Origin of the sequence: Chitinophaga sp. CF418, from assembly GCF_900142925.1 — a bacterium.
GTDB lineage: Bacteria > Bacteroidota > Bacteroidia > Chitinophagales > Chitinophagaceae > Chitinophaga.
On sequence record NZ_FRCN01000002.1, the window covers coordinates 519,044 to 576,714 of the forward strand.

Below are 57,671 nucleotides of genomic sequence, written 5' to 3' on the forward strand. Positions count from 1 at the left end.
TTCGCCAGGACCAGGTTGTTAAGTCCAAGATGGGCCAGCGCCTGCCAGCATAATAGTGACAGCCGTAGCGAATTGGTTCGTTGATATACAAGTGCGGGGAAGCATTCAAATATCCGCTTTGTATAATTTAACATATGTGTATTATCATTCAGCAGGGCGAAGGCCATGCCGGTCATCCGGAATACCATCTCCTGCGCAACGGTGGGTGCATGCCTGGTACTGCCGGTTAAATAACGGGGGTAGTTATAGATCTTGTCTTTTATGCTCTCATTGATAATCCCGAATTTCAGGTACTCATATACAAAGAGGTACAGATCATAGGGAGATACCCATACTTCATCATCGATCGTTTCCCGGGAAATAAGCTTTTTGATATTGCTCAGTTCCAATTCACATTGTTCTGCATCCAGCTGTAATAAGGACATCGAGAAAAGGATACTGCGGATCTTCAGTTTATCATCAGGCATTTCTGACAGATCGAGGAGGGCGTTGAGCACCTTCTTTTTCCCGAAATGGAGGAAATTATCATTAATGAAACGGCTCAAAGGGTTTTTACGGAAATACCCCTGAGGGAATATTGTACTTAGTAAGACTGGCTTTTCGCCTTCATGTTGATAGTGTACGGCGAGGTATTCCAGCAGGTAGGATTTTTCCATTGTACTCAACTGCAGGTAGAAGATCTTATGGATCGCCTCCGGTTGCTCGTTGTTGATAGCATAGCGCAGTAGCCATTTAAATATACCGACCCTGTAGGAGGAAGATGGCAGCTGTTTGGCGATCTTTTGCAGCATATGTTCATCAATCTGGTCATTGGACTGTTTGATATAATGCATAGCTGAAAAATACTCCAGCAGGAACTGATGTGCGAAGCGCACTTTAACGATGAACATTACCTCCTGGCTAAGGTTCTCTTCGACCAGTATATTATCTGCCAGTAGTTCTTTATATGCCGGGAAAAGGTCTGCATTTTTATTTAGCAGCAGGTTTTTGTCTGTATGGTGTCCGGCTTTACCAAGATCGAGCAGCCATAACATTTTCTCGATGATCCTGACCTTAAAGGTATTGGTAGGTGAGTTGAACACTTTGATCTGCACAAACTTTGAGATCATCTCAAAGAGACTGAGATGTTCGCTGATAAAACTCTGTCCCTGACCTGTATTCAGTTGACAAAATAGCTGCAGGTAATAAGGGTAGCGTAATTTCTGCAGGAAGCCTTCGCTAAAGGTACGTACGGTAGCAGGGTCGATACGGTGATTATACAATACCGATTTAACCTCCTGTTCTGTAAGAGAAGGGAGGTTAATACTGGTCTCTTCATCCATTTCAGGCCCCAGATACCAGTATCTCCTGAATGCAGGATACTGAAGTGAGTGCTGGAAAATGTCTGACCAGGTGCTGCTGCGTATGGAAAGGATCACTTTTACCCAGGGGAACAGGTCGTTCGAGTACACGAATTCCTCTAACTTGGTATACAGCAGCTTCAGTTTGTCTCCCGCGATGGTGATCTCGTCAAACCCGTCTATTATTAAGATTAACCTTCCCCGTATCTTATCAAAATGGGAGGCAAAATACTCTCTGAAATTTTCTCCTGCACCCAGATTGAGCTGATTATCCAGCCAGGTGGCCAGTGAGAAACCCCGTAACAGAAGGCTGCCGGCCGCATGGGCATGAATGAACCAGCAGATATCCTTTTTAAACTTGGCGTCTTTGCTGAACCAGAAATGTTCTGCCATATGCACCAGGGTAACCGATTTACCCCAGCCTGAAGGCGCTATTAGTGCAGTTGCCGCATAGTCACTTTCCAGGAAACGTTCAATGTGGGCAAAGCAGGAAGGACGGGGAACGGTCAGGGCAAAGGGTATGCCTGATCTGTTCTTTAAAGTAAGTATGGTATAATGTGAGATGGTAACGGCCTTGTTTTTTAACTCCAGCCACTTGCTGTCGTTCAGTTCATTACCGTCTGTCTGGACATAATGCTGGGCCTGAAAATCATCCCAGTCCCGGTAGTTGCAATATTGGGCCAGCGTATTGAGGGTATAGCGCGAAAAACTGTGCTTGGTGGTAGCAAAACCAAATACCCTTTTAAGGGTAGTTTCACTGACCGCCTTTGTAGTTTCATCCCTTATGAGATCAGAAAGTCGCTTGCAATCACTGGGTGTGATAGTATCGGCGCCAAACTTACGGGATACCTCATTCTGTAATGTTATGATAAAGTCATAGGAGAGATCTATCATACGGGGACAAGAAAAATGGATTTTGAGTAAATGGATTCGTTGGTTATTCTGAAGTAAACTTACGTATCCATTTTCAATCCAGATTTGTTCACATAGAAAATGGTTGGAATGAACAAAATAGATTAAAATGAACAATATGTACTAAATGTTGATTATTAGCGCAACTACATGGTTGTTATAGCTTTTCAGCCGACCGGATTCTTTTTTGGAAGAAACTGTCAAATAATAAAACTGTCTTATTTGATTAGTGTTGCTAACTGATTCAGGATGAATGAAATGATTAGCACTCCGAATTAAATAATAATGAGTACCCAGATAATTTTTTCTTAGAAAAACCGTTTTGAGATAAAATCTCCATTCCTACCCTCCAGGCACATCTTTTTATAACATATTTCTCAAACTTCATATGGTGTGAATGAAATGAACGCCCGATTTACGTGTAATGAACGAAATGAACAGCCTCTTCTATACTGAATAAAAAGACCTTCTCTTAAACCAGCTTATCAGCCTATTTTCGCCCCCGTTGTTTTTCAAGTTTCAATATTTCCTCAACATAAGGACCCTTTGGGTGTATTTAGCTATTTAAACATGGTGACTCCCTATCCTTATTCCCTGAGCTTCATAGCCGCTGCCCCTAAAGAGTAAAAACGAACCGTGGTACAATATGCTTTTTCGCATCTGAAAAATATACGCTTTATAGCCCGAACCAATTGAATACTAATATTATGTATTTTAAAGCTACCCTGAAAAGCCCCATGAGAGCTTTTATGCTTATTCTTTTTTATCTCGTCTGGTTGGTTGGGTTACCCTTGGGTAAAACTTCCGCAAAGGAACTACCCCTAGCGAATCCCGTGTTGACAAACAACGCGACAACCTGGTTGGATAACTATCTCTTCCATCATCCTCATTCCCCCTTATTGAGCAATGCCTGGCGAACTAATGGCAATTATTTTGCCGATGGCCCCCTATGGAGCCATGCCGGTAGCCAGTCCTTCGTTACATTTGGCGTGGCCTGCGGCCTATGCCGTGTGGATGATGGCGCTAATGCTATTGATGCAAATCTGAATACCGCGGCAACGCTGGTTCTGCCTGTCGGCGCCGTGGGTGGTGTAGGACTCAAACTTAAATTTTCAGGCGCCTACCAGGCTGGGGATCAGGTGGCGCTTGACCTCGAAATCCCTGATCAGTTCTATTCCAAACAGCTGCTTTCGGCACTCTCGGTAAGCACTTTTAACGGAGGTGTATCCAACAATGACATGATCGCACTGAATAGTGAGGCTGTCAGAATAAGTGTACTGGGAGCCGGACTAGGAAGTACTCCAAAGTTCAGGGTGATCGTTCCCGTTGCACATGATTTCGATGAGGTGCAGATCAGTCTTTCTGCCCTGCTCGCGGAGTTTGGCTCCTTACGTGTGTATGAAGCAACTGCTTTCATACCTGTAATAGTTAATCCTGCAGCTCCCACTGTTAATTCAGGAGGAACGGTTACATTCTCGCCCGCTATCAGGATCCCGGGGGCAACCTTTAACTGGTATACCACTCCCGAAGGTGGGTCGTCTCTATTGAATGCCGCCGGATTTACAACACCTCCTTTAAAACGCACCACTACTTATTATGTAGCAGCTACCAACCCGGCAGACGGACTTGTAAGTCCTGTGCGTACCCCTGTTACTGTCAGGGTAAGTGGTGGCGCTGGACCAATATGGACATTTGCTGATCAGGAGGAAAGTCCTGTGACTGCCGGTATAGCCTGCGCATTGTGCAATGTGAGTAACCCCGGCAGAGCAATTGACGGGGACACCACTACTGCTTCAACGCTCTCATTGCCTGTGGGCGCTTTGACTTCCGTGGGACAGTTACTTAGGTTTCCGGGCGACTACAAAGCAGGAGACCGGATTATAATGGACCTGGAGATACCAGGTCAGCTGCTTTCCGCAGCCGCATTAGCCGCCATACAGGTACAGACCTTTAATAATGATATTGCCAATAATGATATTACAAATCTGGGCGCAGGCAACATTCGTGTGGATGCCTTGGGATTAGGCATAGGTGGAAAGTCTAAATTCCGTGTGACAATTCCTGCAACTAAAGATTTTGATGCTGCCGAGGTAAGTTTGACTTCTGCATTTGCTGCTTTCGGTACACTCAATGTATATGAAGCTGCGGCAGCCATCCCTGTTACCGTTACTCCTGCTGCTCCATTGATCACAGCCGGCAGTAACGTAACATTAACTGCTACAACAGATGCACGTGTGTCAGCTCCTGTTTACAGATGGTATACAACGCCAGGAGGAGGAACACCTGTAGCCATTGGCAGTGACTTCCCGACTCCTTTGCTGAGCCGTACCACTACATATTATGCAGAAGCATATAGCCCGGCAGATAACCTGAGCAGCTATACACGCACACCTGTTACTGTAAGAGTGGCCGGTGGGCCCGGTACTATCTGGAGCTATGGTCAGGAACAGCAAGGTCCTATCACCAGTGGTATTGCCTGTGCCGCATGTTCAGTAACTACTCCCGATCTGGCTGTAGACGGAGACACAACTACTTCCTCGATACTCACGGTGCCATTAGGTGTTTCCGGTTCTGTAGGTCAATTGGTAAAACTACCGGGTGTATATCAGGCGGGAGACAGTATTGTACTATTCCTGGATGCCCCTACTGAAGATCTTGTAGCGGTAGTGCTGCCAAGAGTGAGAGTGACGACACATAATAATAGTATTGCTGGTCCGGCGGTATCCAACAATGACGGCGTAAATCTCGATGCAGCTGTTGTAAAACTACAGCTGTTGGGAGTAGGGTTGAATGGCACCCGGAAGTTCCGTGTAAGTATTCCCGCCACTAAAACATTTGATGGTGTACAGGTTGATTTCGGAGGCCTGATAGGTGTATCTGGTTCCATTAAACTGTATGAGGTAGCCGCAATGATCCCCGTAACCGTATTGCCGCAGCCTGCTAAAACTGCTTATAATACTCCGGTTACTTTAACGCCCTCCATCCGAATCTCAAATCCGGTATTCAACTGGTATACTACTCCACAGGGAGGAACGCCTGTGTTTACCGGGGCCGGAGCTTTTACGACCCCTTCTCTTATCCGTAATACTACCTACTATGTAGAGGCAAAAGATCCTGCCGGCACAACAAGCCTGGTAAGGACCGCAGTACCTGTAACCATCGGTGGCGGTACCGGCCCGCTATGGACATATGGTACAGGTCAGCAGGCGCCTATTATGAGTGGTGTGGCATGTGCCCTGTGTAACGTACAGAATCCGGCATTTGCTTCAGATGGAGATACTACTACTGCATCCCATTTATCACTACCATTAGGTATTGCCGCTACTTTGGGACAAAAGATCACTTTCCCGGGCACATACCACACTGGTGACAGTATTATTCTCATCCTGGGTTCCGAAGCTGATATCCTGGCAGATGCAGCTTTACTGGGAAGTATCGGGGTAACCACTTCCCTGAATAACGTAAGCAATAACGACAAGCAGCTATTAAATAGTTCCCCGCTGGATTTTGATCTTCTCCAGGGAGTAAATGGTATCAAAAGGGTCAGAGTAGCCATACCTGTATCGCATACCTTCGATGCTGCGCAGATAGATATGAGCAGCCTTCTTGGAGCAAATAGTTCTTTATATATCTATGAGGCTATAGCAATGACGCCGGTGACGGTTGCGCCGAGTCCGGCTACTATTACTGCAGGACAAGCCGCCACACTCAATGCTACATTGCCTACCATACCCGGTGCTATCTTCAATTGGTATGAAACGCCGGAAGAAGGTTCGCCAATACATACCGGCAGCAGTTTTGTAACGCCTCCGTTATTCCAGCATAAAACTTATTACGTAGAAGCCATTTCTCCTGCCGATGGTCTGATCAGCATCAGGAGAACAGCGGTAGATGTGAATGTGAACGGCGCCAGTGGTAACGGACAGTTAAGTTGCAGTGGTTCTCAGACCCAGAACAGCGGCACAGGAGGATTGGCCTGTTTACTATGTAGTGTAGATAATCCGGGCCTGGCAGTGGACAATGACCCCGCAACCGCATCCAATGTGCGCCTGGGAGTAGCCGCAGCAGGATATGTTTACCAGGACCTGGTATTCCCGATTGCAGGTAAAGCCGGAGACACTGTACGTCTGGGGCTTGGTACCACTTCAGGATTGCTTGACCTTGACCTGATTGCAAATATCGGCGTAGGTCTCGGAAATGGAGCAAGAGCAGCAGATGCCGACATGGGTAGCCTCCAGAGCGATCTGCTAACAGTACGTTTGCTGAATGGGGTGCAGCGGAGTACCTATGCTTTCGTTGCAAATAAAACTTTTGACAGGGTAGAGATCCGTTTGAATGCTCTGGTGGGAGCCATTACCATACTGAACGTATACTATGCGCAGGTGGTTACTCCTGTTGCACAGGTGGCCGCCGGAACTATATTCACCTGCAGCGGAAGTCCTGCTGTGCTGAGCGCCGTTGGTCCTGCAGGTTATACCCTGCGTTGGTACAAATCTTACACTGGTGGTGCTCCGCTTGGTTATGGCGCATCATTCACTACACCAGCCATTACAAAAGATACTACCTATTTCGTAGAAGCTGCTGGCGCTGACAGTTGTGGCAGTGAAAGACGCACACCTGTGCAGGTAAAAACAGGCTTGCCGGGAGTGGTGGTGACGCCATCTTCCACTTCTGTAGCAGAAGGCACTACGCCTACATTTAATGTTGTTGCCCCTAATCCGGGTTACATTTATAACTGGTACAATGTACCAACGGGTGGAACCCCCGTATTTGTTGGTACACAGTTCACCGCTCCTCCGGTAACAGCGAATGCGACCTATTACGCAGAAGCAGTATTGCAGGGCAATGCCAGCTGCAAAAGCCTGCGTACGCCGGTGGCTGTTACACTTAATGGTGATGGAGGCCCGGTTACTCCCGGTGATATTGACTGTGGGGGCGCAACCAGTCAACAGACCGCTGCAAGTGGTATCTGTATAGGTTGTTTTGTAGAGAAACAGGATTCAGCAGTTGACAACAGCACGCAAACGGCATCTGTTCTGCATACCGTACTGGGTGTGAGCGCCAGCATACAGCAATCCCTTATCTTCCCTGCTGCAGGTGTAAAAGGGGACAGTGTACGCATTAAGCTGGGGCTCCCTACCGGTATTGCCGACCTGGGCCTGTTAAGTGGCATCCAGATCTCTTCTTCCAATAATAGCACTTCCAATAATGATCAGGTAACCCTTAGCCCGGGAATGCTGAATCTCCAACTGTTGAATGGCAACAGGGATCTGATCTACTCTTTTGCACCCGGTGCTGCATTTGACAGGGTTAATGTCAAACTGAGTGGTCTTGCCACAGCACTCACGACATTGAAAGTCTATTCAGCCCAGATCTTTGCAGGTACGCCTACGGTGGAAAAAGATACCGTTTACATCTGTCAGGGTAGCACCGCTACACTCAGGGCAACAGGGCCTGGCACTTCCTTCCGCTGGTACAATCAGCCTGTTGGAGGTACCGTGCTTGCTTCAGGTGCAACGTATCAGGTAAGTGATGTGACTAATGCTATCTACTATGTAGAAGCGCTTTCTTCTACAGGTTGTGTGAATCCTGTAAGGAAAGCAGTATATGTGATCGTTGGTTTACCACAACCACTGGTAACACCGGCAGTGAGCACGATCAATGCTGGCCAGACAGCTACTTTCACCGTCAATAATCCAAATCCGGCATATCAGTATAACTGGTACAATGCACCGGCCGGTGGCACCCTGTTACAGGCTAATGCTACCAGCTTCACGACTCCAGCCTTGTCTGCTGCTGCAGTTTATTATGTAGAAGTAAAAGATCCGGTAAACAATTGTACCAGCCCGACGCGTACTGTGGTGCGGGTAGATATTAATATGCCTGCTGAGCCGACGCCATGTAGTTATGCTACACAACAGGTAAGCCCCGTTATTGCAGGTATCTGCCTGTTATGTTCTGTGGCCGATCCGGCGCTGGCAGTAGACCAGAATGCAAATTCAGCGTCTACCATTACTTCTACCCTGAGTGCGGTAGGATATGTAGGTCAGTTATTACAATTTAACAACACCTACCCTGCGGGCGACAGCATTACACTCGACCTGGAAGTTCCCGGTCAGGTAATAGATGCAGCATTACTGGGTGGTGTAAAACTGGAAACCTACAATGGAAATACGCCTAATGGGGACGCTATATTCCTGAATAATTCGACAGTGCATGTGATGCTGCTGAACACCGGTAATAAGTTCCGTGTAAGACTACCGGTTGCCAGGACCTTCAATGGCGTATTGGTGAGCATCAATGGTGTGATAGCGGCACTGACCCGCGTGAAGGTATACTTTGCGGCTGTGGTGACACCCAGACCGCAGGTAGCTGCGCCAACGGTGAATGTGTGCAGTGGCGGCACCGCTACATTAATTGCGACATCTTCTAATGGTGCAGATCTGGCCTGGTATACCACCGCCGTTGGTGGTACACCGCTGCCAGGGAATGGCACTCATACAACTTCTGCGCTGACAGCTTCCGCTACTTATTATGTGGAGGCCAGCCGCTTTGGCTGTGCTAATCCTGTCAGGATACCGGTAAGGGTAAATGTTGGTACGACACCGGCAGCACCTACAGCTACCGGAAGAAGTATCTGCTCCGGCAATCCTGCTATGCTGCTGGCAACAGCCCCGGCGGGAGCTACGTTCCGCTGGTATTCCGCAGCTACAGGTGGCACGCTACTGGCATCCACCGCTAACTACACTACTAATGTCCTGAATGCGGATACTGCTTTCTATGTGGAAGCAGATAATAATGGTTGTAAGAGCGCTGCCAGGACAAGAGTGCCGGTAATTGTAAGCCCGGCTCCAACTAATCTCAGCGTGACCCCGTCAGCTACATCTGTGATCAGTGGCCAGGGCGCCATCTTTACAGCAAATGCAACGGGTACAAATGTGATCTATAAATGGTACAACATGTCTGGTGATTCTATCTTCACCGGAGCCGTATTTAACACAGGTCTGTTAACTGCTACCAGCACCTTCTCCGTAGAGGCGGTGAATGCCGCTGGTTGTAAGAACGGCCCGAGAGTATCAGTAACTGCCACCGTGGTACCAGGTAGCAATGACATTCCTTGTGATGCGGCTACCAGCCAGGAAAACGTTGCCAATGGTATCTGTGTGGGTTGTTATGTGGAAAATCCGAACCTGGCGGTTGACAACAGCACACTTTCCAAATCTACACTGCATGTGGTGCTTGGACTGTTGAACGGCTATGTACAGCAGTCGCTGATCTTCCCGCAGATCAGTGAGCCAGGTGATAGCTCCGTAATCGCGCTTTCTTTCGACAATACGCTGGCGGATGTCGGCCTGCTGTCAGCCATAGAGATAGGATCATACAATGGAGCTGTTTCCAATAATGACTTCATTGCGCTGAATAACCCGGTTATTAAATTGACCTTACTGGGAGGTAATAAGCAGGCGCTGGCAGGCTTTAAACCTAAAGGGCTGTTTGACAGACTCGTAATACGCCTCAGATCAGGCGCCGCTTCTGCCCTGAGTGCTGTGAATGTACATTTCGCAAGCCGTCTGGTAGGACTGCCGGTAGTGAAAGGAGATACAGTGTGCACTGGTAATCGTGCTACACTGACGGCAAGTGGTCCTGCAAATGTTTCCTTCCGCTGGTATACAGCCGCAACAGGTGGTACCGCCATTTCTACCGGCACAAGTTACCAGACACCTGCACTGACAGCCAATACTACTTACTATGTAGAGGCAGTTAAATCAAGCCTGAGTTGTCCGAACCTCCAGCGTGTAGCGGTAACTGCAATTGTGGATCCTGTACCGGCTATACCTGCGCTGGATACTACCGCATTGTCTATCTGTAGCGGCAGTGCTGCCACCTTTAATGTGAAACCGGTAGCCGGCGTGATCTATCGCTGGTACACTGCTCCGGCAGGTGGCACATTACTGTTCACAGGTACTTCTTACAAAACACCTAATCTGACTGCTACCACAGCCTATTATATTGAAGCATCTAATGTTACGGGTTGTGCTAATACAACCCGTAAAATGGTGACAGTTAATATCGTTGGCAGACCGGATGCTCCGGCGGTGAGTAGCGGTAATGTCACTATCTGTGCAAACAATAGCGCACAGCTGGCAGCTACCTCTACTACTCCGGGTGTAGTGTTCCGCTGGTACACAACAGCTGCTGGTGGTACACCGGTATTTGAAGGCGCTTCGTTCCAGACGCCCGTATTGACAGCTTCAACCACTTATTATGTTGAAGCGGCTGCAGGTGCTTGCGCAAGTGCGTTAAGAACATCGGTAGCTGTTACTGTCAATCCGGTGCCTGCTGCTCCGACTGTAACAACAGTACCTGTAGATGGGGAAGTGGTGTCTGGCCAGTCGGCAATACTGACTGCAAGTTCCACAACTCCGGGAGTGGTATATAATTGGTATACAGTTGCTACCGGCGGTAGCCCTGTGTTTACGGGAGCTATATTTACAACTCCTGCCCTGACCAGCGGTATCACTTATTATGTTGAAGCGGTTGCAGGTGCAGGCGCTTGTCCAAGCCCACGTACTGCTGTACCATTAACGGTGACTGTAACGCCGAATACCGCCTGTGATTTTGCGAATACACAATTAAACAGTACTACGGCTATCTGTGCGCTTTGCGCTGTAGTAGATGCACAGAATACAACTGATGCTGATATCAATAACTATTCAATACTCTCAGTACCACTGGCTGCCGGTGGAGGCAGTGTACAGCAAAGCCTCATTTTCCCGGGAGTGGCAGCTGCAGGCGATAGTGTGCGTATTGTGATGGAACTGCCGGCTCAGTTGATAGATGCAAGTTTGCTGGGCTCACTGGAGGTATCCAGCTTTAATGGAGCGGCTGCCAATAATGATGCCCTGCTGTTGAATAGTAATAACGTTAGCATCAGGTTAGTGAGCGGCAGCGAGAAATTCACCGTAGCCTTTGCTCCGGGTGCAGCTTATGACCGTGTGCAGGTACGTTTGAGAGGAGGTGTGATAGCTGCGCTGGTGAAAGCAAATATCTATTATGCAACAAGACAGGTCTCAGCTCCGGTAGTAGCTGCGCGTAATGTTACTATCTGCAGCGGCAACACCGCTACCCTGACAGCAACATCCAGTCCGGCGGCTAAACTGGAATGGTACGATGCTCCTGTTGGCGGACAGAAAGTTTTCGAAGGCGCATCCTTCATCACACCGGCGCTGACGGCTACAAAAACATATTATGTACAAAGTGTGCGTACCAGCAATGATTGCGCTAATCCAAACAGGGTATCTGTAACGGTAAGCGTGGTGCCAGGACTGGTAGCGCCAACTGTAACTAATGCTGCGATCTGTGCAGGCCAGCAGGCTACCCTGACGGCTAGTGTAACAGGCCAGAATATACAGACCCGCTGGTATAGCGCACCGACAGGTGGTTCGCTGTTATTCACAGGTACTACTTATGTTACCAATGCGCTGAATGCAGATACTGCATTCTATGTAGAAACAGGTAATGGTGCCTGCAGCTTGTCTGCAAGGGTGAAAGCAACTGTAACGGTAGGAGGCGCTGCACCAGCCCCTGTGCTGGATGCGCAGAATGTAAACATCTGTGCGGCCAGTGCAGCTACCTTTAATGTAACATCAGCTACCGCTGGTATTACCTACAAATGGTATACAACTTTGACAGGAGGAACACCGGTTGATACAGGTGCAACATTCACCACTCCTGTACTTTCCGCTACCGCAGTGTACTACGTAGAGGCAAGTAGTAATAGTTCAGCATGTGGCCAGGCCAGTGCAAGAGTGGCTGCAACTGCTACAGTCGCTGCAAGACCAGCTGTTCCGACACTGGTAAGTGATAATGTGGAAATATGTGCCGGTCAGAACGCCCTGCTGTTTATACAAAATCCGCAGAATGGTATAAGCTACCAGTTCTATACTGCACCAACAGGCGGTACACTGGCATCCACCGGACCTGTGTTTGTGGTAACTGGTATTACCGGCGATGTGACCTTCTATGTACAGGCGGTAAACAGCAGTGGTTGTGTTAATGCAGGTGCCCGAGTGCCTGTTGCTATCAAGGTATTGCCGGCTCCTGCAACGCCAGCGGTATCTGCGCCTGCTGCCACAGTATGTCCGGGATCGACGGTGACCCTTTCTGTGAAGAATCCAAATGCTGCACTCACCTATCGCTGGTACACCACTGCAACAGGTGGTACACCTGTAGACTCAGGCAGCAGCTTTACAACACCTGCTATCAATGCGGCTACCAATTACTATGTAGAAGCTGGTAATGGCAATTGCAGCAGCCCTGCAAGAACACGGGTAACTGTGAGCGTTTCTACAGCTCCTCCGGTTCCCGTACTTGAATCCAACAATGTAAGCACCTGTACTGGTGGTACCGCTACCCTGCGTGTAATTTCCAATACAAATGGTGTGACTTATAACTGGTATACAGTTGCTACCGGTGGTACGCAGGTCTTCAGCGGTCCTGAGTTCGTCACCCCGGCCCTGAATAATAGCACTGTGTACTATGTAGAAGCCGTAAGCACTAACAACCAGTGTACCGGTACCAGTTCGAGAGTGACGGTTGCAGTAACAGTAGGTGTATCTCCGGATGTACCGGTGCTGACTGCTGCCAGTGTAAAGGTATGCGCAGGCCAGGATGTAACCCTTTCTGTACAGAACCCACAGGCAGGAGTTGCTTACCAATGGTTTAATGCAGCTACCGGCGGTACGCTTGTCTTCACCGGCAGCAACTTTACTGTAACAGCAGTGAATGCAAATGTCAGCTACTATGTGCAGGCCGCTTCAGGCACTACCTGTGTAAGCGCCAGCCGTGCAGCGGCAAGTATAACCGTCGATGCAGCAGCGCCAACACCGGATGTTGTTGCAGCAAATGTGATCACCTGCGTGGGTGGTACGGCAACATTCAATGTGCTCAACCCTGATGCAGCACTGACCTATCGCTGGTATGATGCTCCGGCTAATGGCACGCTGCTGGCTGCCGGTCCTGAATACACAACGGCAGCATTGAACAACAATACTACTTTCTATGTAGAAGCGCTGAATGGTTCCGGTTGTAGCAGCCAGGCAAGGAAGGGCGCAACTGCAACAGTGGTGAATACTATTGATGCGCCATTGGCAGATGGTACAACCATTTGTGCGGGTAACGCTGCAGTGCTTAACGTGAAAGGTCCGCTGGCTGGTATCAGTTACAAATGGTATACAGCTGCAACGGGTGGTACTCCTGTCTTCACAGGTGCAGCCTTTACCACAGACCAGCTGAGCGCAAATACAACTTACTATGTAGAAGCTGCTACAGGTGGTTGTGTAAGCCAGAGCCGTACTATCGTACCGGTGACAGTGAATACTACACCAACATCTCCGGCAGTAACCAATGCAGCAATGACGGTATGTCCGGGTGAATTTGCTACGCTGAGCGTGCAGCATCCAAATGCAGCACTGACCTACCGTTGGTATAACAGCCCAACAGGTGGTACACTGGTAGCAACAGGTAGTTCTGTTATGACTCCGGCTATCACGGCGAACATCACTTACTATGTAGAGGCACTGAATACTTCCGGTTGTGCAAGCATTGCCCGCACTCCTGTAAGTATAACGCTGGGCGCTTCGGCTAACAATGCGACCGTGTCCGGTAATGTAGACCTCTGTCCAGGTAGTATGGCAACACTCACCGCTGCATCAACAACCGCAAATGCAAGCTTCCGCTGGTATGCGACAGCTACAGGTGGTTCGCCGATAGCGATAGGTGCTACATTCATCACACCTGCCCTCAACCAGAGTACGACCTACTATGTAGAAGCGGTAAGCGCAGGTGGTTGCAGCAGTGCTTCCAAAACAGCTGTACAGGTAAATATCCTTTCGCCACTGGCTTCACCGGTTGTAACGGTATCGCTGACATCACCGACACAGGTAACTTTTGAGTGGACCGCAGTGCCGGGTGCAACAGCCTACCAGGTAACATTGGATAACGGCGTTACTTATGTGGTTCCAAGTTCCGGAGCTGAAGGGCTGTCCCATATTGTTTCCGGTTTAGCGCCTGCGCAGACAGTAACTATCCGCGTAAGGGCTGTAGGTATCGCAGATTGTGAAACAAGTGCACTCTCTACCGCAGTAACAGGTACAACAGACAATCCGCAGGGCAACAACATCTTTGTGCCGAACGTGTTCACGCCGAACGGAGATGGATTTAATGATGTGCATTATGTATATGGAAATACTATAGTCAACGTAGTAATGCGATACTACAACCAGTTTGGTCAGCAGATATATGAAACCAAAGATCAGCGTAACGGATGGGATGGTACTATGGGTGGACGTCAGCAACCTGTGGGTGTATACATCTATGTGCTCCGTGCTACGCTTCAGGATGGTTCCGTAGTGACTAAGAAAGGAACTGTTACTATCGTCCGCTAATCGGGTTAGAAAAGGTATAAACAGGGCCGGGATGGCATATCATCCCGGCCATTACAAAAAAGTTAAAAATCTTCTTATGAAGAATAGAAACATACGCTTTGTTGTCTGGATAGTATTGGTCACTTTACTGCCTGCATGGGCAAAAGCACAGGTGGATCCTCACTTCTCACAGTACTACGCTTATCCTATGTGGTTGAACCCTGCATTGACAGGTATCGTTGATGGCGACTACCGCGTCAGCGCCAACTATCGAAACCAATGGGTGAACATTGGTAAACCGTTTTCCACTACCGGTGTTTCTTTTGACGCTGCCGGACCAAATAATATTGGTGTCGGTGCGAATATCATCAACATGTCTGCGGGAGATGCCGGCTACAATTATCTCAATGCAATGGCCAGCTTTTCTTACCGTGGTGTGCGCTTTGGAGAAACAGGTACCAGCCAGCTGGTGTTTGGTCTCCAGGCAGGTATGATCAACCGTAAGATAGATCCGGCCAAGTGGCAGCTTGGTAGCCAGTATGACCCGGTGATGGGCTTTGATCCTTCGAAACCAAGTGGTGAAAGCATCAACACAACTTCTTCCAATGTATTTGACGCTGCCGCAGGTGTGATGTTCTTTGACAGCAATCCCAATCATCAGTTCAATCCTTTCGGCGGTTTTTCTGCAGGCCACCTTACGCGGCCGACGGATCCGTTTTTAACGGGTGAGGACAGGCGCCTGCCGGTAAGATACCTGGCACATGGTGGTACACGTGTTAAATTGAATGAGATCTTCAGTATTACGCCTCATGGATTATACATGCGTCAGGGAAATGCACATGAAACCGTGGTGGGTGTATATGGACAGGCTTACCTGAATGAAGAATTTGACTTCCTGCTGGGAGCCAATTATCGTATCAACGATTCTGCCATCCCATTTGCCGGTTTTCATTTCAAAAGCTTTGTACTCGGGCTCAGTTATGATGTGAACACCTCCAATCTCAGACGATTGGTCAATGGCAGTAATAGTTTTGAGCTATCCTTATCCTTCATAAGCCGGAAAAAGAGAGTCTACTCAGAAGAGAACTTCTTTTGCCCGCGCTTGTAAAAACAAAACCAACACGGATGAAACAACATGTACGCTATTGGCTGGCTATCGCATTATTATGGATTGTTAGCACCTCGAAGGCCCAGTATGTATACGACTATAAGAGGACCGGTGATATTTACTTCGAGGCAAAGGACTACTATTCTGCAGCACAGTATTACAATAAAGCCCTTGGTACTTTTAAAATAAAACTCGGACAGATCCTGCCTTATACTGTTGAATTGCGGGGTAAAGAGTCCGGGAAGATCAAAGACTATGAAACGGTGATCTACCGCCTGGCGGAATCTTACCGGAACTATTACGACTATGGTAATGCGGAAAAATATTATGAGCAGGCAGTGGGTTTCAACAATAACACGCTCTTTCCGCTTGCCCGCTTCTGGTATGGTGTGAGCCTGCGTGCAAATGGCAAGTACAGTGCTGCATTGGAGCAGTTCACAAAATTCAGGCAGGAGTATAACAAAATAGACGAGTTCAGTACACGCACAAACCTGGAGATCGCCTGCTGTGACTTTGCGATCACTGAGGAGAGTCGCCTGCCTGCATATACGATTGGTAAATTGTCGGGCGATATAAATGCCGGAGGTGCAAACTATGCGCCCGCTATGCTGGGAAAAGAGTTGCTGTTATATACATCTTCACGTCCTGACAGCAGTGAGCTCGAGAAAGAAAAGAAATCCAAAAAAGCCAATCCATACATCAACAACCTGTTCGTTGCCCATGGAAAGGGAGCTGAATTTCATAATAGTCAGCCGGTCAGCATTCCTGAAGCCAAAGGAGTAGACCAGGGAGCAGCAACGGTTAGTCCTGATGGGAATACGCTTTACCTGACACGCTGGACCACCAAAAATGGGGTAAAAGCAGCTACCATTTACACAAGTGCCCGGAGGTCCGGTAAATGGGATGAGCCAACGCCATTGGGGCCAAACGTCAACGTGGTAGGCTATAGCGCTATGCAGCCATTCGTGACGGTAGATGGAAAGTTCCTGCTGTTTGCTTCCAACAGGCCGGGTGGCATGGGCAAAAATGACCTGTGGTACTGCCCGCTCGACAAAGGTGTTGCAGGCCCTGCCAAGAACATGGGTACCAATATTAATACCCGTGATGAGGAGCAGGCGCCTTTCTATGACAATGAAAAAAAAGCGCTGATATTCAGTACCGACGGAAGAATCGGACTGGGAGGACTGGATTTCTTCCTGACTGAAGGAGATTTCAGCAGTTGGGCAACTCCAAGGAACCTGGGCATTCCCCTGAATTCTCCGAAAGATGATGTTTACTATTCACCGGCCGATAATGAGCATCCACTGGCTGCCGGATACATCAGTTCGGACAGGGAGTCAGTTTGCTGTCTGGAAGTGTTTGCGATAAAAAAGATCTCCAAAACAATCAATGGACTGGTGCTGGATTGTGAAAATGATATGCCGCTTACCGGCGCAAAGATCACACTGCTGGACACCATCCAGCAGCGTGTATTGCAGCAGGTTATATTGGATGAGACCGGACGTTACCAGTTTGAAGTGGAACCCTTGAAACACTACAAGATCATGGCAGAAAAGGAGAACTATTTCTCCAAGGCCATTTATGCAAATACAGATGGGTTAACAAAAATTGACTCTTTGTTAAATCCAAATACCTGTCTCAAACGTTATGAAATAGGAAAGCCCATTATCCTGAAGGATATTTATTATGACTTCAATAAGGCAACCTTACGTTTGCAGTCACTGGTAGTGCTCGATACTGTGGTATCTATCATGCGGGATAACCCTAACATCATCATTGAGATGAGTGCACATACGGATAGTAAGGGTAAAGATGCATACAACATGAAGCTGTCTCAGAGAAGGGCACAGTCCTGTGTGGATTACCTGATAAGCAAGGGTATCTCCAGCGATCGTATGATCGCTAAAGGATATGGTGAGACAAGGCCTATAGCACCCAACGAAATGCCGAATGGAAAGGATAATCCGGACGGCAGACAGTTGAACAGAAGAACAGAATTTAAAGTGTTGCGCGTAACCCAGTTAGGAGACTAATGGGAACAGCAACCTTTTTATAAAGCCGGTTTCCTGACCTATGGGTTGGGGCCATATCCTAATGACTAGCGAATACCATCATTAATAATGGCCGGAAATTTCCGGCCATTATTACTCTTTTTTACCCTGTAGTCTTCTGATATTTTATATCAGACAATTGCCATCAGAAATTACTGTGCGCTGCTTTTCAGGATGTTACCGATAGCGATAACGCTGTCTTTACCAGCTTTGAAGTATACTTTAGAGAATGCACTTATTTTCACTGCACTATCATAGTTGAACTTACGTGTCTGTCCGTTTACAACAACAGACTTAACCTTGTTCCAGATCACTTTTGTAGCTTCAGCACCATTACCAGGAATAGTATCCTTTAACAGGGTATCAATGGTAGGTGATGCAACAGAACCGCCGATCAGGAAGAAAGGATGTTTTGTGTCTTTGGTAGAAGCTTTCAGAGTGATAGACAGGTTAACACTGCTATCAGCATTTTCAGTCAGCTTAACAGTACCTACCTGAGTAGCATCTGTAGCGCTTTTGGTCAGCTTGTATTCTTTAGAACGTGTAACTGGTGTTACTGGATCGTCATCATCGCTGCAAGCTGCAAAAGTAATACCCATAGCAAGGGCTAATGCTCCCACTTTAAGAGCATGTTTTTTAATCGTAAGCATGGTTTCCGTTTAATTTGAATTAATAGAAAATAGGTTTCCGTATTTAGTACAATAAATTAGTTTCTCAGCGCTGATGCAATTGTTAAACGGAGATGGTCTTGAAAAGTTACAGTGATTGTAAAAAAATTATTTAATGTGTTTTAGGCAATCAATGAATTGCTTATCCGTATTGTGTTTGAGACCAATAAAAAAAGTCTTGAAAAGGGATATGTGTTGCCACACCAGCTAAAAAAATAAGGCGGAATTAAAAAACATTTTACCTTTGTGTCCTACAATGACAGGCCATGAAAATGTAATTTAATATCCGGTACTTCCGGATATGCCCGCAGCCCTCTTTTTGATGTTAACAGGTACAGATCTGTACCGGCAATTTCATTTTTAATTATTTAATAGTTTTCTATATGCGAGATACACAGGCCAATTCCCGCCTGGGCAAGGTATTCCGGTTGTTTGTTATGGCAGTATCAGGCACGGAAAAAGAGTTCACAAGCGGTAATATTAACCGTGCTATTTTTTTATTATCAGTACCCATGATCCTGGAAATGGTGATGGAATCACTTTTTGCAGTCGTGGATATTTTCTTTGTCAGTAAACTGGGTAAGCATGCCATCACTACAGTTGGATTAACAGAATCCATGATGACATTGGTTTATACTGCAGCATTCGGACTGAGCATGGCTGCTACGGCGGTGGTAGCACGTCGTACAGGTGAAAAGGATAGCGATGCAGCCGCACATACTGCTGTGCAGTCGCTATATGTAGCGCTGGTGCTGGCATTGGCTATTGCTGTAACAGGGATCATACTGGCTCCTGATCTGCTGGCGCTAATGGGCGCCTCTAAGGATGTGATTGATAACGGTCACATATATACGCGTATCATGCTGGGAAGTAATCTCATCGTGATGCTGCTCTTCCTTATCAATGGTATTTTCCGGGGTGCAGGAGATGCTGCTATCGCCATGAGATCGTTGTGGATAGCGAATATCCTGAATATCCTGTTATGTCCTTTGCTGATCAATGGTCTGGGGCCCATTCCGGCATTGGGTCTGAAAGGTGCAGCACTGGCTACTACAATAGGCCGTGGTATAGGGGTATGTTATCAGCTGTACCGCCTCTTTGGAGGTAAGGGCCTGATCCGTATCAGCAGCCGTCATATACGCCCTGATATAAGCGTGATCTGGAAAATACTGAAGATAGCGGCGGGAGGTACCGCACAGCTGCTCATCAATACAGTCAGCTGGATATTCCTGGTGCGCCTGATTGCCCGCTTTGGGGAAGACGCGGTAGCTGGCTACACCATCGCCATAAGGATCGTTATTTTCACACTGCTGCCTGCTTTTGGGATGGCCAATGCTGCAGCAGCCCTGGTTGGACAGAATCTGGGCGCCGGTCAGCCCGAGCGGGCGGAAACATCCGTATGGAGAGCGGCATTCTTTAATATGGTGTTCCTGGGACTGATATCCATCTTTTTCTTCCTCGCAGCCAGGCCGGTAGTGATGATCTTTACAAGTGAAACGGCTATTGTGTTACAGGCAGCAGAATGCCTGCAGCTGGTAAGTATAGGGTATATCTTTTATGCATATGGTATGGTGCTGTCCCAGTCTTTTAACGGGGCTGGAGATACGCGTACTCCTACCTTTATTAACCTGGTAGGCTTCTGGATGTTGCAGATACCGCTGGCCTGGATACTGGCCGTAAACTATAATATGGGCCCGGCCGGTGTTTTCTGGGCTATAGCCATAGCAGAATCCTGTATAGCAGTAGCAGCTATCGTTATATTCCGGAAAGGATGGTGGAAGCGGGTAAAAGTTTAGTTACATTTGCGCTGTTTTGCAAACTAACTAAAACTCAATAAAAAAGAATACGCATGTCGCTAACTGTTGTAGGTTCTATGGCGTTCGATGATATAGAAACGCCCTTTGGTAAATCAGGCCGGATCGTTGGTGGTTCAGCCACATTCATAGCATGGGCCGCTTCCAATTTTATAAAGCCCATCAACCAGGTTTCCGTAATTGGTGGTGACTTCCCGCAGGAAGAACTGGACGCGCTGGGTGCCAAAGGTGTAGCTTTCGATGGGGTCCAGGTGAAGAAAGATGAAAAATCCTTCTACTGGGCTGGTAAATATCATATGGACATGAACACCCGTGATACGCTGGCTACAGAGCTGAACGTACTGGGTGAATTCCAGCCTGTAATACCCGACAGTTACCAGGGAAGCGAATTCCTGATACTGGGTAATCTGACACCACAGGTACAGCTGTCTGTAATAAAACAGATGAAAACAAGGCCTAAACTGATCGTAATGGATACCATGAACTTCTGGATGGAAGTAGCCATGGACGATCTGAAAATAGTGCTGAAAGAAGTAGATGTACTCCTGGTAAATGATGCCGAAGCCCGTCAGCTGACCGGCGAAGTATCCCTGGTAAAAGCTGCCCGCAAGATACTGACAACCATGGGACCTAAATACCTGATCATTAAGAAAGGTGAACACGGTGCACTGCTGTTCCATGAGAACCATGTATTTTTTGCACCCGCGCTGCCACTGGAAGATGTATTTGACCCAACCGGTGCTGGTGATACCTTTGCTGGTGGTTTTATCGGTCACCTGGCTAAAACAAAGGATATCTCTTTTGAGAACATGAAAACTGCCATCATCGTAGGTTCTGCTATGGCTTCCTTCTGTGTGGAACGTTTTGGTGTAGGCCGCCTGCGTGAGATCTCCCATGAGGATATCAGCACCCGCCTGGAACAGTTCGTACAACTGGTAAACTTTGATATTGACCTGATCTAGTCAGGAACAGGCTATAAAAGAAAAGCATCAGTCCCGGAGGCTGATGCTTTTTCTTTTATACTATAACCCATTATTATTTGTAGATCTGATTCAGGATGGCCGCGAGTCTTAAGCCTCCTTTCAGCAGCTGGCTATTCAGGTCGTTGATAAACCAGAAATTATAACGGTAGCTCAGTTTGTCATTGGCATGCGTCAGTGAATATACTTTGCCTGACAGCTGGTTAGATTCAAACATCCAGTCAGCTACGGTACCCCCCTGATATTTCTTTACAGTTGCAGCAGTAGCAGTATCCAGCGCCTGTGTATATTCTGTATAACTGAGTTGCTGGAATTCTATGAGGTGCTCATCCCATACCCTGTGCAGGTTGGTTTGTTTATCAAACCACATTACCTGGATCTTGTTGCCACCCTGATCCTCATCGCGGCCTGCATGTAATGGCTGATGCATATCTCCTATCATGTGGATAAGGAAGCTCAGGGCAAATACTTTATCCTCTTTTGAAGTGGCCGGATCTTTCAGTTTTTTGATCAGCTCATTAGTTTGTGCATATAGGTTATCTCCTGTAGCGTGTGCCTTTATTACTTCGTCAAATTGCTGGCGTGTACAGTTGGCAGGAAAATCGAGGTAGTGCCAGGGAGAAGTATGATCATACCGGTGCGTAGTGTCTGACTTGATAAAATCAGGCCAGTTGGCAACCATCGCCATGCTCTGGGAACCAAGTAAAGCATAGATGGCTTTCCGCGCCTGAGGACTTAAGTGATGGCTGGCGATCTCGGCTACCACACGGTGACCGGTAACGCCCCAGGCAAAGCCTGACATGGGCACAAGCAATAGCATACCCATTAGAACATGGTAGAGTTTTTTAAGCATAATACATGAGGTGGTTAATAAGTCTTAATAAGTGAGTAAAGGTGAGCCAGATTTTTCAAATGAAAAAGCACAGTCTATTAATTTGTACATTTGATAACGCTATAATTTAGAATATGCCCTTTAAGATACATGCACCATATGCCCCCGCAGGCGATCAGCCGGAAGCCATCCGCCAGTTAGTAGAAGGATTACAGGATGGAGCGCCCGCACAGACATTACTGGGGGTAACAGGATCCGGAAAAACCTTTACTGTCGCAAATGTTATTCAACAGGTACAGCGCCCCACCCTGGTGCTGACTCACAATAAAACTCTGGTGGCACAGCTGTACGGAGAGTTCCGTCAGTTCTTCCCGGATAATGCCGTGGAATATTTTGTGTCTTACTACGACTACTATCAGCCCGAGGCTTATATGCCGGTGAGCGATACCTATATAGAAAAGGACCTTTCCATCAATGAAGAGCTGGATAAGCTCAGATTGAGGGCTACCACCAGTCTGCTGTCCGGAAGGCGGGATATAATAGTGGTGGCCTCCGTGTCCTGTATCTATGGTATGGGTAACCCAACGGATTATGAAAATGGTATTATCCGCCTGCACAGAGGACAGACCATTGGCCGGAATACGGTATTGCATGGGCTGGTCAACTCCTTATATACCCGGACTACCGGCGACTTCAACAGGGGTAACTTCCGTGTGCAGGGAGATACTGTAGACATCAACCTGCCTTATGTGGATTACGGCTACCGTATCACTTTCTTTGGTGATGAAGTGGAGGAGATTGAAAGTTTTGATGTACAAAACGGCAAACGTATAGCTACTATGGAGAATGCCGCCATCTTCCCTGCCAATCTCTATCTGGCGCCTAAAGACATGATGACCCAGATCCTTTTTGAGATCCAGGATGAGTTGCTGGCACAGGTGGAATATTTCCGGTCTATCGGGAAACACCTGGAGGCACAGCGTCTTTCAGAAAGAGTGAACTATGATCTGGAGATGATCAGGGAACTGGGCTATTGCAGCGGTATTGAAAACTACTCCCGCTTCCTGGACCGGCGTTCGCCTGGTACCCGCCCCTTCTGCCTGCTGGATTATTTCCCAAAAGATTTTCTCCTGGTGATAGACGAAAGCCACGTAACCATCCCCCAGATTGGAGGTATGTATGGAGGGGATAGATCCCGTAAGCTGACCCTGGTTGACTACGGTTTCCGCCTGCCTTCAGCGATGGACAACCGGCCCCTGAACTTCTACGAATTTGAGAACCTGGTGAATCAGGCCATCTTTGTTAGTGCTACTCCTGGCGAATATGAACTGAGACAGACGGAAGGTGTGGTGGTAGAGCAGGTGGTACGACCTACAGGACTGCTGGAGCCACCTATCGAAGTACGACCAAGCGTAAACCAGGTGGACGACCTGCTGGAAGAAATAGATAAACGTGTTGCCAACGGAGGGCGTGTGCTTGTTACCACCCTTACCAAACGGATGGCCGAGGAAATGGACAAGTACCTGCACCGTATTAATATTAAGTCCCGTTATATTCACTCCGAGGTAGATACCCTGGAACGGATAGAGATATTAAGAGACCTCCGTCTGGGTAATATCAATGTCCTTGTAGGAGTAAACCTGTTGCGTGAGGGGCTGGACCTGCCGGAAGTGACACTTGTAGCCATATTGGATGCCGATAAGGAAGGTTTCCTGAGGGATGAGCGCTCCCTGACGCAGACAGCAGGCCGTGCTGCGCGTAACGTGGAAGGGCTTGTTATCTTTTATGCTGACAAGATTACCGACAGCATGCAGCGTACCATTGATGAAACAGACCGGCGCAGGGAGAAACAGGTCGCCTATAATACGAAACATAAGATCACGCCAAGAACGGTGCTGAAAAGCAAGGAACAGATCCTCGGGCAGACTGCTGTGTTGGAAATCAAGCAGTTCGATGAAAACTCCCCATATGCAGTACATGATGAGGTAACACTGGTTGCTGAAGATGCAGTGGGTTATGCCAAACAGGAAGCTACTGTTGCCAAAACAATCCCTCAGATGGAGAAGGCAATTACAAAGGTCAAAAAGGATATGGAGAAGGCAGCCAAAGATCTCGATTTTATGGAAGCTGCCAGGTTACGTGACCAAATGTTCGCAATGCAACGTGAATTAGAAAGTATGAAGCAATAATACCGCAGTGAGGTCGATTTTTATGTCCTGGATCATAAAAATTACATTAATATATTTTTAATATATCGATAATATTCAACGACACTGTTCCATCCAACAAAATCAGCTTAATATTTATTAAGCTGATTTTTAGCTTATTATAGCATGTACATCTTAATTGCAGTAGCAACTACCTTCCCAATGTTAGAAAATTGTTAAATGTCCATCTCCGGAATTTATAAGTAGCTGATAATGTTTAGTTTATTAAACACCTGCCCCCCTTTTTGCCCTACCTCTAACTACAAAAAGTAATACTTATATTATTGCTAATTATAATATACTTGATGTTTAGGGCTATATCCCATATTTTTCTTCAATCATTTCTATTTTTTGCCTTTTCTATTTGATGAATTAAATATCCTTCATACTTTTATTGAAGAAATTTAAAATGTACTGCTATGAAGAAAACATCATTTCAAGATTATTTGCCCTTCCTTTTGCTGGCAGTTGTCGCGATAATTGCACTATTTGTCCCGGGGGAGCTTCCTTTTGCTGATCCCAAGGGTCAATACAATTCCGGTGACATTGCCTGGATACTGGTGGCATCCTGCCTCGTGTTTCTGATGACTCCCGGTCTGTCATTTTTCTACGGTGGTATGGTTAACCGTAAAAACGTGATCTCAACATTGGTACAAAGCTTTATCGCTGCCGGTGTGGTTAGTATCGTGTGGGTAGCCGTAGGGTTCAGTCTGGCCTTCGGTAAATCTTTGAATGGTGTGATCGGCGATCCTTCAACTTTCCTGTTTTTCAGAGGTGTGCCATCCGGTGAGCCCTGGTCTCTGGCAACTAGCATCCCTTTGCTGGTATTCGCCCTGTTCCAGATGAAATTTGCAGTGATCACTCCTGCTCTGGTAGTAGGCGCTGTAGCAGAAAGGATCCGTTTTACGTCTTATGTATTATTTATGGTGTTATTCAGCCTGCTGGTTTATGCGCCTATCGCGCACTGGACCTGGCATCCTGAAGGTTTCCTGTTCAAACTGGGGGTACTTGACTTCGCAGGTGGTACAGTAGTACACATCTCCGCTGGTTGTGCTGCACTTGCTGGTGTACTGGTACTGAAACGCCGTAAAGACCATATAGAAAAGAAAGAACTGCAACCTGCCAACATTCCTTTCGTATTGTTAGGTACTGGCCTGCTCTGGTTCGGATGGTTCGGTTTCAACGCCGGCTCCGCCCTGGCTGCTAACGGTCTGTCTGCTTCCGCTTTCGCTACTACCAATACTGCTGCTGCTGCTGCTGGTTTATCCTGGATCTTCTTCGATGTGATCCGTGGCCGTAAGCCTTCTGCACTGGGCTTCTGTATCGGCGCCGTGGTTGGTCTGGTAGCTATTACTCCTGCTGCAGGTTATGTGGGCATCCCACAGAGTATTATGGTAGGTTTTGCTGCTGCTATCGTTTCCAACCTGGTGGCTCATTACAAATCCAAAACCGCTATCGACGATACACTGGATGTATTCCCCTGCCATGGTGTAGGTGGTATGGTCGGTATGCTGCTCACTGGTATCTTCGCCAGCAAGAACGTAAATGGTGCTATCAGCGATGGCCTGTTCTATGGTGGCTTTGAGCTCTTCAAAAACCAGGTGATCGGATTAGTGATCGTAGTAGTATACAGCTTCGTGGTTTCCTATGGTATCTTCAAGCTGATCAACCTGATCCACCCGCTGCGTGTAAGCGATGAAGAAGAAGCACTGGGTCTGGATGCTACACAGCACAACGAACAGTACCATCCTGCTTTGATGAGTGTAGCCGACAACGGTGCACTGAAAGAAGAGCAGCTGGTTCACTAATCGCATAAAAAATATTTACATAGTTTGACACCCAAATGTTAGAATAGCTAATAATCGAACTGGGAAATAAAAAACCGTAAACAGTATTTTATTTTATCAACCAGAATTACTTTATCAACCAATATCTGTAGTATTCCATGTAGATGCCTTTCCCGGTTGATTATTAGCTATTCTTTTCTCTCCCGTTATTTCCGGCTATAGAACAGCGAGCATAAAAGAAACGATTCGCACACACCATTTTTATCAACCAAATTTCCTTGCATGAAAAAAGTTATATTGGTAGCATATGCTGCCTGTCAGGCGCTTATTGCGCATTCCCAGACTGCTGCTGATACAACTAAAGCCCCATTGGTTAAGCTTTCCGGCTCTGCAGACGTCTACTATCGTTACAATTTCAATGGTAATAACACCGACAACAAAACAAGCTTCACAAACTCTCACAATAGTTTTGAACTGGGAATGATCTCGCTCAAAGCCGAACATGAATTTAAAAAGGGAAGTATAGTGGCAGATGTTGGCTTTGGCAAAAGGGCAGCTGAATTTTCCTATAACGAAACAACCGATAAGACTAACACCGCAGAGGTGGTTATCAAACAACTATATGTAGGTTACCAGGTGCTGGACAAACTGAAGGTCAGCATGGGAAGCTTCGGCACCCATGTAGGATATGAACTGCTGGACGCTTACCTGAACAGGAACTATAGCATGAGTTATATGTTCAGCAACGGTCCATTCTTCAGCACCGGCGTCAAGGCAGATATCACTATCAGTTCCGCATGGACAGCTATGATAGGCGTCTTCAACCCGACTGATTTCAAATCCGCTTCCTGGACTAACAATAAATATATCGGTGCGCAACTGGGATATTCTTCCACCAAGGCGCCCCTTAAATTATATCTGAACTACCTGGAAGGCAAGGACACCAGCGGTATCCAGAACCACCAGATAGATTTTGTCGCTACCTACCAGGTAAACAGCGTACTGGGCCTGGGTTATAACGGAACTGTCAGCACATACAACAATACCCGGGACAAAGAAGGCATTGAAAGTGCAAAGCAATGGTGGGGATCTGCCTTATATGTTAACCTCGATTTCAATGAAAAGGTAGGTCTGACCGTACGAGGTGAGTACTTCGATGACAAGGATGCCTTGAAAACCTTTAGCGGTACAGATGGCGGTAATGTGCTGGCAGGCACACTTTCCCTGAATTATAAGGTGGGTAATCTGACTATTATACCGGAATTCAGACTGGATAAAGCTTCTGTGGATATCTTCCACAAGAAATCCGGCACCCCGGTGGGTACATCTCCCAGTGTATTACTAGCCGCTACATATCATTTTTAAGCAGAAACATCCTGCTGCGTTATGCTCTTCTTTCCGGCCCGCGGGTCCGGAGGGAAGGGCATAGGCTATTCTTATTACTGGGTAAGGAAAATAATTTTTTTATTTTGTGAGCAAAACTGATTACATGCTGCAACCCCCCACGTTGAAGTTTTTAAAGTTATTGAGCAAGAATAATAATAAGGTCTGGTTTGACGAACACAAGTCTGATTACCAGAAGGCGAAAGCCGATTATGAAAGTGTGGTACAGCAGATCCTGGATGGTTTATATAAACAGGACCCTGCTATTGTAGGTTTACAGGTGAAGGATTGCACTTTCCGTATATACAAGGATGTCCGTTTCTCAAAAGATAAAACGCCTTACAAAACCAATATGGGTGCAGCTTTTGCACCTGGTGGACGTAAAACGCCGCGTCCGGGGTATTACTTCCACCTGGAGCCGGGAGGCAATAGCTTTGCCGGAGGTGGCCTGTGGATGCCTGAGGCCGATGCGCTGAAAAAGGTCAGGCAGGAAATAGATTACAACTTTGAGGAATTCCAACAGATCATCTCCAATAAAGAATTCATCCGCTATTTTGGTAAAATAGAAGGGGAATCCCTGAAGACTGCGCCGCAAGGTTACCAGTCGGACAATCCAGCTATCGCATACCTGAAATTGAAAAGCTTTACGGTATGGCATCACATTTCCGACGAAGCCGTTATACAGCCTGCACTGGTAAGAGAAATACTGAAAATATTTGCTGTAATGCAGCCCTTTGTCAAGTTCATTGACAGAGCGCTTTATACGGAATAGTCAGGTAATATTTCGGGGTGAAAATAATATCACAGGTCACTGTCTGTCATCACAGATGGGTAAAGCCAACAATGCACCCTGAAATTACGCTGTCATCTGCCGGATACATATACGCCGGTATACATATTTTGCCGGCAGATGATTACAGCTCAATAAGTTTTAACGGGTTAGTTCTTGTGGATCAGGAATTCGAATGGTCTTGCCTTGCGGTTCTTTAACAGATTTTCTTTATCTGTTTTAGTGTGCGCAAAACGTTGATTATACACGTTGGCAACCTCAATAATCGGGATTATGCCGTCCAGTGTATCATGTTGATCCACAATGTTCATGATGCGGGACACCTGTGAAGAAAAATTAGAACTCCACTCTTCAGTAAATTTGTGCATCAGTAGCAGCTCGCGATTGGCGTTGGTTTTCATAGGACTTAAGGGTGTTTACGGATTTGTGAATTTTAGTTCTTCGGCTTCTTACTTTCTTAAAAAATGACTTTTATGGAATAAGTAAGTTGGCATAGGATTATTGATACCAAAATTGGATTTTATCTAGCAGAAAGCAATACTACTTCTGTGTAATTTTTGTCAAAGTGATACTTATTTCTCCTCAAATTGATACTAAAAGAGCAAGTGTAACGACACTTGCTCTCTTTTATTGTAGAAAATCGTTTATTCGTTCGCGAAAAGATCCTTTTAAGGGTCAATCCGGTCCTTAAATGTTGTCACTCAGATCCATTTCTGTGCATGCAGGTACTCCGCTATCTGAACAGCGTTGGTTGCAGCACCTTTACGCAGGTTATCTGCCACGATCCACATATTCAGGGTCTTTTCCTGTGTTTCATCACGACGAAGACGGCCTACAAACACTTCATCCTTCTCATGTGCATCTTTCGGCATCGGATACAGCTGTTTGGAAGGATCATCCACCACGATTACACCAGATGTTTTCTCCAGTATCGCACGAACGTCAGCCAGTTCATATTCTTTATCGAAGGCAACGTTCACAGATTCACTGTGACCGCCTATTACTGGTATACGTACAGTTGTAGCTGTTACGCGGATGTTTTCATCTCCCATGATCTTAATGGTTTCTTTCACCATCTTCATTTCCTCTTTCGTGTAACCGTTATCGAGAAATACATCGATCTGTGGGATCACGTTCAGGTCTATGCGATGCGCATAGGCTTTTTCTCCTTCCACACCCTTACGCTCATTCATCAGCTGATCTACCGCTTTTACACCGGTACCTGTTACTGATTGGTAAGTAGATACCACCACACGATTGATCTTGTACTTCTCATGTAAAGGATTCAGCACAAGCACCATCTGAATGGTAGAGCAGTTTGGATTGGCAATGATCTTATCTTCCGGTGTCAATGTCTTACCATTGATCTCAGGCACCACCAGTTTTTTGGTGGGGTCCATTCTCCATGCAGAAGAGTTGTCGATCACAGTAATACCTGCCGCTGCAAATTTTGGCGCCCATTCCAGGGAAGTACTGCCACCAGCGGAGAACAGCGCAACATCCGGCTTCATGGAAATTGCCGTATCTGCATTCACCACCTTATAAGGCTTACCCTTAAATGTTACTTCCTTACCAACAGACTTCTCAGACGCCACGGGAATCAGTTCTGTAACCGGAAAATTTCTTTCGGTCAATACTTGTAACATTTTTGAGCCTACCAGCCCGGTAGCTCCTACTACGGCAACTTTCATTGTTTTTACATTTTAAATTTTTGGAAATGCAAATTTAACACAACCTGTGCGGTTTTCAATGTATAAGCCAGAATCATAGAAATTCACTAAATTTCTGGCTAAACCAACCTACTTTTTTAGACATGCGTATTTCCATTGTTTGTGCATGCCTGCTCCTGCAGGCCTTATTCTCATTCGCACAAGTGAGAGAACAATTTGATTATCAAAGCATTAATGACGCAGTTTCCTGGAAAGGCACAGATACTGCCTGGCGGATAGAAAATGGCCGTCTGAAAAGCCATTTGCAGCGGCAAAGCAGTAGTTTCCATATCGCTACGCCATCCTCACTGGCCCGCAATGCAATATGGGAATGGTGGCTGCAACTGGATTTCAACACTTCTTCCCTTAATTATGTGGACGTCTTTCTTACAGCAGATAGCGCAAACCTGCAGGGAACCGGCGTCAGAGGGTATTTTGTCCGCATAGGCAATACAAAAGATGAAGTGTGCCTGTACAGGAAAGACGGCAGCGCAGCACCCGTCCTGCTGATAGACGGCCGTGACGGGATCACCAATCATACTTCCACAAAACTGAAGATCAGAGTGACCCGGAAGGACAATGAGTGGGAACTGTGGGTCGATGAAAAGGCCGATGGTACTGCTTTTGCCCGCGAGGGTACTGCCACTGATCATATGTATAATACTTCGCATTTCATGGGATTTGTGGTACGTCAGTCTACTGCATCCTTCTTTGGGCGCCACTATTTTGACGATGTGTTGATCACGCCTATCGTAACAGATACAACACCGCCTGCCTTAAGCTCATATCACCTGCGCGATAACCGTACGCTCACATTATGTTTCAGTGAAACGCTGGATAGCGCTATTCTCTCCCGGCCGGAACATTTCCGCTTATCTGTTCCAGGTAATGCGCCTGACAGCATCTGGCAGGATAGCAGCCGGCCTTCCTGTCTGCATGTACAATTCCAGAATGTTTTTCCCAACGGCGACAGTTGCCGTTTGTTTATGGATGGAGTAAGGGACCCTTCCGGGAATGTCATGGAGCCGGCTACAGTGGCCCTTTTGTATTATACCAGCAGTGGTTATGACGTACTTATTCACGAATTCCTGCCAAGAGCTTTGCGTTCCGCCGGTTTATTACCTGCCCGCTTTGTAGAACTGAAGAACAATAGCCCTTATGGCTTACAACTGAAAGGCTGGCAGATCGGGAATAGCAGCCGGGAGGCCTCCTTGCCGGAATACCTGCTGCCGCCCGGAGGTTTACTGGTGGTCTGTGATAAAGGAAATACTGACCTGTTCCCCGCTGACATCCCCATCCTGGGTATCAGCAGTTTTCCAGCCCCTGGCGATAGTGATATCATCACACTGCGCAATGACAATGGAAACCTGGTACATGCCGTCGCCTATGACCGTAGCTGGTATGGCAATCCGGTAAAGGAAAGAGGTGGTTGGAGCCTGGAAATGACTGACACTAACTGGCCCTGTGCGGGTAGCAGCAACTGGAAACCGTCTACCGCTCCACAAGGTGGGACTCCCGGCAGGCCCAATACTGTAACGGGAACAGGGGCAATGCCTCCTCCGGTGTTGCTGGTAAAGGCTTTCCCGCCAGATACCATGACGGTGAACCTGTCGTTCAATGGTATTATGGATAGCCTTGAAGTGACAGCGCCGGCGCATTTTGAGTTCGGGCCTTCATTGCCGGTTGCTGGTATCACTGCTCATCCTCCCTTGTTTAATAATATATCTGTTAGCCTGACAACTCCCTTGTTACCCAACACCGTCTATACAGTGGCGGTATCTGGTATAAAGGATTGCACGGGTCAGGAAGTGACCACTGCCGGTGATATCGCCTTTGCCCGGGTCAGTACAGCGGATAGCTTTGATATCGTGATCAATGAAATATTATATGATCCTGTTTCCGGTGTGCCAGAATTTGTCGAGATCTATAACAGAAGCCCGAAAGCGGTGGACCTGTCCCACCTGTACCTGGCCAGAAGGAAAGAGGATGAACAGCTGGACGCCCCTGTCGCCTTAGGCGAGCAGGCTTTGTTATTACTATCCGGCGGCTACGCTGTCTTTACCACAGCACCACAGGCCTTGTGTACATATTACGATTGTCTGCAGGCGGCAACTATTTATAAAATAAACCTGCCTGCCTTAATAAATGAAGAAGGTACGATTGTACTCTTAAATGAGAGTGGGCAGATATTAGATGAACTGCATTATTTTGACAAGATGCATATGGCATTAGCTGACAATACCCGGGGTGTTTCCCTGGAACGTTTGCAGCCGGACGGGCGTACACAGGATAAGTATAACTGGCACTCTGCCGCGGCCGCTGTGAAATATGCCACCCCGGGCTATCGTAATTCGCAGCAACTACCGGTTGTAGAAGTGCAAGGCGATCTGACGGTGCAGCCAGCCGTTTTTTCTCCTGACAATGACGGCCTGGAAGATCTTGCCGTAGTCAGATATAATTTTCCAGGGCCGGGTTATATTATAAATGTCACGATTTTTGATGCAGAGGGCAGGCCGGTAAGATACCTGGAAAAGAACACCTTATTGCCGGCCTCAGGATATATGACCTGGAATGGCCGGGGAGAATCGAACCGCGAGCTGATATCAGGAATATACGTCATCTTTGCGGAGGCTTTTAATGCCGAAGGAAAGGTCAGACATTGGAAATTGCCTATAGTACTGGGAAGAAGGTAGATTAGTTGATTATGTCAAAAAAAAAGCTTGATCGGGGCAATTATTAATAATAATTAAGCCGGCAGCCGGATTCCAATTTGTCGGATAGAAACGATTTTTTATATTTGCGCTTCTTAAAAATTTGAACATGCAGTATAGAGAAATAGTTGCAGTAACCGGTTTGGGTGGTTTGTTTCAATTGATTGCCAGCAAACAGGATGGCGCTATCGTAAGATCTCTGGAAGACAAGAGCACTAAATTCGTGAGCTCCCGTGTCCATAATTTTACTCCGCTGGAAAGTATTGAGGTATTTACTACCGGAGACAATGTGAACCTGGCCGAGGTATTTAAGGCCATGCAGGACCAGGAAGCCCAGACAGCCCCGGTTGATTCCAAGGCTGATAATAATGCTATCAAGTCTTACTTTAAAAGCGTGTTCCCTACTTTTGACGAGGAAAGGGTTTACGTCAGCGATATGAAGAAGATGGTAAAATGGTATGCCATCCTCAAGAGCAATGATCTGCTGAAATTTGACGAAGTAGCTGAAGAAGGTCAGGAAGGAGCAGCTCTTGCCGCAGATGCTACCCCTGCTCCTGAAGCTGAAGTAGAAAAACCAGCTAAGAAAGCTGCTAAACCTAAAAAGGCAGCCGCTAAGGATGCTGATGATGAGGTGGCAACTGAAGAGGCGCCTGCTGAAAAAGCGCCTAAGAAAGCTAAGGCAAAGAAAGAAGAAGCACCTGCTGCTGAAGGAGAAGAAGCTCCTAAGAAAAAGGCTGCTCCTAAAAAGAAGAAAACAGAAGAATAGTCTCTATTCTTACCTTATAATGCCAGACGCTGCGTGTTCAAACATACAGCGTCTGGTTTTTTTATGCCCGTACTTTAATAATCAATCTCCCGTACTTCCTCCTGCCAAATTCCAGTCATTGCATATTTATTAAATGTGCATCTATATTATTAGTTAAATAGTTACAAAGTAAGGTTTTCATATAATCTTTGTAAGGACGCTACTATAGTGTGTTTTCGGAGATAACCCATATATAACCCATATATAAGCCATATTTAACCCATATATAATCCATATCTAAAAGGTATGGGTTATATATGGGTTATATATGGGGAAGTAATAGTTCAACTATGAATTATAGTAAGGAAACCTTCGAAGTAAAGAAGGGGTAGAACCCTTATCGACGCGGATTAGATACTCATTTTTAAAGATTACTGTCTTTGTGCGCTCATGACTTTGGCGCATAATTTCTTATTTTAGTAGAATGAAGACTTTAGACGCAAATATTGAGAAGCAGCCACGTAAGCTGTTGCCGGAGAACTTTACGGTAACAACGTGGGACGCATTGCAGCCTTATTTTGAAGAGCTGCAGCAACGGCCGTTGACCCGCGTGGCAGACCTGGAACAATGGCTGAAAGATATCAGTGAGCTGGAGGCTGTCATCAGTGAAGATGCCTGCTGGAGACAGATACGCATGACCTGCGATACGACTGATAAGTCGCTGGAAGAAGCATTTGCCTATTTCTGCATGGAGATACAGCCTAAGCTGCAGCCTTATGCAGATGCGCTGAATAAAAAATTACTGGCCAGTGAATGGGTGAAAGACCTGGACCAGGCGCTATATGCCACTTACCTGCGTAATGTGCGGAAACAGGTAAAACTATTCCGGGAAGAAAACGTGCCCATACTGGCAGAACTGAGTGTGCAGTCGCAACAATATGGCGCTATTGCAGGTAAAATGACCGTTACGGTGAACGGACAGGAATACACCCTGCAGCAGGCCGCCCGTTTCCTGGAGAGCAGTGACCGTGCGCTGAGGGAGGAAGTATTTACTAAAACTGCCAACCGCCGCCTGGAAGATAAGGATACCCTGGACCAGCTTTATACTGCGCTTGTGCAAAAAAGGGATCAGGTAGGAAAGAATGCCGGTTTTGAGAACTACCGGGATTATAAGTTTGAAGACCTGGGCCGGTTTGATTATACCAAAGAGGATTGTTTCCAGTTCCATACCGCTATCAGGGAGCATATCCTGCCCCTGGTAAAAAGCCTGCAGGAAAAACAGCGTAAGAAACTGGGCCTGGATGTGCTGAAGCCCTGGGATTCGGATGCAGAGCCGGTGGGTATTAAACCGCTCGAACCTTTCCAGACGGGAGAGGAACTGGTAAATAAGGCTATAGAATGCTTTGATGAGCTGGGGCCATTCTTTGGTAATTGTCTGAGGGTGATGCAGAAAATGGGTCGCCTTGACCTGGAAAGCCGTAAAGGGAAAGCCCCTGGTGGTTATAACTGTCCGCTGGCAGAAACCGGAGTGCCTTTCATCTTTATGAATGCTGCCGGCCAGATGAAAGACCTGACCACGATGGTACATGAGGGTGGCCATGCGGTACATTCCTTCCTGAGCCATGACCTGTCACTCAGCGCCTTTAAGGAATACCCGATGGAGATAGCAGAAGTGGCGAGTATGAGTATGGAGCTGTTCACCATGGACACCTGGAATATCTTTTTCAGTGATGCGGAAGAGCTGCGCAGGGCTAAACTGCAACAGCTGGAGCGCGCTATCGTGATCTTCCCATGGATCGCCACAATTGATAAATTCCAGCATTGGGTGTATGAAAACCCGCAACATACTGTAGAGGAACGTACCGCTAACTGGAACAGGATCCAGGATGAGTTTTCCACCGGTGTGGTTGACTGGAGTGGCTGGGAATCATACAGGTCTATCGGCTGGCAACGGCAACTGCACCTGTTTGAAGTACCTTTCTATTACATAGAGTATGGCATTGCTCAGCTAGGGGCTATCGCGATGTGGAAACAGTATAAAGAGAACAAGCAACAGGCCCTGGATAACTATGTAAATGCGCTTAGCCTGGGAAGTACCCGTACCCTGCCTGAATTGTATAAGGCTGCAGGCATCCGGTTTGACTTCTCTCCCGCGTATGTGAAAGAGCTGGCGGAGTTTGTTCAGAAAGAGATCGACAAGATCAGCTGATATCAGCATCAGGGATAGAAACTAAAAATGCAGCGAAGGCCTCGCTGCATTTTTAGTTTCTATCCCTGATCAATATTATCTGCATTGTTTACACACCCCGCTTACCACTACATCCACATTATGGATGGCGTAACCTTTCGGCAAATGGATCTCAGGTACATCTGTGTCCTCAAGACAGGTAGTAGCGCCACATTCTTCACATTTGAAATGTACATGGTGATCGTGATGGTCATGTTCCGAGCAGTCCGATTTACAGAGTGCATAGCGGATCGAGGTATCGGTGGTAGGGATGCTATGGATGATCCCTTTATCGAGAAATGTCTGTAGGGTGCGGTAAACTGTCACACGGTCAAAAGTCTGACCAGCCAGCTTTTCAAAGCTGCTATGTTCAAGCGCGCCATTGCTGTTCATGAACAGCTCCAATATCTTCACACGGGTATCTGTGATGCTGAGCTTACTGGCCCGGAGCAATTCAGTGATACTTACTTTGTTCTTGTTGTTCATGATAAAATAAGATAAGTTACTTTTCTTCCTTTAACAACCGGGATATGTCTGAGATCATTTTGTCCACGTCAGGTTTTTTGGTTCCTTCATAGAGTCCTCTTACGCGTCCTTCCCCATCTACGAGGGCAAACCATTGCGTGTGCACAAAATCTTCATCTCCCGTGTAGGTGCCGTCATCCACCATATATCCGGCTCTTGCTAATTTATATAGTTCCTTCTTGGTACCTGTCAGGAACCACCAGTTTTTAGGATCAGCACCGTGTTCTTCTGCATATTGCTTTAGCACAGGAACACTGTCTGTTTCGGGGTCCACGGTATGGGATAATATACGGAATCGGGGCTCGTCTTTATAGGTGGCGTATACTTTTGTCATGTTGGCATTCATCTTCGGACAGATGCCGGTACAGGTAGTGAAAAAGTATTCTGCTACATATATTTTTCCTTCTACGTCCTTGTTGGTAATGGTCTTCCCTTCCTGGTTCGTAAATGAAAATCCGCCAACCATATGACCATTGGTACCTAATATGGGTAATTTCTCTTCTCCGAAGAAGCTGCCTTGCTCACCCTTGATCACGTATCCTGAATAACCCAGAAAGGCGATAGCCAGGAGCGTGAAGAATACAATATAGAACACATTCTTTTTAGACATAATGCCAGTCATTTTACTTTACAAAGGTAGTACACAATTAGCTAAATATGATTATGAAACAATGTTGCATAAAAAGACTAACTTTGTTTTAACACACTCCCTGTTATTCAGGGGGACATAGACTAACAAGGTTTTACGCATACATAGATTAGGGTAAACAAAGTGCTGTGCCGTTTGGGTGCGGCACTTGTTTTTTACATTTTGAGGCCGATTTTGATACCCACATGCAGGCTCGGGAGCACACTGATCAGCCTTCCATCGTTGGAACCGACCATTCCGTTATCGTTATTGAAGTTATTATAGTCATATACTTTCATGCGGACACCCAGCCCCACATAGGGGTCCAGGATGAATTTATCTTTCCTGATCTGCCGGCCCACGAGGAGCTGCAGGGCATAGACGTCTTTATCGCCTGTATTTTGGTAAGTGCCATTATTAATGGTGACCTTATCGTTGGGATAGAACACCTTTTTATATAAGAGCACTGGCTGGAAATAGGTGCCTTGTGAGCGAAAAAGGTCGTCGTGCCGGGAAACGAGGTACCAGCGTAAACTGGCGCTGAAGCCCAGGCCTCTGCCGTCCACAAACTGCTCGGTACTGATATTGGGCTTTTTCTGACCGATATCTATCTTTTTTGCCAGGATATAATCGGGATAGTCGGTATAGATGCCACTTATTCCCAGTTCGATACTTATCTTTTCTGAGAATTCCTGTTCTATGGTGACTTCCAGTTCATTGATCAGCCGGGAGGGGTTTACCTTAATATAGGTAGACGGGCGAAAAGCAGTTTTATCCTGTGCGAAAACAGTGATGACACTAAAGCATAACAGGCCAATAACAAGCAGTGGTTTTTTCATATAGTTGTCTGCATTTGACGACAGCTGTCAGTCGGGAGTTGTAGGATTATAAGGGAAAGCCTACAGCTGAGCTGAAAGCTGTGATTAAGAGGTCAATAATCGTTCCACAATTACCGGATACCACTGGTGTTCAAGCAGGTGAATTTTGGCTGCCAGGGTCTCAGGGGTATCCTCTGGGGTGATGGTACAACGCTCCTGCAGGATGGTTGCCCCATCGTCATATTTTTCGTTGACGAAGTGGATGGTGATGCCGCTTTCTGCTTCTTTGGCCAGGATCACTGCTTCATGTACAAACTGGCCATACATACCTTTACCTCCATATTTCGGTAGCAGGGCAGGATGTATATTAATAATACGGTCCGGAAATGCCTGTACCAGGTTGGCAGGTACTTTCCAAAGGAAACCGGCCAGGACGACCAGGTCTGTATCTGCCTGTTGTAATACCTTTATATAATGGTCCGTACGGAAAAACAGCTCTTTCTCTATCAATACGGATGGGATGCCTTCTTTTTCGGCTATCTTCAGCACGCCTGCTTCCGGCTTGTTACAAAGTATCATAGATACTTTTGCAATGGTCGAGTGACGGAAATGATCAATTATTTTTTGTGCGTTACTACCTGCTCCTGAGGCGAAGATGGCTATATTTTTCAAAATATCTGTTATTAAGGACGGCGCAAAAGTAACTAATTGGTCTTATTTATAAGCGTGTTTGAACTTTCCAGGCGCCAGGTGGTTTATAAAAGAACTTGCAAGGCCTGAAGGAGTTAAAAAAGCAACAGCCGGATCAAAAATAATACCATTCAGGAGAACACACCATATTATATATATGTAAAACGATGAAACCGGAAACAGGTTGTCTTAATTCATGACATTTATCATGTTTTTTTTCATGCAGAACGCATTGACCATTACCCGCTTTACCGCGTCATATATAGGGAAAAGGAATGAGTGATGCAAGTAAGAATTTTTTATAATTGTTGATAAATTGTCAACATTGTGTCTTATTTTTGTGAGCACTTTTAAAGAAACTTAAGGTCAAATCTAAACTAAATAGGCTGTGTATCGTCGTGTTTCCATTCTTATGCGCAAGCATTTTGTGAGTGTTCTTGTCCTATGCGTTGCAATGATCGCATCCTTGTCCGCAAAGGCTGCAGATCCTGCCAAGGGTAAAACATTGTTTCAGCAGAATTGCGCCAGCTGCCATAATGTTCACAAGCAAGTTACTGGTCCCGCACTGAAGGGTGTGGAAGAGCGTTGGTCTGATAAGAAATTATTGCACCAATGGATTCATAACTCAGGTTCCGTGATCGCATCCGGAGACTCTTATGCTGTTAATCTGTTTAACCAGTTTAACAAGCAGGCAATGCCAGGTTTCCCTTCTTTCACTGATGCAGATATCGATGATATCCTGGCTTACATCGCAGAAGAAGGTAAGGTAGACCCAACTGTAAAGAATGCTGGTACCGGCGGCGCTGGAGGTACTACTACCGGTGCTGACGAAGACGGAGGCAACAACAGCCTGCTGTTCGGTATCATTACCCTGATCCTGGCGGTTGTAGCATTGATCCTGATGCAGATCAACAGTAACCTGAACAAACTGGCTGCTGACAAAGACGGAGTTGCCACACCAGAACCAGTTCCATTCTATAAGAACAAAGCATACATCGCCCTGGTGATCCTGCTGTTGTTTATCGTAGGTGGTTACTACACCATCAATGGTGCTATCGGTCTGGGACGTCAGAAAGACTACATGCCCGAACAACCAATCTTCTACTCTCACAAAGTACACGCCGGCATCAACCAGATCAACTGTCTTTATTGCCACGCCGGTGCTGAGAAGAGCAAGCACGCCATGATTCCTTCTGAGAATATCTGTATGAACTGTCACAAGACCATCAGCGAGTATGGCGGTCCTGAACTGTTCACTGCAGAAGGTAAGAAAGTAAATGGTACAGCAGAGATCCAGAAATTATACGACCACGTAGGATGGGATAAAGCTTCCCAGAAATATACCAAACCTGGTAAACCAATCGAGTGGACCAAGATCCACAACCTGCCTGACCACGTTTACTTTAACCACTCACAACACGTAGTAGCTGGTAAACAGCAATGTCAGACCTGTCACGGTGCAATCACTGAAATGGATGAAGTTCATCAGTTTGCAGAGCTGTCAATGGGTTGGTGCGTAAACTGTCACCGTACAACCAAAGTGCAGTTCGCAGATAATAAATACTACAGCATTTTTGAACAGTTCCACCAGGATGTGAAGGATGGCAAGATCGATAGCGTAACCGTTGAAATGGTAGGTGGTACTGAATGTCAGAAATGTCACTATTAATAAACTAAATGAAGCAAATCGGGTGAAGGAAGCTGGGGATTGTTAGCGAAGGTCAAATCGTTATGCCGGAATGCCATACTTCAAACGTCAGACTTCATAGGTCTTAAAAAATAATCCGTAACTCGTTAGTATAAATAACATGGAGCAAAAAAAGTATTGGAAAGGCTTGGAGGAGTTGCACAATACCAAGGAACATCAGGAGATTGTGAATAACGAATTCAGAGAGGATTTGCCTTTTGAGGAGAGTGAAAGCCTGTTGAATGCTACTACCCCCCGCAGGGACTTCCTGAAATACCTGGGGTTCACTACTGCAGCTGCTACAATTGCGGCCAGTTGCGAAACGCCTGTTAAAAAAGCAATACCTTATGTAAATAAGCCGGAAGAAATTACTCCCGGTGTACCTAACTATTACGCTTCCACTTACGCAGTAGACGGAGAGGTGCTGCCTGTTGTAGTTAAAACGCGTGAAGGCCGTCCTATCAAAGTTGATGGTAACGACCTGTCATCTGTAACTGGTAGTGCTTCTACAGCAAGAGTACAGGGTTCTGTACTGAGCCTGTACGATTCAGCACGTCTGCGTTTCCCAACTATCAACGGTGCGGAAACAACCTGGGCAGAGCTGGACAAACAGGTAGCTGCTGCACTGGCAGGCCTGGGCAGCGCTCCTATCGTGTTGCTGACTTCTACTATTGTAAGCCCTTCTACCAAGAAAATAATTGCCGGTTTCCAGGCTAAATATCCTGGCTTCCGTCATGTAACATACGATGCAGTATCCTACTCAGGTATGCTGCTCGCTAACGAAGCTTCTTACGGGAAAAGAGCACTGCCTGTTTACCACTTCGAAAATGCAAAGACTATCGTAAGTCTTGGTGCAGATTTCCTGGGTACATGGCTGAATCCTGTAGAGTATTCAAGAGGATATGGTGCTAACCGTAAGATCGATGCGAAGAAGCCGGAAATGAGCAAACATTTCCACTTCGAAAGCATGATGAGCGTTACCGGTGCTAATGCTGATGAAAGATATACTCATAAACCATCAGAGACCGGTGCAGTAGCACTGGCCCTGCTGAGCGCTGTAGGTGGTGCTGTAAGCAAACCAGCTATCGCTGACAAACGCCTGGCGGATGGTATCGAAAAAGCTGCGAAAGCGCTGAGAGACAGCCAGGGTAAAGCACTGGTTGTAAGCGGTTCCAATGATGTAAACGTACAGATCATCGTAAATGCCATCAACAACCAGATCGGTTCCAATGGCACCACTATCGACTGGGCTTCTACTGTTAGCTACCGTCAGGGTATCGACAGCGACATGGCGCAGCTGGTAAGTGAACTGAATGCTGGCAGCATCGGCGCTTTATTCGTATACGGTGTGAACCCTGCTTATGATTACTATGACGCCGCGAAATTCATTTCCGGTGTTAAGCAGGCGAAACTGACCGTTACTTTCAACGATCGTAAAGACGAAACTTCTGAACTGTTCAAATATGCGGCTCCTGCTCATCACTACCTGGAAAGCTGGGGAGATGTTGAAGGTCGTACCGGATATTTCAGTTTCATACAACCTACCATCGCACCACTGTTCAAAACACGTGCGTTCGAATCTACCCTGCTGGCATGGAGCGGAAACGCTACTTCCTGGGAAGATTTCCTGAAGAACGAATGGATCACCAAACTGGGTAGCCAGGAAGCGTGGGACAAAGTACTGCAGGATGGTATCATCGAGCCTGCACAGGCGCCTGCTTTAGGCGGTGCTGCTTTCGCAGGTGATGTAGCAGCAGCTGCTGCGAAGATCAACAGTGCCAAGAAAGGCGGTAAGCTGGAACTGGTACTGTATGAAAAAGTAGCTATTGGTAATGGTAAAGAAGCCAACAACCCATGGTTACAGGAAATGCCGGATCCAATCACCCGTGCTACATGGGATAACTACGCTGTAATTTCCAACACCCTCGCTAAAACGTTCCACACAGAGCTGGGTGATGACTACGAAATCAACAATGACAGGACTGTACTGAAGATCAAAGCAAATGGTAAGGAAATCTCCCTGCCACTGCTGATCCTGCCTGGTATCCATCCTGAAGTAGTTGCGATCGCAGTAGGTTACGGACGTAATAACAATGCTGGTAAAGCTGCTTCAGGCGTAGGTAAGAATGCCTATCCGCTGGTAAGCTACAACGGTCAGACTTTTGATTATTTCGCTCCTGAGGTTTCTGTAGAAAAAACTTCAGAAATAGCTCAGATAGGTGTTACTCAAACACACAACAGTTACGAAGGTCGTCCTATCGTAAAGGAAACCACCCTGGAAGAGTTCATCAAGAACCCTAAAGAGGTGAACGAAGACCGCGAGGAATTATTCTCCAAATTCGGTGGTAATGAAGAGAAATTCCGTGCAGGCGGTACGCTGTATCCTGATGTACACCAGTATCAGGGTATTAAGTGGGGTATGTCTATTGACCTGAACACCTGTTTCGGTTGTGGTGCATGTACTATCGCTTGTCAGGCAGAAAACAACGTATCAGTAGTTGGTAAAGAGCAGGTGCTCAAGGCGCATGAAATGCACTGGCTGCGTATTGACCGTTACTTCAGTGGTGACGAGAACAATCCGGAAGTAGTGTTCCAGCCTATGCTGTGTCAACACTGTGATAACGCTCCTTGTGAGAACGTTTGTCCGGTAGCCGCTACCAACCATAGCTCTGAAGGTATCAACCAGATGGCTTATAACCGTTGTATCGGTACCCGTTATTGCGCAAACAACTGTCCATATAAAGTTCGTCGCTTCAACTGGAGAGACTGGAACGGTGCGGACAGCTTCGAAAATAACCTGTATGATGTAGCAGGTATGAACGACAGCCTGACACGTATGGTGCTGAACCCTGATGTAGTGGTTCGTAGCCGTGGTGTAATGGAGAAATGTTCTTTCTGCGTACAGCGCTTACAGGATGCTAAACTGACAGCGAAGAAAGCTGGCCGTCCGATGAAAGATGGTGAAGCGAAGACTGCTTGTCAGGTAGCATGTTCTGCTGATGCTATCGTATTCGGTAACATCAATGATAAAGAAAGCCGCATTGCGAAACTTCGTGGTGAAGAGCAGAAAGACAGGCTGTACTATGTGCTGGAAGAAACCCACACATTGCCTTCCGTGAACTATCTGGCTAAGATCAGAAACAAAGCTGCTGAGCCTAAGGCAAAAGCACATCACGGTGAAGAAGCTCATCATGAAGCAGCAGCGAAACATGAAGCGTAAGCAAGGTTGAGCTGATAAGAAAGAAAGATTAACAGAGAGATAAAGTTTTAAGTTTAGAACAATTAAAGCTCCTTATTCTGCATCCAGGTGCAGGTTAGGGGTAAAAGCTTAAAGAATTATGCATTTAAAGTACGAATCCACACTAAGAGAACCATTAGTTGATGGGGTGAAAGATTACCACCAGGTAACAGAAGATATCATCAGCCCGATTGAAGCCAAGCCTGGTAAATTGTGGTACGTGGGCTTTTTCATTTCCCTGCTGCTGCTGGGATTCGGTGTCTTCTCAGTAAGCTGGGAAGTATACTACGGTACAGGTGTGTGGAACCTGAATAAGACCATCGGTTGGGGTTGGGATATCACCAACTTCGTATGGTGGGTGGGTATCGGTCACGCCGGTACACTGATCTCCGCCATCCTCCTGTTGTTTCGCCAGGGATGGCGTACAGGGGTGAACCGTGCTGCAGAAGCGATGACGATCTTCGCGGTAATGTGTGCCGGTCAGTTCCCAATCTTCCACATGGGTCGTGTATGGATGGCTTTCTTCGTATTGCCTTATCCTAACACCCGTGGTCCGCTGTGGGTGAACTTCAACTCCCCGCTGTTGTGGGACGTGTTTGCGATCTCTACTTACTTTACCGTATCTCTCCTGTTCTGGTATTCCGGTCTGATCCCTGACTTCGCAACTGTGCGTGACAGGGCTAAAACCAAACTGCGTAAGTTATTATATGGTATCGCTTCTTTCGGCTGGACTGGTTCTACCAAACACTGGCAACGTCACGAAGCACTGTCGCTGGTACTGGCAGGTTTATCAACCCCACTGGTACTCTCCGTACACACCATCGTATCTTTTGACTTCGCTACTTCCGTAATTCCTGGTTGGCATACTACCATCTTCCCTCCTTACTTCGTGGCGGGTGCGATCTTCTCCGGATTCGCAATGGTACAGACCCTGCTGATCATCGTACGTAAAGTATTAAATCTCGAAGAATACATTACCCTCGGTCACATGGAAGCCATGAACAAGGTAATTGTACTGACAGGTTCCGTTGTAGGTTGTGCTTACCTGACTGAGTTGTTCATGGCATGGTATGCAGCCGTTCCTTACGAATTTGCTACCTTCTATAAATACCGTGCTGCTGGTCCGCTGGGTTGGTCTTACTGGATCATGATGACCTGTAACGTAATCACTCCGCAGGTATTCTGGTTCAGCAAAATGAGAAGGAACGTAGCCGTAACATTCGTAATGTCCATCATTGTGAACATTGGTATGTGGTTCGAGCGTTTCGTGATCATCTGTACATCCCTGTATCGTGATTACCTGCCATCCAGCTGGAGCTACTATCGTCCATCCTGGCCTGAAGTAGGTTTCTACATGGGTACTTTCGGATTGTTCTTTACCTGCTTCTTCCTGTTTGCTAAATACTTCCCGGTTATCGCTGTAGCTGAGATCAAGAGTGTATTGAAGACATCCGGTGAAAGCTTCAAGAAAGATATGGAGAAATATGAGGAACAGCCTGCAGAGCAATTTGTAGCTGGTTTACACCACCACGAAGATCATCATCATGATGCACACGGTGCTGTAGCGCACGCTCATAACTAATCTTATCACCGGGTTGCACCGGGCATGTAAAGAGATCTGGATTTCGTTTTTTAGACTAAGAATTTTTTAAACATATGGCGGTTAAAAATTTTGTTGTAGCAAGTTTTAGTGATGAGGCGGTATTGTTTCCGGCAGTGAAAAAAGTAAGAACTGCAGGTTACAAGATTCACGATGTGTACACACCATTTCCTGTGCATGGTCTTGACCAGGCATTGGGTCTGCGGGAAACCAGCCTGCACACTGCCGGCTTCATATACGGTATCACCGGTACTACTACGGCATTATCCTGCATGAGTTGGGTATTTAACTCTGACTGGCCTATGAATATAGGTGGTAAACCACACTTTCCGCTGCCAGCGTTCATTCCTATCACTTTCGAGTTGACAGTATTGTTCTCTGCAGTAGGTATGGTGCTCACATTCTGCTACCTGTGTCAGCTGGCTCCTTTTGTAAAGAAGCATATCTTCCATCCCCGTCAGACAGACGATCTGTTTGTAATGGCGATCGAAGTAACTGCCAAGACCAATACTGAAGAGCTGAAAAGCTTCCTCGCAAGTGTCGGCGGACAGCAGATCAATGAGCAGCGTGCGGAAGCAGGTTGGTGGTATGGTCGTTTCGACCAGGAAGACCGCCTGTTTGAAACCAAACGGGTAGAAGCTGTTAATGCATAAACTCAGAAATTAAAACTTTCCGGAGAAGCATTTTCCCCGGGAGGAGCACACAGAACATAAGCTTGAATTATAATATACAGATGAAAAGGACTTCCAACATATTGATCGCGGCTGCTTTGGTAAGTGGAGCTTTGTTATCGGCATGCGGAAAGAACAACAGAAAACCCGGCTCACATTATATGCCGGATATGTTTGAATCCCGTGCTTACGAGTTCTATAGTGAGCGTCTTTCTACAATGAAGCCAGTGGAAGGAACAGTAAAAAGAGGAGAGCTGCTGCCTTACCATCTGAAAGCGGCAGATACCGCACTGGCTAATGCAGTAAAAAATCCACTGATTCTCACAAAAGCGGATCTGGAGGAAGGAAAACGTTTATTCAATATTTACTGTGCTATCTGCCATGGTTCAAAGCTGGACGGTAATGGTCCGCTGTACAATGGTGGTAATGGTCCTTACGTAGCTGCTCCGGCTAACCTGGGTAGCGGCCCTAAGGCCAGCTATACAGAAGGACGTCTGTTCCACGTAATGACCTATGGTTTCAATGCTATGGGTAGTTATGCCAGCCAGCTGGATAGAGAACAGCGCTGGAAAATAGCTGCGTATATCCGTAGTTTCCGGAACAATGGAGCAGAAGCTGCAGCGGTTCTGGCTCATGACTCAACCCAGGCAGTTCCTGCTGCGCCAGCAGTAACAGCAGCGCCAGCACCAGCGGCTCAGGATTCGTCAGCGACTAAATAAGATAAACTAGCATTCAATCAAGTATTTTAATATACAGTAATGAAGGACCAATTTGTAGTACCGGCAAGATTAAAAACGACCAGCTTCGTGTTAATGGGGATTGGCTTGCTGACTTTATTGATCGGAATTTTTGCATTTCATGGTGAGCATGGCTCTACACGTTTCTGGGCTGGCCTCCTCCAGAACAGTTCATTCTTTTTGCTGGTTACCTTAGCCAGTGCCTTCTTTATTGGCGCAACTACCCTGGCGCATGGTGGATGGCAGATCGGTTTCCGCCGCGTTCCGGAAGCTATATCCATGGCAGTGCCTGTATTGGGTGGTATCCTGTTCATTGTGCTTATGCTGATCGTTTTCGGTGGAAAAGAGCATATCTACCACTGGGTAAATGCGGAGCATGTTAAACATGACGAAATATTAAGCTGGAAATCAGCTTTCTTAAATAAGGGAATGTTCACAGGTTTCTCTGTTGTAACTATCGGTGCCTGGATATTCTTTGTAATGAAACTGCGTAAGATGTCTATCGAGGAAGATGGATGGGATTTATCTGCAGAATCAGGCCGTCGCATCGTCTGGAGAAATACAGTATGGTGTGGTGGTTTTATCGTGATCTATGCGCTGAGTGTTGGTTCTACCACTCCATGGCTGTGGCTGATGAGCATCGATGCTCACTGGTACTCTACCATGTATAGCTGGTATACCTTCGTTAGTACCTGGGTATCTGGTATCGCATTGATCATTTTATTCCTGGTTTACCTGAAACGTAATGGTTACCTGCCAATGGTAAATGAAGAGCACCTGCATGACCTCGGTAAATTTGCTTTCGGTTTCAGTATCTTCTGGACATACCTCTGGTTCTCCCAGTACATGTTGATCTGGTATGCAAACATGCCTGAAGAGACTACCTACTTCCAGCCACGTGTATGGGGTGAATGGAGACCTATCTTCTTCCTGAACCTGCTGATCAACTTTATCACACCGTTATTGTATCTGATGAAACGCGATACCAAACGTAACTATTCTTCCATGGTGTTCATCTCCATTGTGATCATCTGCGGTCACTGGCTGGACTTCTGGCAGATGGTAGGCCCTGGTACTTACGGACACCTGGTGTTCCCGTGGTATGAAGCTGGTCTGGCTGTTGGTTTCGTTGGTCTGATCATATTCCTGGTATCTAACCAGCTGACAAAGGCTCCACTGGTACCAAAGAATCATCCGTATCTCAAAGAAAGTATTATACACCATACCTGATCATCGGACATGTAAAGGAGATTCCGGTGTAAAATACCGGAAGTGATAGGTAATAACGAAAAGCATTAGATAACTTAATTATTTCAAATAGCAATGTCAGGATATTTAGCAGTCTTAGTTGTTGTGCTCATATTCGTAGTCATCTTCCAGATTGCGAAGGCCAGCGAGTATGTGTCCATATTGAAGGGAGAAAAGAAAACGCGTCAGCAAGCCAACCGTGTAAATGGTACCCTGTTGATTGTCTTCCTGGTACTGGGCCTGATAGGTGTGTATTACTGTAACGATGCCCTGAAAGGTAGGATTGTTATGGAAGCTGCCTCTGAACAGGGTAAGGGGATCGATGAAATGATCAAGACCACTTTGATCATCACAGGTATCGTATTTGTAATCACCCAGATCTTACTGTTCTGGTTCGCTTACAAATATCAGGAGAAAGAAGGCCGTCAGGCGTTTTACTTCCCTCATAACAATAAACTGGAGTTGATATGGACGGTTATTCCGGCCATTGCGCTCACTATCCTGGTAGCTTTCGGTTTAAGACACTGGTTCCGAATCACTTCCGATGCACCAAAAGAAGCAATGGTAGTTGAAATTACCGGTAAGCAGTTCAACTGGCTGATCCGTTACCCTGGTAAAGATGGTCAGCTGGGTCGTAAAGATTTTAAAAAGATCAATGACGCTAACAATCCTGTAGGTCAGGATTGGGATGATCAACTGAATAAGGATGACTACATGGCTACAGAAATGCACCTGGTAGTTAATAAACCTGTGAAGCTGATCATTGGTTCCCGCGATGTGATACACGACGTAGGTTTGTCTCACTTCCGTATGAAGATGGATGCGGTTCCGGGTATTCCTACTACATTATGGTTTACTCCGACGAAGACAACCAAGCAGATGAAGGAATTAACAGGCAATGCTGATTTTGTTTATGAAATCTCCTGTGATCAGATGTGTGGCGCCGGTCACTATTCCATGAAAGCAAATATCGTGGTAGAAACACAGGCTGAGTATGATGCATGGGCTGCAAAACAGGTAGCTCAGTATGCAGTGGCTAATCCTGCTCCGGCAGCTCCTGCTGCTCCGGCAACAACACCGGCTCCGGCAGTGGATTCTGCACATCAGGAAAAAGTAGTGGCGGTAAATGAAGCTAAACACTAAATTTGTTTAGCCGAAGAGATTAATAATAATAGACGCAGGTATTTTTAAAATTATAAGATAAACTGGTAGCGGTACTCCCCGATGACAGTTTTATATAAATAGAACCGATTATGAGTAACGAAGCAACATTGCACAGTCAGGAGGTAATTCATGGCGTACATGCGCACGATCATGGGCACGATGAGCATGACCACCATCATGAAGGCAACTTCTTTTCGAAGTACGTTTTCAGCCTGGACCACAAAACTATTGCCAAGCAGTTTCTGATCACCGGTATCATCTGGGCTATCATAGGTGCTTTCTTCTCTGTACTGTTCCGTTTGCAACTGGGTTTCCCGGATGCTACTTTCCCTTGGCTGGAAAGCATCCTGGGTCACTGGGCTAAAGGTGGACGTATTACTCCTGAAGCTTACTATGCATTGGTAACCATGCATGGTACCATATTGGTATTTTTTGTATTAACAGCCGGTTTGAGCGGTACTTTCTCCAACCTGCTGATTCCATTGCAGGTAGGTGCCCGCGATATGGCTTCTCCCCTGATGAACTGTATGAGCTACTGGGCTTTCTTCCTCGCCAGCGTGGTGATGATGACATCCCTGTTCGTTCAGACAGGTCCTGCTTCCGGTGGTTGGACCGCGTATCCTCCGCTGAGTGCACTGGGCGACGCTTCAATCGGTTCTAAAATAGGTATGGACTTATGGTTGATCAGTATGGCACTGTTCGTTGTTTCGCAGCTGCTGGGTGGTCTGAACTATATCTCCACTATCCTGAATATGCGTACTAAAGGTATGACCATGACGAAGATGCCACTGACTATCTGGAGCTTCTTCTTCACTGCCGTACTGGGTGTACTTTCCTTCCCTGTATTATTATCTGGTTTTATCCTGCTGCTGTTTGACCGTCACGCAGGTACCAGCTTCTACCTGAGCGATCTGTTTGTTGCGGGTAAAGCACTGGATCACGAAGGTGGTAGTGCCATCCTGTATCAGCACTTGTTCTGGTTCCTCGGTCACCCTGAGGTATATATCATTATCCTGCCTGCGATGGGTATGGTATCTGAGATCCTGGCGGTTAACTCCCGCAAACCGATCTTCGGTTACCTCGCGATGGTGGGTTCTATGTTCGCGATCGTTATCCTGGCGTTCCTGGTATGGGCGCACCACATGTTCGTAACGGGTCTGAATCCGTTCCTGGGTGCATTCTTCGTACTGTTGACATTGCTGATCGCGGTACCGTCTGCTATCAAGGTGTTCAACTGGATCACCACCATCTGGAAAGGTAACCTGCGCTTTACGCCTGGTATGCTGTTCGCTATCGGTTTCGTGAGCACATTCATCTCCGGCGGTCTGACAGGTATCTGGCTGGGTAACTCCTCTATTGATATTCACCTGCACGATACATACTTCGTAATTGCGCACTTCCACATCGTAATGGGTGTGTCTGCGTTCTTCGGTACGTTTGCCGGTGTATACCACTGGTATCCGAAACTGTTTGGTCGTTATCTGAACAGTACTATCGCTTATATCCACTTCTGGATCACCCTGATCGGCGCTTACCTGATCTTCTGGCCTATGCACTATGAAGGTATGGCGGGTATGCCAAGAAGGTACTACGACTACTCCAGCTGGGAATCTTTCAAACAGTTTAATGACCTGAACCACTTCATCAGCGTAGTTGTGATCATAGTATTTGCAGCGCAGCTTATGTTCGTGTTCAACTTCTTCTATAGCATTTTCAAAGGTAGAAAAGTTACTACTACGAACCCATGGAACGCTACCACACTGGAATGGACTACGCCAATCAATCCTGGTCACGGTAACTGGATCGGCGAAATTCCTGAAGTGTACCGCTGGCCATATGACTACAGCAAAAACGGTAAGGATTTCATACCGCAGACTGTACCATTGTCACCAGAAGAAGAGAAAGAAAGTCATTAATAAGTTGAATTTTTGGGCAAACTATGGGTTAACTCCCGTAGGAATGGGCTGAAGAAATGATAAGAGAAAACTCGATTAAATTGTCGACATCGTACGCAGTAGCCAGTAAGGTGAAGGATTACTCTCAGTTGATGAAGTTTAACCTCACCATCATGGTTGTGTTTTCAAGTGTTGTGGGGTATCTGCTGGTGCCGGGAGTCGGGTTCAATCTGATTAAAGTTCTTACTTTATTTGCCGGTGGCTTACTGGTGTCTGGCGCTGCCAACACTATTAACCAGTTACTGGAAAAAGAAACGGATAAACTAATGGCGCGTACAGCCGTACGTCCTTTACCTGCCGGCCGGATGTCTGATACAGAAGCTATCATATTGGCTATTGTAACGGGTGTATCCGGACTGGTAATCCTGGCGCTGGGTTTCAACCTGCTATGTGCAGGACTGAGCCTGCTCTCCCTGGTGTTGTACGGATTCGTATACACACCCTGGAAAAAATGGAACTCACTGGCTGTGCTGGTGGGGGCTGTGCCGGGTGCATTGCCTTTGCTCATCGGATGGGCCGGAGGCGCCAATGCAATAGGTGAAGGCGGATGGGCATTATTTGCTATCCAGTTCCTTTGGCAGTTCCCCCACTTCTGGGCTATCGCCTGGATCGGTTATAAGGACTACACAAAAGCTGGTTTCAAACTGTTACCTGCCGGCGGAGAACCCAACAAGCTGATCGCATTACAGGCAGTGCTTTATACACTGTTATTAATACCAGCAGGTTTATTACCTTATTACCTGCGTATCAGTGGCCCGGTTTCTGCGATCGTGGTATTGCTGGTAACATTGTTCTTCCTGTACCGTGCATTTAACCTGTACAGGAAATGTGATGTACCCGCAGCCAGAAAGCTGATGTTTGGTTCATATATTTATCTGATGGTCATGGAGTTTGCACTACTCTTTGATAAGATCGGATAGTCAATTTTTGAAACAAGGAGTGATGGACGCAATGAGCTTACAACGAAAGAAAATACATCCGCATAAATATTCCCTCTGGATAGCAATGGGTAGTATCACCATGATGTTCATCGGGTTTACAAGCGCGTATGTAGTAAAGCGTGCGCAGGCAAACTGGTTCACCTTCCAGTTACCGTTTATCTTCTGGATCTCTACTGCAGTTATCATGACCAGCAGTGCAACCATACAGATGGCGGTAAAACAGTTCCGTAACAGGAACATGCAGCGGTACAAACAGCTGATTACGCTGACCGCCGTGCTGGGAGTTGCTTTTGCGGCGTGTCAGTGGATAGGTTTCAAACAGATGACAGATATGGGGCTTCCGTTAAACGGGCCGGCATCTGTATCTTTCATTTATGTAATAGTGGGTGTACACCTGTTACACGTACTGGGTGGTGTTGTAGCACTGCTGATCATGTTTGGCAGGGCCTTCCGTACCAGGGTACGTACTTACAGTGCAGTTCCCATAGAAGTAGCAGCCACATATTGGCATTTTGTGGATGGGTTATGGATTTACCTGTTGATATTTCTGAGTATTGCCAGATAAACTTTCTAAAAATTAATTACAAAACAAACAATGGATACAGCAGTTACAGCGAAGAAAAAATGGTGGTCCGGGGGACATTCTCCTTTTAATGTGAGCTACGGAAAGTTGATGATGTGGTACTTCCTGATGTCAGATGCCTTTACTTTTGGAGCATTGCTGATATCATATGGTACGATCCGCTTCATGAGCACTTCCTGGCCTGATCCCAATGAGGTGTTCCACGCATTCCCTGGTATGGGGCACACAAATCTGCCACTGGTATTTGTGAGCTTGATGACCTTCATCCTGATCATGAGTTCTGTAACAATGGTATTGGCTGTACACGCTGGTCACATGAGAGACCGTAAGGCCGTTGCGAAATGGATGTCATGGACTATCCTGGGTGGTATCGCCTTCCTGTCCTGTCAGGCATGGGAATGGACGCACTTGCATCATGCAGGTGCATGGTGGGGACATAATCCTTTCCTGAACGCTGACGGAACTGTCGCTTCTACGAACTTCACTAACTTCTTCTTTACCATTACAGGTTTCCACGGTTTGCACGTAACTTCCGGTGTGGTGTTGAACATTGTCATCCTGGCTAATGTGCTGAAAGGTACTTACGAAGAAAGAGGCCACTATGAAATGGTTGAAAAGGTAGGTTTATACTGGCACTTTGTAGATCTGGTATGGGTATTCGTATTCACCTGTTTCTACCTGCTTTAATAGGAGGCTGGTAAGTATTTGTAATCTGGAATTTTAAAAAGAAAAAACTAATGGAACATACACATACAGGAGTAGCGCACGAGGAGCATGTACATGATTCTTCTACCAAATCGATCTGGAAAACGTTCTGGATATTATTGGTGATCACCATTTTTGAAGTAGGTCTGGCATTCCTTTATCTGGAATACGGTTTTATGGCAAGATGGGCGCTTAACGGTATCTTTGTGACACTGACACTCGTAAAGGCTTTCTTTATCGTTGCAGAGTTCATGCACTTACGTCATGAGATCAGGAACCTGGTAATGACCGTTCTGATGCCTTTGTTATTGTTCGTATGGTTCATCATCGCCTTCCTGGCGGATGGTGACTCCTGGAAAAATATGCGTAAGAACCTGGCTCCGGGTACTCCTGCACCTCCAGCTACGCATATCACCAACGAGCCGGCACATCACTAAAACAGCTTTATATATTACGCTTTACAGGTGCTGCTCTATTCATATGGCAGTATTTGTAAAGCGTAAATTTTATCGGACCATTAAAACTTCAGGCCATTACCAAGAGAGGACTTATAGGATTGATGCTGGCAATATTGGTGCCATTGGCGGGATACCTGATAGTAGATCATTACAGTAAGGATGTTGTACCTATCCCCCGTTACTACATACCTGAAAAGGTAGATACGATAGTAAAGAACGGCACTGCCACATATGATACCACTTTTCATGTGGTAAAAGATTTCACCTTCACCAACCAGATGGGCCAGAAAGTAAGCCTGAAAGACTTACCCAACAAGGTCATACTGGTGAACTTTTTCTTCACTTCCTGCCCCAGCATCTGCCCAAAGATGATGGCGAACCTTGAAAAGGTGCAACAGGCTTATATCAAGAACGACACTTTATTACAGATGATATCACTGACAGTAGATCCTGAAAGGGATTCTTCTGAACAGCTGCGTATGTATGGAATAAAACACGGCATCAACCCCGATAACTGGTGGCTGGTGACCGGAGGGAAGAAGGATATTTATGACTGGGCGAGGAACGAGGTGTTTGTGAGTGTGACGCAGGGAGACGGTGGTCCGGATGATTTCATTCACACCGAGAAGCTGGTATTGCTGGATAAAGATCGCCACATCCGCGGATATTACGATGGATTGGATTCCAACGCCGTACGCAAGTGCGCGAATGATATAGCAATACTACACCTGGAGAAAGACAAGCATAGACCGGGATTACTCAAACGGCTTTTTTCAACAACAGAATAGTCTAAGGGGGGACCACAACGCCCTCAATCATAGCTATGGATATCAAGAGTAAAAATCTTAACCTGCCGATTGCTATTGTATCAGTAGCAATACCTGTGGTGGTGGCCATCTTGTTCTACCTGCCCCGCCCGAATATTGAGCTCGGCTTCAATGTACAGCTACTGCCGCTGTTCCATGCGATATTGAATTCGGCTACAGCAGTATTGCTGCTGGCCAGCCTGTATTTTATCCGCGGCGGACATGTCAAAGCGCATAAAACAACAAACCTGATAGCAGTAGCATTGTCTGCACTGTTCCTGGTTTCTTATGTTACATATCACTTTTTTACTGAGAGTACCAAATATGGCGACACTAACCACGACCATGTGGTAGATGCCGCAGAGAAGGCGCTGGTAGGTGGTAGTGCTTATGTCTATTATTTCATTCTGCTGACACATATCCTGCTGGCCATCGTAATTGTACCGTTGGTGCTGTTTACGCTGTTGCGCGGGTTCCAGGAAGATTTTGTAAAACACAAGAAGATAGCGCGTATTACCTGGCCAATCTGGTTCTATGTAGCAGTAACCGGTGTGATCGTGTATGTGATGATATCTCCCTACTATTGAGTAACAGCTGGAATGACAGGAATGCTTAAATTTACTGTATGAAAAAGATCGTTCAGTTATTAGTGATTATATTATGCTTCGGTGTACAGGCGATGGCGCAGTGCTCGCTTTGTACTAAAACAGCTCAGCAGCTGGGAGAAGGTCCTGCAAAGGGGCTGAATAATGGCATCCTGATGCTGGCAGCTACTCCGCTGCTGATCATTGGTATAATGGTGTTCAGACACTGGAGGAGCAACCGCGAGGCATAAGGCACAATCACAGTACAGATAAAGATATTAAAACAAGAAGGAGGTCCGGTTTTACACCAGACCTCCTTTGATGTTCTTATTTGGATACGGTTTACGACTATTTGAAATATTGTTTCTCCCTACTGGCTCTTTTCCTTATATCTGTTGCCTGCGGCCGGCAAAACAATCGGAAATTTATTACCGGCAACCTTCCATTTCATAAATATGATAGCCCTGTTGCAGGATATTTTGTTCCCACATGGGTATCACTTCCTGGACATGGCAAAACCGGCAGTCTCTGGAAGAAACAGATTGTTTTTCAATAGATTTTGATTTGAGATATGCATTTCCAAAGGTGAGCACATTCTCATAATTGGTATCGGCAGATACGATGATGTCGAAGTGCATATAACCGCCCTCGCGACGTTTAACGTAGGTGTCAAAGATAGCAACGTCCATAAATTAGTACATTCAGTTTTAGGTCATAGAATATAGTGAATCAATAATGGATCAGGTAGGATACAAAAGTAGGAATGGTAGAAAACTGGGGAAATATTTAACATCTTATTTACCAGTGCTAAAACGGATAAGCGAACGTGATTGGAATAATACTAATCTTTTTTATACCACTTATTAATAAATTAAACATTTAACTAAAATATTGATTCTCTACTTACATACATTAACTTCCAGTTAACATAGCTATGCGATAATTATACGGTAGTTATTTCTCAGGCGGGAATATGTAAATTGAGCGTTTAAACTGACCAGCTATGAAAAGCATTTTCCAGTTATTTATCAAAGGAGGTATTCCTGTCACGGCTCCTGTAAATACGGAAATATCTGTTCCTGTGAATCACATTACGGGAAGGACTGTTCCCGTATTACTTTGTATGTCGGTGACAGTGGCTGCTGCCGCTGCTATGATAACAGAAGGGCTGATCATGGCAATGCAGGCCTTAAGTACATACAGCGGACTGCCTGGTATGTCCAGGGATCTGGATGAACACGACCTGTTGGTACTGTTGATACCTGTAATTGTTACCCTTGCTATAGCTGTTCTTTTCCGTTATGCAGGTGAAAAGGTACAACAGCTGCTAAGGCCAGTACAGAGCATTCTTTCCATTAATGCAGGCATTCCCCTAGGGTTGGAGGGTCCTATGGCTGATCTGCCTTTGGTAGTAGCCGGCCAGGTAAAAAAAGGAGGCGCCCGGGAGAAACAGATCCTGGCGGCGGCTGCTATGACGGGAGGCATTACATTTCTTTTTGGCAGTCCTTTGGCGGCTATCGCTCTCATTATAGAATTACTCATGGTAGAGCTGACCTGGATAGGTATTACAGCGGTGATATTGGCTGGAGGGACCGGGATGCTGTTACATTACTGGCTGACAGGCAGTGATCCGGTATTTATGATGCCGGAAGTAACAATGGCGGGTGTGCCGGCACTGTTGGGATATACCGTTACCGGGTTATTGGTGGGGCTGGTAGCCGTGCTGGCAAAGAAGATGCTAAACGGTATAGGTAACCTCTTCCGGATGTTGCCATTTGATAAATTGTGGTGGCCTGTGATCGGAGCTATTATCACCGGCATCGTGGGGTATTTCTCTCCGGAGATCCTGGGAGCAGGTTATGAACATATAGACAGCCTGTTGCTGGGGCAGGTTACCCTGCAGTTCCTCATCGTAATGGCGGTTGGGAAATTATTGCTGATGAGCATTACAGTGGGCAGTGGTATTCCGGGAGGAACTATAGCACCGTTGCTGGTATCGGGAGGAGCGCTGGGTTTGTTTGTTACCTTTCTGCTGCAATTCATGTTCCCGGGAGTACAGCTGAATTTTGCCCTGGCCGCTTTGGTGGGAATGACGGCGATGTTTGCGGGAGGGAACAGGGTGTTACCTGCCGCTATCTTTTTCGCTATAGAAACTACCCATGTCACAAATGCACTGTTGCCGGTTATCTGTGGATGTACCGCTGCTTACCTGGTGGTTTTCCTGCTGGCAAAAAAGAAGGTAGCACAGCCGGCTGTGCTACCTGAAAAGATCTCCTGACCAGGGCAGGATTTACTCAGCAACTACTTTTAATCCTACGATGGAGGCTATCAGCATAAAAAGGAAAAACAGCCGCCAGAAAGCCGCCGGTTCTTTGAACAGTAACATCCCCGCAATAGCGGTACCGGCAGCGCCAATGCCGGTCCAGACAGCGTAGGAAGTGCCGATGGGAAGTCCACTGGTAATTGCCTTGTTCAGGAACAGAAAGCTGAGCGAGATACAGGCAAAGAAACTGATACTCGGCCAGAGCCGTGTAAAGTTCTCGGAATATTTCAATGAGATGGTAAAGCCGATTTCAAATAATCCACCGATAATCAGGAATATCCAGGCCATGATGAATGAGTTTTAAAAGAGATTTAAAATTGCAGATATCCCATTGAAAGATTGTTTTCCTGAGATGGATTTATGCCGGTCTTTATGTCACGGTTCAAACTCCAAAGCGTATTCCCCGTAAATAGTAATTCCGTCCATAATGCTTCAGCAGAAACCGTGCAAATGGGATATGCGTTTACGTATTATTTTATCAATGATGGTGTTGTAAGATATTGCCTGTCATTCCAGCGAATGGTAGCTGGTGCAGTACGTTACAGCATGACGGCGTCCGTTATCCGGGACTCGTCATTGCCGGCCGCGTAATGAAATACGGCATAAGCGATGGAGATACGA

At 46.5% G+C, this 57,671-nt stretch carries 40 protein-coding genes (1 of these 40 cut by a window edge); 29 read left to right on the top strand and 11 right to left on the bottom strand.

The features are described from left to right. Window positions 1-2,234, bottom strand: the 5' portion of a protein-coding gene (locus F3I09_RS06735; RefSeq protein ID WP_149694274.1) for a hypothetical protein. 346 nt of this gene lie to the left of the window's left edge; 2,234 of the gene's 2,580 nt are visible here — the first part of the coding sequence; its start codon is at window positions 2,232-2,234; the stop codon falls past the left edge of the window. A gap of 851 nt (window positions 2,235-3,085) precedes the next feature. On the opposite strand from F3I09_RS06735, the gene F3I09_RS06740 reads away from it, so the two are divergent. The 3 genes from F3I09_RS06740 (at window position 3,086) to F3I09_RS06750 (ending at window position 17,818) form a co-directional block, all read left to right on the top strand. Continuing rightward, on the top strand, window positions 3,086-14,698 hold the full coding sequence (locus tag F3I09_RS06740) for a gliding motility-associated C-terminal domain-containing protein (protein ID WP_149694275.1): 11,613 nt from the start codon (window positions 3,086-3,088) through the stop codon (window positions 14,696-14,698). A gap of 76 nt (window positions 14,699-14,774) precedes the next feature. Beyond that, a complete protein-coding gene (locus F3I09_RS06745; protein WP_149694276.1) occupies window positions 14,775-15,785 on the top strand; it encodes a PorP/SprF family type IX secretion system membrane protein in 1,011 nt (336 codons plus the stop codon). A gap of 17 nt (window positions 15,786-15,802) precedes the next feature. Further along, entirely contained in the window at window positions 15,803-17,818 is a 2,016-nt protein-coding gene (locus F3I09_RS06750) for an OmpA family protein (RefSeq protein ID WP_149694277.1), read from the top strand. A gap of 170 nt (window positions 17,819-17,988) precedes the next feature. Here F3I09_RS06750 and F3I09_RS06755 read toward each other — a convergent pair whose 3' ends face one another. Further along, window positions 17,989-18,486, bottom strand: a complete 498-nt coding sequence (locus F3I09_RS06755) for a hypothetical protein (protein ID WP_149694278.1) — start codon at window positions 18,484-18,486, stop codon at window positions 17,989-17,991. 401 nt (window positions 18,487-18,887) lie between these two features. Here F3I09_RS06755 and F3I09_RS06760 point away from each other — a divergent pair, with 401 nt between their 5' ends. Next, a complete protein-coding gene (locus F3I09_RS06760) occupies window positions 18,888-20,300 on the top strand; it encodes an MATE family efflux transporter (RefSeq protein WP_149694279.1) in 1,413 nt (470 codons plus the stop codon). A gap of 53 nt (window positions 20,301-20,353) precedes the next feature. Further along, complete coding sequence (locus tag F3I09_RS06765) at window positions 20,354-21,280, top strand: PfkB family carbohydrate kinase (protein WP_149694280.1); 927 nt, start codon at window positions 20,354-20,356, stop codon at window positions 21,278-21,280. A gap of 73 nt (window positions 21,281-21,353) precedes the next feature. Here F3I09_RS06765 and F3I09_RS06770 read toward each other — a convergent pair whose 3' ends face one another. Then, the gene (locus F3I09_RS06770; RefSeq protein ID WP_149694281.1) at window positions 21,354-22,151 is read right to left on the bottom strand and encodes a S1/P1 nuclease; all 798 of its coding nucleotides are present in this window, start codon (window positions 22,149-22,151) and stop codon (window positions 21,354-21,356) included. Window positions 22,152-22,264: 113 nt separating this feature from the next. Here F3I09_RS06770 and uvrB point away from each other — a divergent pair, with 113 nt between their 5' ends. The 4 genes from uvrB to F3I09_RS06790 all read left to right on the top strand — a co-directional run bounded on the left by uvrB (window position 22,265) and on the right by F3I09_RS06790 (window position 28,279). Next, window positions 22,265-24,319, top strand: a complete 2,055-nt coding sequence (gene uvrB, locus F3I09_RS06775; protein WP_149694282.1) for an excinuclease ABC subunit UvrB — start codon at window positions 22,265-22,267, stop codon at window positions 24,317-24,319. A gap of 437 nt (window positions 24,320-24,756) precedes the next feature. Then, window positions 24,757-26,145: an ammonium transporter gene (locus F3I09_RS06780; protein ID WP_149694283.1), complete on the top strand. Its 1,389-nt coding sequence runs from the start codon at window positions 24,757-24,759 to the stop codon at window positions 26,143-26,145. Between the two features lie 261 nt (window positions 26,146-26,406). Further along, a complete protein-coding gene (locus tag F3I09_RS06785; protein WP_149694284.1) occupies window positions 26,407-27,489 on the top strand; it encodes a porin in 1,083 nt (360 codons plus the stop codon). A gap of 124 nt (window positions 27,490-27,613) precedes the next feature. Continuing rightward, window positions 27,614-28,279, top strand: coding sequence for a DUF2461 domain-containing protein (locus tag F3I09_RS06790; RefSeq protein WP_149694285.1), 666 nt, complete (start codon window positions 27,614-27,616; stop codon window positions 28,277-28,279). Window positions 28,280-28,446: 167 nt separating this feature from the next. On the opposite strand, the gene F3I09_RS06795 is transcribed toward F3I09_RS06790, so the two are convergent. Beyond that, window positions 28,447-28,698 carry a hypothetical protein gene (locus F3I09_RS06795; RefSeq protein ID WP_089829114.1) on the bottom strand — a complete coding sequence of 84 codons (252 nt, stop codon included), beginning with the start codon at window positions 28,696-28,698 and terminating at the stop codon, window positions 28,447-28,449. Between the two features lie 300 nt (window positions 28,699-28,998). Next, window positions 28,999-29,988 (bottom strand): aspartate-semialdehyde dehydrogenase, encoded by a 990-nt coding sequence (locus F3I09_RS06800; RefSeq protein ID WP_149694286.1) that lies wholly within the window; start codon window positions 29,986-29,988, stop codon window positions 28,999-29,001. Between the two features lie 122 nt (window positions 29,989-30,110). On the opposite strand from F3I09_RS06800, the gene F3I09_RS06805 reads away from it, so the two are divergent. The 3 genes from F3I09_RS06805 to F3I09_RS06815 all read left to right on the top strand — a co-directional run bounded on the left by F3I09_RS06805 (window position 30,111) and on the right by F3I09_RS06815 (window position 35,671). Further along, complete coding sequence (locus tag F3I09_RS06805; protein WP_149694287.1) at window positions 30,111-32,699, top strand: lamin tail domain-containing protein; 2,589 nt, start codon at window positions 30,111-30,113, stop codon at window positions 32,697-32,699. A 127-nt stretch (window positions 32,700-32,826) separates the two neighbouring features. After that, window positions 32,827-33,483: a DUF5606 domain-containing protein gene (locus F3I09_RS06810; protein ID WP_149694288.1), complete on the top strand. Its 657-nt coding sequence runs from the start codon at window positions 32,827-32,829 to the stop codon at window positions 33,481-33,483. Window positions 33,484-33,946: 463 nt separating this feature from the next. After that, window positions 33,947-35,671 (top strand): M3 family oligoendopeptidase, encoded by a 1,725-nt coding sequence (locus tag F3I09_RS06815; protein WP_149694289.1) that lies wholly within the window; start codon window positions 33,947-33,949, stop codon window positions 35,669-35,671. A 75-nt stretch (window positions 35,672-35,746) separates the two neighbouring features. On the opposite strand, the gene F3I09_RS06820 is transcribed toward F3I09_RS06815, so the two are convergent. The 4 genes from F3I09_RS06820 to purN all read right to left on the bottom strand — a co-directional run bounded on the left by F3I09_RS06820 (window position 35,747) and on the right by purN (window position 38,332). Beyond that, the gene (locus F3I09_RS06820; protein ID WP_149694290.1) at window positions 35,747-36,175 is read right to left on the bottom strand and encodes a Fur family transcriptional regulator; all 429 of its coding nucleotides are present in this window, start codon (window positions 36,173-36,175) and stop codon (window positions 35,747-35,749) included. A 16-nt stretch (window positions 36,176-36,191) separates the two neighbouring features. Next, entirely contained in the window at window positions 36,192-36,824 is a 633-nt protein-coding gene (locus F3I09_RS06825) for an SCO family protein (protein ID WP_149694291.1), read from the bottom strand. 194 nt (window positions 36,825-37,018) lie between these two features. Then, entirely contained in the window at window positions 37,019-37,681 is a 663-nt protein-coding gene (locus F3I09_RS06830; protein ID WP_149694292.1) for a hypothetical protein, read from the bottom strand. An 84-nt stretch (window positions 37,682-37,765) separates the two neighbouring features. Then, window positions 37,766-38,332, bottom strand: a complete 567-nt coding sequence (purN, locus tag F3I09_RS06835) for a phosphoribosylglycinamide formyltransferase (protein WP_149694293.1) — start codon at window positions 38,330-38,332, stop codon at window positions 37,766-37,768. Window positions 38,333-38,804: 472 nt separating this feature from the next. Here purN and F3I09_RS06840 point away from each other — a divergent pair, with 472 nt between their 5' ends. The 15 genes from F3I09_RS06840 (at window position 38,805) to F3I09_RS06910 (ending at window position 54,978) form a co-directional block, all read left to right on the top strand. Beyond that, window positions 38,805-40,019 carry a c-type cytochrome gene (locus F3I09_RS06840; protein WP_149694294.1) on the top strand — a complete coding sequence of 405 codons (1,215 nt, stop codon included), beginning with the start codon at window positions 38,805-38,807 and terminating at the stop codon, window positions 40,017-40,019. A 139-nt stretch (window positions 40,020-40,158) separates the two neighbouring features. Beyond that, complete coding sequence (locus tag F3I09_RS06845; protein ID WP_149694295.1) at window positions 40,159-43,257, top strand: TAT-variant-translocated molybdopterin oxidoreductase; 3,099 nt, start codon at window positions 40,159-40,161, stop codon at window positions 43,255-43,257. Between the two features lie 118 nt (window positions 43,258-43,375). Beyond that, entirely contained in the window at window positions 43,376-44,857 is a 1,482-nt protein-coding gene (nrfD, locus tag F3I09_RS06850) for an NrfD/PsrC family molybdoenzyme membrane anchor subunit (protein ID WP_149694296.1), read from the top strand. Window positions 44,858-44,931: 74 nt separating this feature from the next. After that, a complete protein-coding gene (locus tag F3I09_RS06855) occupies window positions 44,932-45,528 on the top strand; it encodes a DUF3341 domain-containing protein (protein WP_149694297.1) in 597 nt (198 codons plus the stop codon). Window positions 45,529-45,608: 80 nt separating this feature from the next. Continuing rightward, window positions 45,609-46,265, top strand: a complete 657-nt coding sequence (locus F3I09_RS06860) for a cytochrome c (RefSeq protein ID WP_149694298.1) — start codon at window positions 45,609-45,611, stop codon at window positions 46,263-46,265. 39 nt (window positions 46,266-46,304) lie between these two features. Further along, the gene (locus tag F3I09_RS06865) at window positions 46,305-47,513 is read left to right on the top strand and encodes a quinol:cytochrome C oxidoreductase (RefSeq protein ID WP_149694299.1); all 1,209 of its coding nucleotides are present in this window, start codon (window positions 46,305-46,307) and stop codon (window positions 47,511-47,513) included. 93 nt (window positions 47,514-47,606) lie between these two features. Continuing rightward, on the top strand, window positions 47,607-48,674 hold the full coding sequence (locus tag F3I09_RS06870; RefSeq protein ID WP_149694300.1) for a cytochrome c oxidase subunit II: 1,068 nt from the start codon (window positions 47,607-47,609) through the stop codon (window positions 48,672-48,674). A 110-nt stretch (window positions 48,675-48,784) separates the two neighbouring features. Continuing rightward, the gene (locus F3I09_RS06875) at window positions 48,785-50,611 is read left to right on the top strand and encodes a cbb3-type cytochrome c oxidase subunit I (protein ID WP_149694301.1); all 1,827 of its coding nucleotides are present in this window, start codon (window positions 48,785-48,787) and stop codon (window positions 50,609-50,611) included. An 80-nt stretch (window positions 50,612-50,691) separates the two neighbouring features. After that, window positions 50,692-51,570, top strand: a complete 879-nt coding sequence (gene cyoE / locus F3I09_RS06880; protein ID WP_223233154.1) for a heme o synthase — start codon at window positions 50,692-50,694, stop codon at window positions 51,568-51,570. A 22-nt stretch (window positions 51,571-51,592) separates the two neighbouring features. Next, window positions 51,593-52,156, top strand: a complete 564-nt coding sequence (locus tag F3I09_RS06885; protein WP_149694303.1) for a cytochrome c oxidase subunit 3 — start codon at window positions 51,593-51,595, stop codon at window positions 52,154-52,156. A 30-nt stretch (window positions 52,157-52,186) separates the two neighbouring features. Further along, window positions 52,187-52,861, top strand: a complete 675-nt coding sequence (locus F3I09_RS06890; protein ID WP_149694304.1) for a cytochrome c oxidase subunit 3 — start codon at window positions 52,187-52,189, stop codon at window positions 52,859-52,861. Between the two features lie 50 nt (window positions 52,862-52,911). Next, the gene (locus tag F3I09_RS06895; protein ID WP_149694305.1) at window positions 52,912-53,316 is read left to right on the top strand and encodes a cytochrome C oxidase subunit IV family protein; all 405 of its coding nucleotides are present in this window, start codon (window positions 52,912-52,914) and stop codon (window positions 53,314-53,316) included. Window positions 53,317-53,438: 122 nt separating this feature from the next. Next, window positions 53,439-54,125, top strand: a complete 687-nt coding sequence (locus tag F3I09_RS06900; RefSeq protein WP_149694306.1) for an SCO family protein — start codon at window positions 53,439-53,441, stop codon at window positions 54,123-54,125. 35 nt (window positions 54,126-54,160) lie between these two features. After that, window positions 54,161-54,730 (top strand): DUF420 domain-containing protein, encoded by a 570-nt coding sequence (locus tag F3I09_RS06905; protein ID WP_149694307.1) that lies wholly within the window; start codon window positions 54,161-54,163, stop codon window positions 54,728-54,730. A 38-nt stretch (window positions 54,731-54,768) separates the two neighbouring features. Further along, window positions 54,769-54,978, top strand: coding sequence for a hypothetical protein (locus F3I09_RS06910; protein ID WP_149694308.1), 210 nt, complete (start codon window positions 54,769-54,771; stop codon window positions 54,976-54,978). Between the two features lie 177 nt (window positions 54,979-55,155). Here F3I09_RS06910 and F3I09_RS06915 read toward each other — a convergent pair whose 3' ends face one another. Further along, the gene (locus F3I09_RS06915; RefSeq protein ID WP_149694309.1) at window positions 55,156-55,416 is read right to left on the bottom strand and encodes a DUF2024 family protein; all 261 of its coding nucleotides are present in this window, start codon (window positions 55,414-55,416) and stop codon (window positions 55,156-55,158) included. Between the two features lie 314 nt (window positions 55,417-55,730). Between F3I09_RS06915 and F3I09_RS06920 the strand changes: the two genes are divergently transcribed. After that, the gene (locus F3I09_RS06920) at window positions 55,731-57,005 is read left to right on the top strand and encodes a chloride channel protein (RefSeq protein WP_149694310.1); all 1,275 of its coding nucleotides are present in this window, start codon (window positions 55,731-55,733) and stop codon (window positions 57,003-57,005) included. Window positions 57,006-57,017: 12 nt separating this feature from the next. On the opposite strand, the gene F3I09_RS06925 is transcribed toward F3I09_RS06920, so the two are convergent. Next, on the bottom strand, window positions 57,018-57,338 hold the full coding sequence (locus tag F3I09_RS06925) for a multidrug efflux SMR transporter (RefSeq protein WP_149694311.1): 321 nt from the start codon (window positions 57,336-57,338) through the stop codon (window positions 57,018-57,020). Between the two features lie 84 nt (window positions 57,339-57,422). Between F3I09_RS06925 and F3I09_RS06930 the strand changes: the two genes are divergently transcribed. Beyond that, window positions 57,423-57,641: a hypothetical protein gene (locus F3I09_RS06930; protein WP_149694312.1), complete on the top strand. Its 219-nt coding sequence runs from the start codon at window positions 57,423-57,425 to the stop codon at window positions 57,639-57,641. Window positions 57,642-57,671: the final 30 nt, after the last annotated feature.

What these genes read in the sequence shown, in the direction of transcription:
- F3I09_RS06825 (WP_149694291.1), bottom strand. Translation starts at nt 36,824, where the DNA reads ATGTCTAAAAAGAATGTGTTCTATATTGTATTCTTCACGCTCCTGGCT.
- F3I09_RS06820 (WP_149694290.1), bottom strand. Translation starts at nt 36,175, where the DNA reads ATGAACAACAAGAACAAAGTAAGTATCACTGAATTGCTCCGGGCCAGT.
- F3I09_RS06860 (WP_149694298.1), top strand. Translation starts at nt 45,609, where the DNA reads ATGAAAAGGACTTCCAACATATTGATCGCGGCTGCTTTGGTAAGTGGA.
- F3I09_RS06890 (WP_149694304.1), top strand. Translation starts at nt 52,187, where the DNA reads ATGGATACAGCAGTTACAGCGAAGAAAAAATGGTGGTCCGGGGGACAT.
- F3I09_RS06810 (WP_149694288.1), top strand. Translation starts at nt 32,827, where the DNA reads ATGCAGTATAGAGAAATAGTTGCAGTAACCGGTTTGGGTGGTTTGTTT.
- F3I09_RS06895 (WP_149694305.1), top strand. Translation starts at nt 52,912, where the DNA reads ATGGAACATACACATACAGGAGTAGCGCACGAGGAGCATGTACATGAT.
- F3I09_RS06930 (WP_149694312.1), top strand. Translation starts at nt 57,423, where the DNA reads ATGTCACGGTTCAAACTCCAAAGCGTATTCCCCGTAAATAGTAATTCC.
- F3I09_RS06795 (WP_089829114.1), bottom strand. Translation starts at nt 28,698, where the DNA reads ATGAAAACCAACGCCAATCGCGAGCTGCTACTGATGCACAAATTTACT.
- F3I09_RS06915 (WP_149694309.1), bottom strand. Translation starts at nt 55,416, where the DNA reads ATGGACGTTGCTATCTTTGACACCTACGTTAAACGTCGCGAGGGCGGT.
- F3I09_RS06910 (WP_149694308.1), top strand. Translation starts at nt 54,769, where the DNA reads ATGAAAAAGATCGTTCAGTTATTAGTGATTATATTATGCTTCGGTGTA.
- uvrB (WP_149694282.1), top strand. Translation starts at nt 22,265, where the DNA reads ATGCCCTTTAAGATACATGCACCATATGCCCCCGCAGGCGATCAGCCG.
- F3I09_RS06865 (WP_149694299.1), top strand. Translation starts at nt 46,305, where the DNA reads ATGAAGGACCAATTTGTAGTACCGGCAAGATTAAAAACGACCAGCTTC.
- F3I09_RS06840 (WP_149694294.1), top strand. Translation starts at nt 38,805, where the DNA reads ATGATCGCATCCTTGTCCGCAAAGGCTGCAGATCCTGCCAAGGGTAAA.
- F3I09_RS06745 (WP_149694276.1), top strand. Translation starts at nt 14,775, where the DNA reads ATGAAGAATAGAAACATACGCTTTGTTGTCTGGATAGTATTGGTCACT.
- F3I09_RS06785 (WP_149694284.1), top strand. Translation starts at nt 26,407, where the DNA reads ATGAAAAAAGTTATATTGGTAGCATATGCTGCCTGTCAGGCGCTTATT.
- F3I09_RS06905 (WP_149694307.1), top strand. Translation starts at nt 54,161, where the DNA reads ATGGATATCAAGAGTAAAAATCTTAACCTGCCGATTGCTATTGTATCA.
- F3I09_RS06845 (WP_149694295.1), top strand. Translation starts at nt 40,159, where the DNA reads ATGGAGCAAAAAAAGTATTGGAAAGGCTTGGAGGAGTTGCACAATACC.
- F3I09_RS06780 (WP_149694283.1), top strand. Translation starts at nt 24,757, where the DNA reads ATGAAGAAAACATCATTTCAAGATTATTTGCCCTTCCTTTTGCTGGCA.
- nrfD (WP_149694296.1), top strand. Translation starts at nt 43,376, where the DNA reads ATGCATTTAAAGTACGAATCCACACTAAGAGAACCATTAGTTGATGGG.
- F3I09_RS06900 (WP_149694306.1), top strand. Translation starts at nt 53,439, where the DNA reads ATGCTGGCAATATTGGTGCCATTGGCGGGATACCTGATAGTAGATCAT.
- F3I09_RS06925 (WP_149694311.1), bottom strand. Translation starts at nt 57,338, where the DNA reads ATGGCCTGGATATTCCTGATTATCGGTGGATTATTTGAAATCGGCTTT.
- F3I09_RS06765 (WP_149694280.1), top strand. Translation starts at nt 20,354, where the DNA reads ATGTCGCTAACTGTTGTAGGTTCTATGGCGTTCGATGATATAGAAACG.
- F3I09_RS06855 (WP_149694297.1), top strand. Translation starts at nt 44,932, where the DNA reads ATGGCGGTTAAAAATTTTGTTGTAGCAAGTTTTAGTGATGAGGCGGTA.
- F3I09_RS06920 (WP_149694310.1), top strand. Translation starts at nt 55,731, where the DNA reads ATGAAAAGCATTTTCCAGTTATTTATCAAAGGAGGTATTCCTGTCACG.
- F3I09_RS06815 (WP_149694289.1), top strand. Translation starts at nt 33,947, where the DNA reads ATGAAGACTTTAGACGCAAATATTGAGAAGCAGCCACGTAAGCTGTTG.
- F3I09_RS06790 (WP_149694285.1), top strand. Translation starts at nt 27,614, where the DNA reads ATGCTGCAACCCCCCACGTTGAAGTTTTTAAAGTTATTGAGCAAGAAT.
- F3I09_RS06750 (WP_149694277.1), top strand. Translation starts at nt 15,803, where the DNA reads ATGAAACAACATGTACGCTATTGGCTGGCTATCGCATTATTATGGATT.
- F3I09_RS06755 (WP_149694278.1), bottom strand. Translation starts at nt 18,486, where the DNA reads ATGCTTACGATTAAAAAACATGCTCTTAAAGTGGGAGCATTAGCCCTT.
- F3I09_RS06875 (WP_149694301.1), top strand. Translation starts at nt 48,785, where the DNA reads ATGAGTAACGAAGCAACATTGCACAGTCAGGAGGTAATTCATGGCGTA.
- F3I09_RS06800 (WP_149694286.1), bottom strand. Translation starts at nt 29,988, where the DNA reads ATGAAAGTTGCCGTAGTAGGAGCTACCGGGCTGGTAGGCTCAAAAATG.
- F3I09_RS06805 (WP_149694287.1), top strand. Translation starts at nt 30,111, where the DNA reads ATGCGTATTTCCATTGTTTGTGCATGCCTGCTCCTGCAGGCCTTATTC.
- F3I09_RS06870 (WP_149694300.1), top strand. Translation starts at nt 47,607, where the DNA reads ATGTCAGGATATTTAGCAGTCTTAGTTGTTGTGCTCATATTCGTAGTC.
- F3I09_RS06770 (WP_149694281.1), bottom strand. Translation starts at nt 22,151, where the DNA reads ATGCTTAAAAAACTCTACCATGTTCTAATGGGTATGCTATTGCTTGTG.
- F3I09_RS06760 (WP_149694279.1), top strand. Translation starts at nt 18,888, where the DNA reads ATGCGAGATACACAGGCCAATTCCCGCCTGGGCAAGGTATTCCGGTTG.
- F3I09_RS06830 (WP_149694292.1), bottom strand. Translation starts at nt 37,681, where the DNA reads ATGAAAAAACCACTGCTTGTTATTGGCCTGTTATGCTTTAGTGTCATC.
- F3I09_RS06885 (WP_149694303.1), top strand. Translation starts at nt 51,593, where the DNA reads ATGGACGCAATGAGCTTACAACGAAAGAAAATACATCCGCATAAATAT.